The organism is Parajatrophihabitans canadensis, from assembly GCF_053764775.1.
Genome location: NZ_CM132445.1, coordinates 681,435 through 733,822, shown reverse-complemented (window position 1 = coordinate 733,822; position 52,388 = coordinate 681,435). Strand labels below are relative to the sequence as shown.

The 52,388-nt window shown below is 63.9% G+C and carries 61 protein-coding genes, 2 tRNA genes and 3 pseudogenes (2 of these 66 cut by a window edge); 31 read left to right on the top strand and 35 right to left on the bottom strand.

Translation table 11 applies throughout. The annotated features are described in order from the left end of the window. Nucleotides 1-826 carry the 5' portion of an NAD(P)-dependent oxidoreductase gene (locus tag ACSMXN_RS03590; RefSeq protein WP_022915631.1) on the bottom strand. The gene continues 5 nt to the left of window position 1, outside the view, so the window shows 826 of its 831 coding nt (coding positions 1-826); the start codon lies at nucleotides 824-826; its stop codon lies beyond the left edge, outside the window. A 355-nt stretch (nucleotides 827-1,181) separates the two neighbouring features. Here ACSMXN_RS03590 and ACSMXN_RS03585 point away from each other — a divergent pair, with 355 nt between their 5' ends. The 3 genes from ACSMXN_RS03585 to ACSMXN_RS03575 all read left to right on the top strand — a co-directional run bounded on the left by ACSMXN_RS03585 (nucleotide 1,182) and on the right by ACSMXN_RS03575 (nucleotide 3,573). Beyond that, nucleotides 1,182-2,414 carry a CoA transferase gene (locus tag ACSMXN_RS03585; protein ID WP_027140009.1) on the top strand — a complete coding sequence of 411 codons (1,233 nt, stop codon included), beginning with the start codon at nucleotides 1,182-1,184 and terminating at the stop codon, nucleotides 2,412-2,414. 103 nt (nucleotides 2,415-2,517) lie between these two features. Continuing rightward, entirely contained in the window at nucleotides 2,518-2,709 is a 192-nt protein-coding gene (locus tag ACSMXN_RS03580; RefSeq protein ID WP_022915633.1) for a ferredoxin, read from the top strand. Between the two features lie 60 nt (nucleotides 2,710-2,769). Continuing rightward, complete coding sequence (locus tag ACSMXN_RS03575; protein WP_022915634.1) at nucleotides 2,770-3,573, top strand: acyl-CoA thioesterase domain-containing protein; 804 nt, start codon at nucleotides 2,770-2,772, stop codon at nucleotides 3,571-3,573. A 12-nt stretch (nucleotides 3,574-3,585) separates the two neighbouring features. Here the strand turns inward: ACSMXN_RS03575 and ACSMXN_RS03570 are convergent, their stop codons facing one another. The 4 genes from ACSMXN_RS03570 to ACSMXN_RS03555 all read right to left on the bottom strand — a co-directional run bounded on the left by ACSMXN_RS03570 (nucleotide 3,586) and on the right by ACSMXN_RS03555 (nucleotide 7,318). Then, on the bottom strand, nucleotides 3,586-4,386 hold the full coding sequence (locus tag ACSMXN_RS03570) for a family 1 encapsulin nanocompartment shell protein (protein WP_022915635.1): 801 nt from the start codon (nucleotides 4,384-4,386) through the stop codon (nucleotides 3,586-3,588). Beyond that, nucleotides 4,383-5,471, bottom strand: a complete 1,089-nt coding sequence (locus ACSMXN_RS03565; RefSeq protein WP_022915636.1) for a Dyp-type peroxidase — start codon at nucleotides 5,469-5,471, stop codon at nucleotides 4,383-4,385. Before ACSMXN_RS03565 ends, ACSMXN_RS03570 begins: the two co-directional genes overlap by 4 nt. Nucleotides 5,472-5,637: 166 nt before the next feature. Beyond that, complete coding sequence (locus tag ACSMXN_RS03560; RefSeq protein WP_022915637.1) at nucleotides 5,638-6,387, bottom strand: TetR/AcrR family transcriptional regulator; 750 nt, start codon at nucleotides 6,385-6,387, stop codon at nucleotides 5,638-5,640. A 196-nt stretch (nucleotides 6,388-6,583) separates the two neighbouring features. After that, complete coding sequence (locus ACSMXN_RS03555) at nucleotides 6,584-7,318, bottom strand: TetR/AcrR family transcriptional regulator (RefSeq protein WP_196811457.1); 735 nt, start codon at nucleotides 7,316-7,318, stop codon at nucleotides 6,584-6,586. 119 nt (nucleotides 7,319-7,437) lie between these two features. Between ACSMXN_RS03555 and ACSMXN_RS03550 the strand changes: the two genes are divergently transcribed. Further along, on the top strand, nucleotides 7,438-7,857 hold the full coding sequence (locus tag ACSMXN_RS03550; RefSeq protein WP_022915639.1) for a YrdB family protein: 420 nt from the start codon (nucleotides 7,438-7,440) through the stop codon (nucleotides 7,855-7,857). Between the two features lie 46 nt (nucleotides 7,858-7,903). Here the strand turns inward: ACSMXN_RS03550 and ACSMXN_RS03545 are convergent, their stop codons facing one another. From ACSMXN_RS03545 to ACSMXN_RS03520, 6 genes are all read right to left on the bottom strand, one after another. Next, nucleotides 7,904-8,737 carry a metalloregulator ArsR/SmtB family transcription factor gene (locus ACSMXN_RS03545; protein WP_022915640.1) on the bottom strand — a complete coding sequence of 278 codons (834 nt, stop codon included), beginning with the start codon at nucleotides 8,735-8,737 and terminating at the stop codon, nucleotides 7,904-7,906. A gap of 54 nt (nucleotides 8,738-8,791) precedes the next feature. Beyond that, on the bottom strand, nucleotides 8,792-9,283 hold the full coding sequence (locus tag ACSMXN_RS03540; RefSeq protein ID WP_022915641.1) for a pyridoxamine 5'-phosphate oxidase family protein: 492 nt from the start codon (nucleotides 9,281-9,283) through the stop codon (nucleotides 8,792-8,794). Between the two features lie 70 nt (nucleotides 9,284-9,353). Continuing rightward, nucleotides 9,354-10,235, bottom strand: a complete 882-nt coding sequence (locus ACSMXN_RS03535; RefSeq protein WP_022915642.1) for a carboxymuconolactone decarboxylase family protein — start codon at nucleotides 10,233-10,235, stop codon at nucleotides 9,354-9,356. 57 nt (nucleotides 10,236-10,292) lie between these two features. Continuing rightward, complete coding sequence (locus tag ACSMXN_RS03530) at nucleotides 10,293-11,750, bottom strand: aldehyde dehydrogenase family protein (protein ID WP_027140012.1); 1,458 nt, start codon at nucleotides 11,748-11,750, stop codon at nucleotides 10,293-10,295. Nucleotides 11,751-11,801: 51 nt separating this feature from the next. Then, nucleotides 11,802-12,620 carry a mycofactocin-coupled SDR family oxidoreductase gene (locus tag ACSMXN_RS03525; protein WP_022915644.1) on the bottom strand — a complete coding sequence of 273 codons (819 nt, stop codon included), beginning with the start codon at nucleotides 12,618-12,620 and terminating at the stop codon, nucleotides 11,802-11,804. Nucleotides 12,621-12,711: 91 nt separating this feature from the next. Further along, nucleotides 12,712-13,380 carry a TetR/AcrR family transcriptional regulator gene (locus ACSMXN_RS03520; protein ID WP_081649372.1) on the bottom strand — a complete coding sequence of 223 codons (669 nt, stop codon included), beginning with the start codon at nucleotides 13,378-13,380 and terminating at the stop codon, nucleotides 12,712-12,714. Between the two features lie 137 nt (nucleotides 13,381-13,517). On the opposite strand from ACSMXN_RS03520, the gene ACSMXN_RS03515 reads away from it, so the two are divergent. Continuing rightward, the gene (locus tag ACSMXN_RS03515; RefSeq protein WP_022915646.1) at nucleotides 13,518-14,279 is read left to right on the top strand and encodes a GAF and ANTAR domain-containing protein; all 762 of its coding nucleotides are present in this window, start codon (nucleotides 13,518-13,520) and stop codon (nucleotides 14,277-14,279) included. Beyond that, the gene (locus tag ACSMXN_RS03510; protein WP_022915647.1) at nucleotides 14,276-15,037 is read left to right on the top strand and encodes a GAF and ANTAR domain-containing protein; all 762 of its coding nucleotides are present in this window, start codon (nucleotides 14,276-14,278) and stop codon (nucleotides 15,035-15,037) included. Before ACSMXN_RS03515 ends, ACSMXN_RS03510 begins: the two co-directional genes overlap by 4 nt. Nucleotides 15,038-15,133: 96 nt before the next feature. Here ACSMXN_RS03510 and ACSMXN_RS03505 read toward each other — a convergent pair whose 3' ends face one another. Continuing rightward, a complete protein-coding gene (locus ACSMXN_RS03505; protein WP_022915648.1) occupies nucleotides 15,134-15,946 on the bottom strand; it encodes a GAF and ANTAR domain-containing protein in 813 nt (270 codons plus the stop codon). A 358-nt stretch (nucleotides 15,947-16,304) separates the two neighbouring features. On the opposite strand from ACSMXN_RS03505, the gene ACSMXN_RS03500 reads away from it, so the two are divergent. The 4 genes and pseudogenes from ACSMXN_RS03500 to ACSMXN_RS03485 form a co-directional block, all read left to right on the top strand. Further along, complete coding sequence (locus tag ACSMXN_RS03500) at nucleotides 16,305-16,901, top strand: ANTAR domain-containing protein (protein WP_022915649.1); 597 nt, start codon at nucleotides 16,305-16,307, stop codon at nucleotides 16,899-16,901. Between the two features lie 130 nt (nucleotides 16,902-17,031). Next, a complete protein-coding gene (locus tag ACSMXN_RS03495; RefSeq protein WP_027140013.1) occupies nucleotides 17,032-17,967 on the top strand; it encodes an alpha/beta fold hydrolase in 936 nt (311 codons plus the stop codon). Nucleotides 17,968-17,971: 4 nt separating this feature from the next. Continuing rightward, nucleotides 17,972-19,174, top strand: coding sequence for an epoxide hydrolase (locus ACSMXN_RS03490; protein ID WP_022915651.1), 1,203 nt, complete (start codon nucleotides 17,972-17,974; stop codon nucleotides 19,172-19,174). Further along, a pseudogene (locus ACSMXN_RS03485) lies at nucleotides 19,111-20,082 on the top strand (alpha/beta fold hydrolase); the annotation flags it as partial. The gene ACSMXN_RS03490 and the pseudogene ACSMXN_RS03485, both read left to right, overlap by 64 nt. Nucleotides 20,083-20,130: 48 nt before the next feature. On the opposite strand, the gene ACSMXN_RS03480 reads toward ACSMXN_RS03485, so the two are convergent. Continuing rightward, nucleotides 20,131-21,684, bottom strand: a complete 1,554-nt coding sequence (locus tag ACSMXN_RS03480; protein ID WP_455407686.1) for an MFS transporter — start codon at nucleotides 21,682-21,684, stop codon at nucleotides 20,131-20,133. A gap of 95 nt (nucleotides 21,685-21,779) precedes the next feature. Between ACSMXN_RS03480 and ACSMXN_RS03475 the strand changes: the two genes are divergently transcribed. Continuing rightward, a complete protein-coding gene (locus tag ACSMXN_RS03475; RefSeq protein WP_455407685.1) occupies nucleotides 21,780-22,271 on the top strand; it encodes a MarR family winged helix-turn-helix transcriptional regulator in 492 nt (163 codons plus the stop codon). Here ACSMXN_RS03475 and ACSMXN_RS03470 read toward each other — a convergent pair. Next, entirely contained in the window at nucleotides 22,268-23,098 is an 831-nt protein-coding gene (locus ACSMXN_RS03470; RefSeq protein ID WP_022916066.1) for an MBL fold metallo-hydrolase, read from the bottom strand. The genes ACSMXN_RS03475 and ACSMXN_RS03470 overlap by 4 nt on opposite strands. Before the next feature lie 207 nt (nucleotides 23,099-23,305). Then, a complete protein-coding gene (locus tag ACSMXN_RS03465) occupies nucleotides 23,306-24,322 on the bottom strand; it encodes an aldo/keto reductase (protein WP_022916067.1) in 1,017 nt (338 codons plus the stop codon). Between the two features lie 191 nt (nucleotides 24,323-24,513). Here ACSMXN_RS03465 and ACSMXN_RS03460 point away from each other — a divergent pair, with 191 nt between their 5' ends. Beyond that, complete coding sequence (locus ACSMXN_RS03460; protein ID WP_022916068.1) at nucleotides 24,514-25,077, top strand: dihydrofolate reductase family protein; 564 nt, start codon at nucleotides 24,514-24,516, stop codon at nucleotides 25,075-25,077. Between the two features lie 15 nt (nucleotides 25,078-25,092). On the opposite strand, the gene ACSMXN_RS03455 is transcribed toward ACSMXN_RS03460, so the two are convergent. Continuing rightward, the gene (locus ACSMXN_RS03455; protein ID WP_022916069.1) at nucleotides 25,093-25,764 is read right to left on the bottom strand and encodes an SbtR family transcriptional regulator; all 672 of its coding nucleotides are present in this window, start codon (nucleotides 25,762-25,764) and stop codon (nucleotides 25,093-25,095) included. A 241-nt stretch (nucleotides 25,765-26,005) separates the two neighbouring features. Here ACSMXN_RS03455 and ACSMXN_RS03450 point away from each other — a divergent pair, with 241 nt between their 5' ends. The 3 genes from ACSMXN_RS03450 (at nucleotide 26,006) to ACSMXN_RS03440 (ending at nucleotide 29,147) form a co-directional block, all read left to right on the top strand. Next, nucleotides 26,006-27,499, top strand: coding sequence for an MFS transporter (locus ACSMXN_RS03450; RefSeq protein ID WP_022916070.1), 1,494 nt, complete (start codon nucleotides 26,006-26,008; stop codon nucleotides 27,497-27,499). Between the two features lie 94 nt (nucleotides 27,500-27,593). After that, nucleotides 27,594-28,211 (top strand): NAD(P)-binding domain-containing protein, encoded by a 618-nt coding sequence (locus tag ACSMXN_RS03445; RefSeq protein ID WP_022916071.1) that lies wholly within the window; start codon nucleotides 27,594-27,596, stop codon nucleotides 28,209-28,211. 66 nt (nucleotides 28,212-28,277) lie between these two features. Beyond that, nucleotides 28,278-29,147, top strand: a complete 870-nt coding sequence (locus ACSMXN_RS03440; protein ID WP_022916072.1) for an LLM class flavin-dependent oxidoreductase — start codon at nucleotides 28,278-28,280, stop codon at nucleotides 29,145-29,147. A 10-nt stretch (nucleotides 29,148-29,157) separates the two neighbouring features. Here ACSMXN_RS03440 and ACSMXN_RS03435 read toward each other — a convergent pair. From ACSMXN_RS03435 to ACSMXN_RS03415, 5 genes and pseudogenes are all read right to left on the bottom strand, one after another. Further along, nucleotides 29,158-29,234: transfer RNA gene (locus ACSMXN_RS03435), tRNA-Ala, on the bottom strand. A gap of 158 nt (nucleotides 29,235-29,392) precedes the next feature. Then, nucleotides 29,393-30,139: a hypothetical protein gene (locus ACSMXN_RS03430; RefSeq protein ID WP_155958499.1), complete on the bottom strand. Its 747-nt coding sequence runs from the start codon at nucleotides 30,137-30,139 to the stop codon at nucleotides 29,393-29,395. A gap of 149 nt (nucleotides 30,140-30,288) precedes the next feature. Continuing rightward, complete coding sequence (locus tag ACSMXN_RS03425) at nucleotides 30,289-30,906, bottom strand: GNAT family N-acetyltransferase (protein WP_155958500.1); 618 nt, start codon at nucleotides 30,904-30,906, stop codon at nucleotides 30,289-30,291. A gap of 28 nt (nucleotides 30,907-30,934) precedes the next feature. Then, a pseudogene (gene glp / locus ACSMXN_RS03420) lies at nucleotides 30,935-32,160 on the bottom strand (molybdotransferase-like divisome protein Glp). A 175-nt stretch (nucleotides 32,161-32,335) separates the two neighbouring features. Continuing rightward, a complete protein-coding gene (locus tag ACSMXN_RS03415; protein ID WP_022914796.1) occupies nucleotides 32,336-33,244 on the bottom strand; it encodes a UTP--glucose-1-phosphate uridylyltransferase in 909 nt (302 codons plus the stop codon). 17 nt (nucleotides 33,245-33,261) lie between these two features. Here ACSMXN_RS03415 and ACSMXN_RS03410 point away from each other — a divergent pair, with 17 nt between their 5' ends. After that, nucleotides 33,262-33,819: a 5-formyltetrahydrofolate cyclo-ligase gene (locus ACSMXN_RS03410; protein WP_022914797.1), complete on the top strand. Its 558-nt coding sequence runs from the start codon at nucleotides 33,262-33,264 to the stop codon at nucleotides 33,817-33,819. A gap of 202 nt (nucleotides 33,820-34,021) precedes the next feature. Continuing rightward, nucleotides 34,022-34,168 (top strand): annotated as a pseudogene (locus ACSMXN_RS03405) (FmdB family zinc ribbon protein); the annotation flags it as partial. A gap of 14 nt (nucleotides 34,169-34,182) precedes the next feature. On the opposite strand, the gene ACSMXN_RS03400 reads toward ACSMXN_RS03405, so the two are convergent. Next, nucleotides 34,183-34,515 carry a hypothetical protein gene (locus ACSMXN_RS03400; RefSeq protein ID WP_051148994.1) on the bottom strand — a complete coding sequence of 111 codons (333 nt, stop codon included), beginning with the start codon at nucleotides 34,513-34,515 and terminating at the stop codon, nucleotides 34,183-34,185. 125 nt (nucleotides 34,516-34,640) lie between these two features. Here ACSMXN_RS03400 and ACSMXN_RS03395 point away from each other — a divergent pair, with 125 nt between their 5' ends. After that, nucleotides 34,641-35,306: an SAF domain-containing protein gene (locus ACSMXN_RS03395; RefSeq protein ID WP_022914799.1), complete on the top strand. Its 666-nt coding sequence runs from the start codon at nucleotides 34,641-34,643 to the stop codon at nucleotides 35,304-35,306. A gap of 42 nt (nucleotides 35,307-35,348) precedes the next feature. Further along, nucleotides 35,349-35,786 carry a large conductance mechanosensitive channel protein MscL gene (mscL, locus tag ACSMXN_RS03390; protein WP_022914800.1) on the top strand — a complete coding sequence of 146 codons (438 nt, stop codon included), beginning with the start codon at nucleotides 35,349-35,351 and terminating at the stop codon, nucleotides 35,784-35,786. A gap of 88 nt (nucleotides 35,787-35,874) precedes the next feature. Here the strand turns inward: mscL and ACSMXN_RS03385 are convergent, their stop codons facing one another. Next, nucleotides 35,875-36,099: a hypothetical protein gene (locus ACSMXN_RS03385; RefSeq protein ID WP_155958501.1), complete on the bottom strand. Its 225-nt coding sequence runs from the start codon at nucleotides 36,097-36,099 to the stop codon at nucleotides 35,875-35,877. Nucleotides 36,100-36,150: 51 nt separating this feature from the next. Between ACSMXN_RS03385 and ACSMXN_RS03380 the strand changes: the two genes are divergently transcribed. Both ACSMXN_RS03380 and ACSMXN_RS03375 read left to right on the top strand, forming a co-directional pair. Next, nucleotides 36,151-36,594 carry an antitoxin gene (locus tag ACSMXN_RS03380; protein WP_022914801.1) on the top strand — a complete coding sequence of 148 codons (444 nt, stop codon included), beginning with the start codon at nucleotides 36,151-36,153 and terminating at the stop codon, nucleotides 36,592-36,594. A 2-nt stretch (nucleotides 36,595-36,596) separates the two neighbouring features. Then, nucleotides 36,597-36,839, top strand: coding sequence for a MoaD/ThiS family protein (locus ACSMXN_RS03375; RefSeq protein ID WP_022914802.1), 243 nt, complete (start codon nucleotides 36,597-36,599; stop codon nucleotides 36,837-36,839). 3 nt (nucleotides 36,840-36,842) lie between these two features. Here the strand turns inward: ACSMXN_RS03375 and ACSMXN_RS03370 are convergent, their stop codons facing one another. The 3 genes from ACSMXN_RS03370 to moaC are packed head-to-tail and all read right to left on the bottom strand — an operon-like array spanning nucleotide 36,843 to nucleotide 38,220. Continuing rightward, complete coding sequence (locus ACSMXN_RS03370; RefSeq protein ID WP_022914803.1) at nucleotides 36,843-37,301, bottom strand: molybdopterin synthase catalytic subunit; 459 nt, start codon at nucleotides 37,299-37,301, stop codon at nucleotides 36,843-36,845. After that, nucleotides 37,298-37,795, bottom strand: a complete 498-nt coding sequence (locus ACSMXN_RS03365; RefSeq protein ID WP_035944419.1) for a MogA/MoaB family molybdenum cofactor biosynthesis protein — start codon at nucleotides 37,793-37,795, stop codon at nucleotides 37,298-37,300. Before ACSMXN_RS03365 ends, ACSMXN_RS03370 begins: the two co-directional genes overlap by 4 nt. After that, complete coding sequence (moaC, locus tag ACSMXN_RS03360) at nucleotides 37,792-38,220, bottom strand: cyclic pyranopterin monophosphate synthase MoaC (protein ID WP_051148999.1); 429 nt, start codon at nucleotides 38,218-38,220, stop codon at nucleotides 37,792-37,794. The genes ACSMXN_RS03365 and moaC overlap by 4 nt, the downstream gene beginning before the upstream one ends. A 188-nt stretch (nucleotides 38,221-38,408) precedes the next feature. On the opposite strand from moaC, the gene ACSMXN_RS03355 reads away from it, so the two are divergent. The 6 genes from ACSMXN_RS03355 (at nucleotide 38,409) to ACSMXN_RS03330 (ending at nucleotide 43,647) form a co-directional block, all read left to right on the top strand. After that, entirely contained in the window at nucleotides 38,409-40,001 is a 1,593-nt protein-coding gene (locus tag ACSMXN_RS03355) for a circularly permuted type 2 ATP-grasp protein (protein ID WP_022914804.1), read from the top strand. A gap of 10 nt (nucleotides 40,002-40,011) precedes the next feature. Further along, nucleotides 40,012-40,950, top strand: a complete 939-nt coding sequence (locus tag ACSMXN_RS03350; protein ID WP_022914805.1) for an alpha-E domain-containing protein — start codon at nucleotides 40,012-40,014, stop codon at nucleotides 40,948-40,950. 1 nt (nucleotide 40,951) lies between these two features. Beyond that, the gene (locus ACSMXN_RS03345) at nucleotides 40,952-41,803 is read left to right on the top strand and encodes a transglutaminase-like domain-containing protein (protein ID WP_022914806.1); all 852 of its coding nucleotides are present in this window, start codon (nucleotides 40,952-40,954) and stop codon (nucleotides 41,801-41,803) included. Between the two features lie 107 nt (nucleotides 41,804-41,910). Next, the gene (locus ACSMXN_RS03340) at nucleotides 41,911-42,771 is read left to right on the top strand and encodes an HAD family acid phosphatase (RefSeq protein ID WP_081649290.1); all 861 of its coding nucleotides are present in this window, start codon (nucleotides 41,911-41,913) and stop codon (nucleotides 42,769-42,771) included. A gap of 98 nt (nucleotides 42,772-42,869) precedes the next feature. Next, nucleotides 42,870-43,508: an alpha-ketoglutarate-dependent dioxygenase AlkB gene (locus ACSMXN_RS03335; RefSeq protein ID WP_022914808.1), complete on the top strand. Its 639-nt coding sequence runs from the start codon at nucleotides 42,870-42,872 to the stop codon at nucleotides 43,506-43,508. A 66-nt stretch (nucleotides 43,509-43,574) separates the two neighbouring features. Then, nucleotides 43,575-43,647, top strand: a tRNA-Arg gene (locus tag ACSMXN_RS03330). A 38-nt stretch (nucleotides 43,648-43,685) separates the two neighbouring features. Here ACSMXN_RS03330 and ACSMXN_RS03325 read toward each other — a convergent pair. The 3 genes from ACSMXN_RS03325 to rnhA all read right to left on the bottom strand — a co-directional run bounded on the left by ACSMXN_RS03325 (nucleotide 43,686) and on the right by rnhA (nucleotide 44,769). Further along, entirely contained in the window at nucleotides 43,686-43,982 is a 297-nt protein-coding gene (locus ACSMXN_RS03325; RefSeq protein ID WP_196811405.1) for an NUDIX hydrolase, read from the bottom strand. Next, nucleotides 43,921-44,052, bottom strand: coding sequence for an NUDIX hydrolase (locus ACSMXN_RS03320; RefSeq protein ID WP_455407764.1), 132 nt, complete (start codon nucleotides 44,050-44,052; stop codon nucleotides 43,921-43,923). Before ACSMXN_RS03320 ends, ACSMXN_RS03325 begins: the two co-directional genes overlap by 62 nt. A gap of 246 nt (nucleotides 44,053-44,298) precedes the next feature. Further along, nucleotides 44,299-44,769 (bottom strand): ribonuclease HI, encoded by a 471-nt coding sequence (gene rnhA, locus ACSMXN_RS03315; RefSeq protein ID WP_022914809.1) that lies wholly within the window; start codon nucleotides 44,767-44,769, stop codon nucleotides 44,299-44,301. Nucleotides 44,770-44,939: 170 nt separating this feature from the next. Between rnhA and ACSMXN_RS03310 the strand changes: the two genes are divergently transcribed. Together ACSMXN_RS03310 and ACSMXN_RS03305 are read left to right on the top strand one after the other, a co-directional pair. Then, nucleotides 44,940-45,398, top strand: coding sequence for a DUF1059 domain-containing protein (locus tag ACSMXN_RS03310; protein WP_022914810.1), 459 nt, complete (start codon nucleotides 44,940-44,942; stop codon nucleotides 45,396-45,398). 416 nt (nucleotides 45,399-45,814) lie between these two features. After that, nucleotides 45,815-46,426, top strand: a complete 612-nt coding sequence (locus ACSMXN_RS03305; protein WP_022914811.1) for a TMEM165/GDT1 family protein — start codon at nucleotides 45,815-45,817, stop codon at nucleotides 46,424-46,426. 25 nt (nucleotides 46,427-46,451) lie between these two features. On the opposite strand, the gene ACSMXN_RS03300 is transcribed toward ACSMXN_RS03305, so the two are convergent. Together ACSMXN_RS03300 and ACSMXN_RS03295 are read right to left on the bottom strand one after the other, a co-directional pair. Continuing rightward, the gene (locus ACSMXN_RS03300) at nucleotides 46,452-47,288 is read right to left on the bottom strand and encodes a hypothetical protein (RefSeq protein WP_022914812.1); all 837 of its coding nucleotides are present in this window, start codon (nucleotides 47,286-47,288) and stop codon (nucleotides 46,452-46,454) included. Nucleotides 47,289-47,580: 292 nt separating this feature from the next. After that, complete coding sequence (locus ACSMXN_RS03295) at nucleotides 47,581-48,279, bottom strand: MgtC/SapB family protein (RefSeq protein ID WP_027139812.1); 699 nt, start codon at nucleotides 48,277-48,279, stop codon at nucleotides 47,581-47,583. A gap of 166 nt (nucleotides 48,280-48,445) precedes the next feature. On the opposite strand from ACSMXN_RS03295, the gene ACSMXN_RS03290 reads away from it, so the two are divergent. Continuing rightward, nucleotides 48,446-48,868, top strand: a complete 423-nt coding sequence (locus tag ACSMXN_RS03290) for a hypothetical protein (RefSeq protein ID WP_155958502.1) — start codon at nucleotides 48,446-48,448, stop codon at nucleotides 48,866-48,868. Here the strand turns inward: ACSMXN_RS03290 and ACSMXN_RS03285 are convergent. After that, nucleotides 48,863-49,447 carry a GNAT family N-acetyltransferase gene (locus ACSMXN_RS03285; RefSeq protein WP_022914816.1) on the bottom strand — a complete coding sequence of 195 codons (585 nt, stop codon included), beginning with the start codon at nucleotides 49,445-49,447 and terminating at the stop codon, nucleotides 48,863-48,865. The genes ACSMXN_RS03290 and ACSMXN_RS03285 overlap by 6 nt on opposite strands. Before the next feature lie 103 nt (nucleotides 49,448-49,550). On the opposite strand from ACSMXN_RS03285, the gene ACSMXN_RS03280 reads away from it, so the two are divergent. Continuing rightward, on the top strand, nucleotides 49,551-50,477 hold the full coding sequence (locus ACSMXN_RS03280; RefSeq protein ID WP_022914817.1) for a hypothetical protein: 927 nt from the start codon (nucleotides 49,551-49,553) through the stop codon (nucleotides 50,475-50,477). Here the strand turns inward: ACSMXN_RS03280 and ACSMXN_RS03275 are convergent. The 3 genes from ACSMXN_RS03275 to ACSMXN_RS03265 all read right to left on the bottom strand — a co-directional run. Next, nucleotides 50,455-51,411: a sulfotransferase family protein gene (locus ACSMXN_RS03275; RefSeq protein WP_022914818.1), complete on the bottom strand. Its 957-nt coding sequence runs from the start codon at nucleotides 51,409-51,411 to the stop codon at nucleotides 50,455-50,457. The genes ACSMXN_RS03280 and ACSMXN_RS03275 overlap by 23 nt on opposite strands. Before the next feature lie 54 nt (nucleotides 51,412-51,465). Continuing rightward, entirely contained in the window at nucleotides 51,466-52,182 is a 717-nt protein-coding gene (locus ACSMXN_RS03270) for a GNAT family N-acetyltransferase (protein WP_022914819.1), read from the bottom strand. A gap of 129 nt (nucleotides 52,183-52,311) precedes the next feature. Continuing rightward, nucleotides 52,312-52,388 carry the final stretch of an FAD-dependent oxidoreductase gene (locus tag ACSMXN_RS03265; protein ID WP_022914820.1) on the bottom strand. The gene runs 1,021 nt beyond the window's last position, so 77 of the gene's 1,098 nt are visible here — the last part of the coding sequence; its start codon lies off the right edge, out of view; its stop codon occupies nucleotides 52,312-52,314.

The following is a 52,388-nucleotide window of genomic DNA, read 5'->3' as shown; positions in this document are numbered from 1 at the left end:
TTGACGTTGCATCGATAGCGTCGAGCTCTTGAACAAAGGTATGGGCCGGCGTCAAGAGCACAGACCCAGCTTTAGCGCCTTTGAGCAGCTGGGTCAAGAGATTCACATCCTTCGTCAACGTCGGCCGGATCGGTGAGTTGATCATCGCCTCCAATGAACCAGAACCGGCATAGACTTCGACGCCGAAGCTCCGACCGGACCCGTTGCGCAAGATCTGACCGAGCGCGGCCCTGTCCATGCCCAACTCGTCGGCAAGTGCGAATACATCGTGTGCGATGGCGACGTGCGCGGCCAACATCGTGTTGTTCAGCAGCTTTGCTTGCTGGCCGGCGCCGAGGCCGCCCAAGTAGACGATCTGATTGGAGTACGTCTCCAAGACCGGGAGTGCCTGTTCATACGTCTGTCTGTCGCCGCCGATCATGACGATGAGCTCGCCGGCCGCGGCCTTCGGCGCGCCACCGCTGACGGGGGCGTCCAAGACGCGTAAGCCGTACTTGCCGGCTTCGGCTCCAATGTCTGCGATCTCCTGCGGCGCCACCGTGCTGTGGCAGATCACCGTCGCGCCCCTCGGCATCGAATGGGCCGCGCCACCAGGGCCGAACAGGATTTCGCGAGTTCCCTCGGCATCAAAGACACAGGTGGCAAGGACGTCCAAACCATCGCCTAGCTCTGCCAGCGAACCGGCAATCCGAGCTGGTCCAGCCCGAAACGGTTCCAACGGTTCCTCGCGGCGAGCCCACACCACGGTGTCGAACTGCCCCGAGTTGGCGATACGCTCCGCGATCGGGGAACCCTGGCTTCCGAGCCCTACAAATCCGACCCTCATTTACGAGCCTTTCGCTTCGCTAGCGCAGCTCGCCACACCGGCCGGGCGTTAACGCCGGTGGTGCGCCGACTGTTGCTAGGACTATTTCCGCCGCTATCGGTCTGACGCAGTCGTGTAGTACAGGGTTGAGGCAACGTGCACACGGAGTCTATGGCGCGCGGCGACTATAGTGAAGCCCGATTCATCTTTTAGTGTGTGGCATACTCGCCCAATTGGTTAGCGTCCACAATTTAAGATTTACCGTTTCGACCCCACATGCGGTATGAGTCGAAGATTTCGTGCCGTCCACCATGCCGGAAACTCAGCTACAGTCCCGGTTTCGCTGCCGTGAGGAGATTTGATGGTCAAGCGTCCGATGGAAGGTGTGCGCATCGTCGAGGTCGCACAGTTCACCTTCGTTCCCGCGTCTGGAGGCGTCCTGGCAGAGTGGGGCGCAGACGTGATCAAGGTCGAACATGCAGTAACCGGCGACGCCCAGCGCGGCCTCGTCCGGCTGCTCGGTCTGGACCTAGCCAATGATTCCAAGACGTTCTTCCCCATCATGGAAGGACCAAACCGGGCCAAGCGCAGCGTAGGCCTTGCGCTCGAAGTACCCGAGGGCAGAGATGTCCTCGACGAGCTGATTCGCTCGGCCGACGTATTCGTCACGAACTTCATGCCGAGCGCTCGGAAGAAGCTGCGCCTCGAGGTCGAGGACGTGCGCGCGATCAACCCGAACATCATCTACGTGCGCGGCACCGGTTTCGGTGCCCAGGGTGAGGCCGCGGACAAGGGCGGTTATGACGGCACTGCGTTCTGGGCCCAAGGCGGCAGCGCGGATGCATCAACGCCTGAAGGGGCACCGCAGTTGAACGGCATGCCGACCGGTGCCTACGGTGACTCGATGGGCGGCATGACGATCGCCGGCGGAATCGCGGCGGCACTCTATGCCCGCAACGCCACCGGCGAACCGTCCGTTGTCGACGTCTCGCTGCTGGGTGTGGGCGCCTGGGCTACGCAGTTCTCCGTGCACCTGGCCCTGATGGCCGGCGGGCCACTGCCCAAGCCAGCCCTGCCGGATCCGAACAACCCGGTCTACGGCAGCCCAGGAAACCCGTTGATGGGCAACTTCAAGACCTCTGACGATCGCTGGGTGATGCTGTGCATGCTGCAGCCGACGAAGTACTGGCCCGAGTTCTGCGATCGAATGGGCCGCCCTGACCTGCTCGAGGATCCACGCTTCGTCGGACAGGAGATCCTCAAGAATGGCAATGCCGGCGGTGAAATCGTCGCCGAGATCTTGCGCTCGCTGTCACTGGCAGAGTGGGTCGAAAAGATGGACGGCGCCGAAGGCCAGTGGTCACTGGTGCAGAACACCTACGAGGTCGGCATGGATCCGTTGCTGCGGCAGAACGGCTTCGTGGCCAAGGTGACCGACGCCGACGGTATCCAACGCGAACTCATCACCAATCCGGTTCAGTTCGACGAGACGCCGGCGCTGAGCGACCGCGCGCCACAGTTCGCCGAACACACCGACGAAGTCCTGCGCGAACTAGGCATCGACGACGAACGGCTCATCGAGCTAAAGATCGCGGGCGCCGTTACCTAGCAGCGCGTCCGATCAGTCAGCACAGATCGGTTCAACCGCCACATGCTTCGGCCACCACTGGGCGGAGCATGTGGCGTCTGGCAACCAAAGCGGAGGTAGTTAGATGCAGGTCAGGGTCGATCCAGACAAGTGCCAGGGCCACACGCTGTGTGCCATGCGAGCGCCGGCAATTTTCGAACTCAGTGACATCGACGGCCATGCGACAGCGCTAGCCGGCGACATTCCGGAAAATGAGCATGCCGCTGTCCTTGAAGCGGTCGGCTCCTGCCCGGAACAAGCAATCTCGATCTCCTAAGCGGCGAACGCGTTCAGCGGGAACCATGAATCCCACTGCTAGGCAGGGTTGTTCGCGGCTGTGAGAACTCTCGTCGACTTTCTCGACCTCGACCGGGTCGGGCCGGATCACTTCATATCATCGAAGGAATCCCCGCTCAGCAGGCCGACGTTGTTCGGCGGCGCGCTCATCGCACAGGCCCTGAGGGCTGCCGCCGCCACTACGGCTTCAGAGGTATATCCGAACTCGCTGCATGCCACGTTTCTCCGAGCCGGACAGTCCGGTGCCGACGTTCATCACCACGTCGAGCGGACCAGGGACGGCCGATCCTTTGCGAGTCGGCAGGTGCGGGTCGCTCAGGGCGAGCGGACCATCATGACAATGACTGCCTCGTTCCACCGAGACGAGGTGGGTGGCGAATTCCAGCGGCGCTGGCCGCCGACGCCTGCGCCCCCGGATGTTCGGCCACTTGCTCCGCACGAGGACGCTCTCGGGGTGGAGGTCGTTGACCTCACCGATGCGACGGCAACCGCCGCTGACTTGGAATACCTCGCCTGGGCTCGCAGCGCGCACCCGCTCGCTGACGATCGGGTGCTGCAATGTTGCGTGCTGGCCTACATATCCGATACCGGTGCGCCGGCCGTAGCAGCGGCTGCGATCGGCGTCCACGCTGGTGGGCCCAACCGCGAGGCGGGGTCGGTGATGACGACCAGCCTCGATCACGCCATGTGGTTTCACCGTCCCGGTCGAGCTGACGATTGGTTGCTGATACGAGGCATTCCGGTCTCGACGGCGAGATCTCGCGGGTTGGTGCTGGGTTCGATGTTCGATCGGTCGGGTGCCCATCTCGCGTCGTTTACCCAGGAATTGTTGATCCGCCACTGAAAATGGCAGACCTCATGCGAGATTGACGGCGGCCTCGGTGGTGTTGATGACGAAGGTCAGCGACTCCTCGAGATAGAGCTCGACGGAGTCGGCGTTGTGGGAGAGATAGCCGATCGAGGCGTCCTGGCCGAGGTGCAGCTCATAGTCACCCCCACGCGTCGACAGCAGTACGGCGCCCTCGATGGCCGGAGCCCAGATGATCTCGCTGTCATCCCCGATGACCCGGGTCAGATGCTCACGAATCGGGTACCCGTGATCGGTAGTCTCCATAACTGCTGTGTACAGCTCGGCAGACAGCAGCAGGTTGTACGGACCGCCAACACCCGCAAGTCGAAGCGCGGTCACGGCCTGAGCCACCGCGTTCGGGTATTCCCGCGGATCTGCAGGCAGCGAAAGTTGCGGATTGGACGAGGCCGGACGCACGCCGGTGATGCCGCCCGCAGCGAATCCATCGATTACGGCTCGATCCTCGGCGAAGGCGAGCTCTTTGGCGGCATCCTTAACGGCTTGCCAGTCCGAGTCCTTCGCCCCGCGCTCGACATCGTCTACCGCGTCGCGCGAGACCCGAAACGGGACTCGGAACTCTACGACTGAAACAACGTCACGGCGCCGAGCCCGCACTCCCTGATGCGGCGGCTCGAGCTCGATCACGTGGCCGGTTCCGACCGCCGAGAGTTCTTCGCCGGACGGTCCGAGCACGTCAACAGTGCGGCGCCCGGCCACGTGAAGGGTGAAGGTTCGGCGCGCCTCGTCTTCGATGTCGGCCCAGGCGGCCGCCGAGATCGGGGCCAGCTCGCGATGCAGGTTGTTCATGATGACGGGCTCCTTCTCAGGCTGCCGATGCGCAGCGATTGATCGGATTGAATGCTGTTTGATGCTTGGATGCTGTTTGATGCTTGGATGCTGTTTGATGTGGCCTCGTCGGAGGTTTGCAGATCACTGCCAGCATCGACCGCGGCGGCAGAACCGAGTCGCGGGGGCAGGTCGTCGAGGAAATCTGCCGAGGGAACAAAGAACAGCGATCCGGTCGTGGCAGTTGAGAAGTCGAGGATCCGATCGGTGTTACCGATGGGCTTGCCGATGAACATGTTGCTGAGCATCTGCTCGGTAACTGCTGGGCTCGCTGAGTAGCCGATGAAGTACGTGCCGAACTCAGCTGCCCCGACGTGGCCGAACGGCATGTTGTCGCGCACGATCTGTTGCTCCTCGCCGTTCTCGTCGACGATCGTGTTCAGCGCTACATGCGAGTTCGACGGCTTGACTTCATCGCTCAGCTCTATGTCCGTGAGCTTCGTCCGGCCGATCACACGCTCCTGCTCTTCGACCGAGATCGTGTTCCATGCGGTGAGATCGTGGAGGTACTTCTGCACGATCACGTAACTTCCGCCGGTGAAATCCGGGTCGGCATCACCAACAGCTGCGGCGAGCTGGGCTGCCGCGCCGGCTGGATTCTCGGTGCCGTCCACGAACCCCAGTAGATCGCGTTCATCGAAGTACTTGAACCCGTGCACCTCGTCGACTACTAGAGCAGCGCCGCGCAGCCGATCCACCAGGTGCCCGGCGAGCTCAAAGCAGAAGTCCATCCTGCGGGCGCGAATGTGAAACAGCAGGTCTCCCGGTGTTGATACTGCGACGTGCCGCGGACCGACGATTTCGCGAAACGGGTGCAGCTCCGCTGGTCGGGGCCAGGCGAAGAGACGATCCCACGCGTCCGAACCGATCCCGATCACACAAGACAGCTCGCTCTCCCGGTCACGAAACCCGACCGAACGGACGATGCCGGCCGAGTCGGCCAACAGATCCCGTACGACGTCCTCGCCGCCCGTCTCAACCGTGACGACAAGGAAGATCGCCGCCTCGGTCAGCGGCGTCAGTACAGCTTGCGGTGTGGTCACCATGCCACCTGCCCACTCCATCGATCGTGTTCGCCGCCGTCAGACCCATCCGTAGCTTACGGCGAGGACCTCGAGTACGAAATCATGAGTGAGTGGGCGCCGAGAAGACCTCCGGAGGACGGGAGGATCTTCGTGTTCCTAGCCGATCTCGGACGACCGGCTCAGCCGGTCACCGCGACCCGCGCGGACGGCTTGCCTTCTCGACCGGACTCGGCGCCACCGCGCTCCGAATGAAGCTGATGAGATCGACTATCGGCACCTGAGGCACCGTTGTGTCGTACCGCAGGGAGTGGTCGAACATGATTGCCCCGACGACCAACGTTGCCAACCAGCTTGCATCGCCGGTCCTGATCGTTCCTTCTCGCTGTCCCCGTTCCACGGCGCCGATGAACATTTCGTTGAGCTCGGCCGGTGAGCGGCTGTACTCGGCGTAGTCGGAGACGGGCTCCAGGCCTGCGGGATACACCCTCAGCGTGAGGCGGCCAAACGAGGGATGCAGCTTGAAATAGTCCAGGTAGTACGAACACAACGCGAGAAGTTCGTCGAGCCCGGGAAGCGATGCCGCGAAAATCTCGTCAACCTCGAGCTGCATCTCCTCGTGTCGTCGAGTCAGCACAGCGCCCAACAACTCTTTCTTGCTTGCGAAGAATTTGTAGACTGCCCCGACCGAGAACTCACTGCCAGCTGCAACCTGCTCGAGGCTGGTTGCTTGGTAGCCCTGATCGCCGAAAAGAGCCTCGGCGACGTCGAGAATGTGCTCGCGGCTCGTGCGGGCGCGATTGAGACGCCGCTGCTCGCGCAAGCCCACCTTTTCGGCGGATCCATCCTCGTTCAAGGCCTCGCCAGAAGACTCGTAAGGACGCCGTGCCGCAGCCCCAGCGGCGGCCGAGGTCGAGGTCGAGGCGGTGCTTGCCGGCATTGCGTCTATTCTGTCCACCGCGCAACCCTTCGTCCTTCTGAAACCCGATAGCGAATCTCTGATATCGGTTCAGATAGGCGGAGCTTACATAACATTGAAGTCATATTCACTCTACACGGATAGGGCTAGTGTTCGGCTTACCCGCTGCGTCCGATCGCCGACTTTCGGCGTTAGCTCGGCAAGATCCACATGTCGGTCAGCGCGCCTTCGCTGCGCGCGAGGCCGTAACCGGCGGTTGGACCGGTGAAACAGAATTGCGAACAACCTCCAACAACTCGCTGACCGGTACCTCTGCCGGTGCGAGCTCGCTCGCCATGGAGTGGTGAAACATGATGAGGCCACGTACCAAAGTTGCCAACCATGCCGGATTGACCTCTCGGACGGTGCCTTCCCGCTGACCAGTTCGCAGCGCTCGGACGAGTAGGTCGGTACCTTCCTTCGAATTCTCGCGGTACTGCGCAAAGTCCGGCACCGTCTCCAGCCCGGCCGGATAGACCCGAAGCGTCAGACGACCGAACTCGGGTTGCAGCCTGAAGTAGTCAAGGTAGTACTCGCAGAGGGCCAGCAGCTCGTCCAGTCCCGAACGCGAGTCCGCGAGTATGCCGTCGACCGTGTCGCGCATCTCGGCGAATCGCCGGGTCATGACCGCGTCCAGCAGATCGCGCTTGTTGGCGAAGAATTTGTAAACGGCGCCGACCGAATACTCGCTACCAGCCGCGACTTGCTCGAGGCTGGTCGCCTGATAACCCTGATTGCCGAACAAGGTTTCGGCGACGTTCAAGATATGCTCCCGGCTCATCTCGACGCGAAGCGTGCGACGTTGTTCGCGAAGGCCGACCACAGTCGTTGACGATTCGGCCTCGGTAGCGTCGGCTGGCCCTTGATCACGACGCTGACCCTTCACACTGGGTCGCGGCGTATTACGAGGCATGCCAGCCATTCTGGCACGCGATCTGCCTACCCGAGCCTAAATCCATCTGGGTAGAGCGGAAATGCGCTTGAGTAGCGTCGTACCCTAGGACGGTAGCGTCGCCTCGCGGTCGAGAGGTCGTGATCACGATCGAACACCCCCATGAAAGCAACGACAACCCAGCAAAGCCGCCGGCCCAGCTGGCAATCTTGCCCACAGAGTCGCAACACACTCCCACCGTTTTTGAAGTGGCGGTGTTTCTGGCTGAGCTCTGGATGCTCGCCGTCCTAGCCGTCGTCGGGGCACGACTCGGGAACAACATCGCGGTCTCGATAGCGCTCGCCATCTTGCTGCCCACAGCGGCGTCGGCGTTGTGGGCATACTGGCTCGCCCCGCGGGCTGGCCACCGGTTGCCGCATCCCCTCCGATTGTTGGCGAAACTAGCCCTGGTGGTCGCCGCCGCCGCACTACTCGGGCTTACTGGATCGGCCATCTGGGCCGCCGTCTTCGGCGTCGTCGCGGGCGCGCTCTTTGCGACCGGTGAAATCAGACAGCCTTGACTACGGTTGTTGGCAGACCAAGCCGTCCGCGCGGAAGCGCTTTGGATTAAGCGTCATTCGCCGTTCGCGCTGCCCGCTCGTCGGCATGGAATTCCCACGGTGCCTGCGGAAGTACGTCGCCGGTCTCGAGCAGTGTCTTGAGGTTGGCCAGTACGGTCGGCCAACCCTCGCTGATCGCTCGAAGCTCGTCGTCGGTCCGCAGCCGCCGATGGGTGACGGTGAGCTTGACGATGTCGCGATAGGACTCGATCTCGAAGGTGACCAGGCTCGGTTCGAAAGTGGGGTCGCTGAGTCTCGATGGGTCGTCAAAACTGAACGCGAGACGATTCGGCTGATCCGCCTCGACGACGGCCCCGCTTGCGTCTGAGATTCCGGAACCGTCAACGCGCACGTGATCGACCGTGCTGCCCACTGTCCAGTCCGAGACTTGGGCGTGACCCCAGAAGCGGCCGGTCAGCTCAGGATCGGTGAGCGCATGCCAGACCTGCTCGGGCGTCGCATGTATATACGTTGTGTAGATGTAAGCGGGAATCGTCCCGATGGTCGGGTCGGCGTGCGTCGTCATGTTCTCGTCCTCCGCGCGTTGCTTGATGGCGTCGAGGGCCAGCAACCGGGGCTCCTCGAATTTCCAGATCCAGCGGCTCTGGATCTCGTGGATTGGCACGGTGTTCACGTAGTGCAGCTTGCGTCGCCCGTCGCGAACCGAGGTCACCAGGTTCGCTGCCTCTAGGAGCTCAATGTGCTGGCTCACCGACTGGCGACGCATCTCCAGGCCCGCACACAGCTCGTTGAGCGTCAGCCCTGACCGCTCGTGGAGCATGTCGAGCAGCCCCCGCCGGGTTGGGTCGGCGAGCGCTTTGAAGACCCGGTCCGAATCCATCTCGTTATTATGCAGGTAGTTGCCTGCCTATTGCAAGGCGCCTTCGGTCGCCGTCTAATGCTTGCGCACGACGCGCTCGGGTTCGCCGACCTTCCAGATCGTGACGTCGAGATGGCCGCCGCCCACCTCAACCGCGGACCCAGCGGTCAGATCGGCTTCGTAGAAGGTCTCGAAGACCTGACCGCGCAGATCGAAACCTGTTTCGTCATACAGCGACGTGGCAAAACGTTGGTGAAGCTCTGGGTCCGGCATATGCCGGACCCGACCCCACAGCTTCGCATCCCCGTCCGCTACCTCGGTATCGATCGTCGCCGTGTGTAGGCAGAAGCGCGGATCACGGCCCAGATCGTGAAACTTGGTGGTGTTCGGCATGCCGATCAGCCACAGGCTGCCCTCGAAGATCCGTGGCTCCATCGGACTGATCCGCGGAAAGCCGTCCGAACGCAGGGTCGCCAGCAGACAGAGATTGCCGGTAGCAGAGTGCCGCCGGAGGAAGATCTCCGCGATACGTGGTGCGGACTGGCTGAACCGATTCCAAGTCACCATTTCCACGTCATCAGGAGTTGCTTCACCTGCTCGTCGAGAACCACGGTCTGCTCCTTTGTCGCGTCGACCCCTACTCCGCCTTGGCACCGACGACGTCGGCCAGCAGAAGCTTGACCCGCTGCTCCTCCACGACCTGCTGGAAGTAGGAGCCTTTGGGCCAGCCGCCATACACCGCGAATTGCAACACGACCTCACGGATCTCGTCCAGGGTGACGTCGCCGGAACGCAGAGCACCCCACACGTGGGCTTGGATTGGAATCTGGGAATCCGACACCGCTACGCAGGCCAGGGTGATGAAGCGCCGGTCGCGCCGCGTCAGACCGGGACGCCGCCACATCTTGCCGAAGACGAACGGAAGAATCCCCGTGCCCTGGTAGGGCAGGTCGCGCCCGGGCGCCGGCACCCAGTTGACGTCGAGGAATTCCCGCTCGCCTACTTGTTTGCGCAGCTCTTGGTCCTCCGGCTCATCAGTGACGTCGTAGGAACGCCGAGGAGGCGGGGTCGTGCCGCGGTCTCGGTGAAGTTGTTCCCACTGATCCAGGATCATTCGATCAGCAGTCTCGGCCATACCCCAGCCGCAGTAGACAGCAAAGTGAAGCACCCATTCGTCAAGCTCGTCGCGACTCAGGTCGCCGCTGGCCAGCGTGCCGTAGATGTGGCGCTCAAGTTCGCGGTACGAATTCGCCCCCGCGAGGGTCGTCAGGGCGACGAGACGGCGTTCTCGCATCCCAAGGTTCGGCCGCGTCCACACCTCGGCCATGACGAAGTCGAGCAGTGTCTCTTCACGCGCCGTGAGCACCTCGGACGCGGGGCGTCCGATCACTTCTTCGAGCACCCGCCTTCCCCGAGCGCGACGTTCGGACGGGAGCACGACTTCCTGGTTGTCGGTTTCTCGGGTGTCGGTTTCTCGGGTGTCGGTTTCCCTGGTGTCGGTTTCCGTGGTGTTGGTCAACGAGATCTCCGATGTTCGGTCGAATGGTTGCGCGCGAAGGCAGCCGATGGCAATTGGTCAACTGTTGAAAGAGATACGGGTGTTCTTAACCTGGGCGAACTCATGCAGGCCTTCGACGCCACCCAGCCGGCCGTAGCCACTCTGCTTGTAGCCGCCGTAAGGTCCGCTGGGCTGAATGTCGCTGTACGTGTTGATCCAGACCGATCCCGCCTGAAGCCCTCGGGCTACCCGGTGAGCGCGGGCGAAGTCCGTGGTGTGCGCATAGGCAACCAACCCGAAGTCGGTGTCGTTGGCGATGGCGATCGCCTCGTCCTCGGTATCGAACGGCATCACCGACACGACGGGACCGAAGGTCTCGATGCGGGCCAGCGGGCTGTCGTTCGGCACGTCGGCGAACACGGTCGGTTCGATGTAGTAGCCGCCGGCCAGGGCACCGCCCAACCGGTTGCCACCAGTGACGAGGCGACCGGTGCCCGACTCCACCGCACCTGTGATGGCACCGAGGATTCGGTCGGTAGCAGTCTGACTGATGACCGGACCCATCACCATGGCCGGATCGAACGGATCACCGACCGGGACGTGCTTGACCGTCTGCACCAGCCGATCAAGGAATTCACCGTAGATGGCGCGCTCGACCAGGATCCGGCTCCCGCAGGCGCAGCTCTGGCCGGACTGGGTCAGCGGGCCCATCGCTGCGGAAACCATCACCGCCTTGTCGAGATCAGCATCTGCGAAGACAACGTTGGCTGATTTGCCGCCGAGCTCTAGTGAAAGCGGCTTGAGCGTATCGGCGGCGGCTATGGCGATCTGCCGCGCAATGCCCCCGCTGCCGGTGAAGTGGATCTTACCGACGCCAGGGTGTCGCACCAGAGCCTCACCGGCGTCCGGACCGCCAGGGATGACGTTGACCAGTCCTGGCGGGAGGCCGACCCGCCGGCAGATCTCCCCGAACCGGATCGGCGCCATCGGGGCCAGTTCCGGTGGCTTGATGACTACCGCATTCCCAGCGGCTAGCGCAGGCGCGACTGCCATGCCGATACCGACCAGCGGACCGTTCCACGGCACGATTACCCCGATGACACCGTATGGTTCGCGCTCGATCATGTTGATGTCGTGGTTATGCGTGGTCGGGGCAGTCTGGCCCGAACCCTTGTCGATCCAGCCGGCGTAGTACTCCAGGAACTTGACGAGCAGGCCCGAATTCCCTGCCATCGCTATCGGAACGCCATAGTCGTGCACGTTGAGCAGGGCGAGCTCATCCGCAGCGTCGTCCACTGCTTTGGCCAGGCCCATGAGCAGGTTGCGGCGCTGCTCGACCGACATCGCTTGCCACTCGCGCTGAGCGGCCGCTGCGCTCCGCACGGCCCGGTCGACCTCCTCAGGCCCAGCCATGGTGATAGTCGCGTTCACTCCCCCGGTACCGGGGAAGACGTGGTCAAACGTTCCACCGGAGGCGTCGTTGATGGACTCGTCGCCGATCAGTAACGACGTCGGCAGTTCGACGGTCGAGGTCATGATGAACTCCTGGGTCGGTACGGACTGGGTCTGCCGGCAGCGATTTTGGCGTTAGCCGATGCGGTTGACGAAGCCTGCGTCGACGGGAAGGTTCGTGCCGGTGATGTAGCGCGCCTCGTCCGAAAGCAAGAACGCGACGGCGGCGCTGATGTCAGCGGGCTCGACCATGTCGACCGGCAGGGCGTTGCGCAAGTGGATGCCCTTGTCGACCTGGGTGGCGAGGAACGCCTGCATCGCGTCGTTGGTGGCCATCATGGTGTTGACCGCGGTGGGATGGACGACGTTGACCCGGATGCTCTGCGGTGCGAGGTCGTTGGCCAGGCCGCGCATAATGCCCACCACCCCGTGCTTGGCAACGCCGTAACCGCCACCGCCCATGCCGCGCAGACCGGCGGTCGACCCGGTGAGGACGATCGAGCCACCGCGACCGCCGGCGACGATGTGGGGGATCCCGACCTTGGTGGCGTTCCAGACCCCGGTCAGGTTCACCCCGATTACGTCGTCCCACGCCTGCTTGTCTTCCTCGTCGGTGGTCTCGCGGAACAGGCCGGGACTGATCCCGGCATTGGCCACGACGTAGTCGAGTCGGCCGAACTGACTCACACCGGCGTCGACCACGCTGCGCAGCGCCGCTAGGTCTCGAACATCGGCGACTTGCGCCACGATCCGACGGTCAAGGCCCTCGACCAGCGAGACAGTCTCGTCGAGTTCTTCCTTGGACGCCATCGGATACGCGACCGAGGGTATGTCGGCGCAGATGTCCACCCCGATGATGTCGGCCCCCTCCGAGGCCAGTCGGACCGCGTGGCTTCGGCCCTGTCCTCGGCCGATCCCGGTGATGAACGCGACCTTGCCCTCTAGACGTGCCATGGGAACCTCCGCAACGGACGCCGGCCCGCTGGACTGCGGACGGTCGGCAGAAGTCTAAGACGAGTGTCTTAATCTGTCCATGACTTGCGGTTCAGAACAGCAGCGGAACGTTTGGATGCGCCTCGCCGGCCCAGTCCAGCTCGAGCCTGGTGTCGATCGAGGTCGGTGCCTGCAAGAAACCCACCATGCCGTCGATCAGCTCGGTCACCGCTATCGCGGTCGGAAGCAGCGGTCGCCCGGCGTCGCGCGCTCGCTCGCGTTGGGCCGCAGCCAGCACGATGAACGACTGGGCCTGTTGGATACGACGGCTGCGCACTGGTTCGTCGAGCTCCGGTAGGAGCGAACTCAGGCGATCGTGAAAGGCCGCGACGCGGGCGCGCAGGCTCGGGGGGAGTACGAAGACCTCACTCCATCCGTCCGTCGAGGCCGCGGAAATGAAGCCCATGTAGTGGCTGCCGGGCTGATCGGCCTGCTCGATCACCGAAAAGAGCTGGCACTCCACCCAAGAGCGCAGGTCGTCGGGCCGACGTTGAGCGATCAGTTCTTCGCGCCTGGTGCACAAACCGGTCAGGCGGTACTCATAGATTGCCTGCACGAGCTGTTGTTTCGTCCCGAAGTGATATTGAACGGCAGAGTTGTTGGCGTTTCCCGCCGCGGCGCCGATCTGTCGTAGCGATACGCCCTGGACTCCGTGCTGCGCGAACAGGCGTTCGGCCGCCGACACAAGTTGTTCCTTGACCGAATACTTGACGTCCAGCATGGGCGAATCGAAGCACTCCGGAGGTCTGAGCGTCAATTCCAGTACCAGGCTCGATGCGACTAGATTGATGCGTGACGTCGGTGCCGCCTGGTCTCGCCCGGTTAGGGCGTCGCCAGCCACCGTTAAAGGGGCGCGGCATGGATGATGGCGACCGAATCCGAGACGGTTTGACCGCGGCTCTTTCGGGTGCCGGCCGGGGTCGGGCGGCGGCGGACCGGCTGTGTAGCGCGTGCGTCGATCTGCTGGACGTCGACGGCGCGGCACTTTCCATCATCTACGACGGGGCGATCAGCCGGTCCCTCGGTGCAAGTGGTCAGCTCAGCCGTGAACTCGACGAGCTCCAGTTCACCCTCGGTGAGGGGCCCTGCCTGCAGGCCGTGACCCAATGGTCCCCGGTGTTGGTTGCCGATCTCGACGATCCGACGGAGACGTTATGGCCAGGCTTCGCCGGCGCAGCATTGCAGCGCGGAGTCCGTGCCGTGTTCGCGCTGCCCGTCTCGGCGGCGGCATCCGCCATCGGCGCGCTCGACCTTTACCGCCATAAACCAGGTGAACTCGGCGACCTCGCCCTTGCTGGCGGCTTGATCGCCGCGGAACTTGCTGCGCTTCCCCTACTCGATCTGATGGGCATCGATCTCGAAGCGGCGATGACCGACGAGACGAGTGGCGCCTGGGAGCAGTTGACGCAACTGACCCGGGTGGAGGTCTATCAAGCGGCGGGAATGCTCATCGGCCAGCTGAACCTGTCGCCCGCCGAGGCGCTCATCCGGCTACGTGCCTACGCCTACGCCAACGACCTGACGGCCAGCGACGTCGCCTACGCGATCATCGAGGACGGCCTGTTGCTGGCCGACGACGAGGGACGGGCATCGAAGCCTGCCACCGGAGGCAGCGAATGACAGCCGCCAACCGAGAGGCTGATGTCGTCGCCGCGTTCATCGCATTCGCAGATCGGCTCGTCGACGATTTCGACCTGCTGGACCTGACGATCGAGCTGACCGAAGACTGCGCGCGCCTGCTGGACGTCGCGGCGGCCGGTCTGCTGTTGGCCGACGCCAGCGGTCGGTTACATTTGCTCGCCGCGACCTCAGAGCAAGCCCGTCGGGTTGAGGTGTTTCAGCTGCAGCGCGAAGAGGGACCGTGTCTGGATTGCTACCGCTCCGGGCAGCCGGTTGCCGTACGCGACCTGCAGAACGAGGCAGAGCGCTGGCCGCGGTTCGTAGCCGCGGCCACGGCTGCGGGCTTTCGCTCTGTCCACGCTATTCCGATGCGGCTACAAGGCGACGTGCTGGGCGCGTTAGGTCTCTTCGGTGCGGCAGAAGGCACCCTCAACGACCATGACTTTGCTCTGGCCCAGGCCTTCGCACACGTGGCTTCAATTGCAATCGCCCAACAACATCGGAATTCGCGTAAAGCGACGCTGCTGTCCGACCTACAGTCGGCCGTGGCTAGCCGGGGCGTGCTCGAGATGGCGAAAGGGATTGTTTCCGCCGCTCACGCTGTCGACATGCAGGAGTCGTTCACCCGGTTGCGGAGCTACGCCCACGCATCTGGACAGCCATTGAGCGGGCTCGCACGCAGGCTGGTGGACGCAGACTCAGAGACGCGCGTTGCTTTGCTGGCTGAACTCCAAACGGCGGCCCAACCGCCCTCTTGATCAGGTCAATGCGCCCTGGGGATTGCCTGGCTCACAGCAGCAACGTGGTGAGGAGCAACGTGGTCAGGACCGACGTGTGGGTCAGCAGCGACGTGGTCAGGAGTGCGTGTGACGGGCTCGGGCGCGCCGGACGGATTCGTCGACGATCCGTTCGGCCACCACTGTCAGTTTGACGTTCTCAGTCTGGCTGATGTCACGTAGCCGGGTAAACGCCTCGTCAGCGGTCGCGCCGGAGCGGCTTCGGAGGATTCCGATCGCCTGATCGATGATCGCCCGGCTACCCAACGCTGCCTGCAACTGCACGGCGCGGCCCTGCGCTTGGGCGAGGACTTGGGCATTGTGGACGGCCAGCGCGGCGGGAGCGGCGAAAAGGCGCCCAACGGTGATCGAATGGTCGTCAAAGGTATCCCGCGAGCGGGAGTAGCTGTTCACTGCACCGACTACGGTGCCGTCAGGCATCAGCATCGGAAGCGACAACACGCTATGCACTCCCAGCCGGCCTACGCGAGGGCCGAAACGCGGCCAGCGTGGGTCGGCCGTGACGTTGCCCGTTCGGATCGGTGTCCCTTCTGCGGCCGCCGTGATGCAGGGACCTTCGTCGACCAGCTCGTACTGAATCGCGTCGACTTGTGCCACGAACGAGTGGCTGGTGGCCAGGGCTTGAACTCGGTTATCGCCGCGATCGAGACGCAGCAGACTTATCCCGACGCCGTCCGCGCCGGGAATGACGTGCACGGCCGAGATCGCTACTTGATCAAGCAGCTGTTCGAGCGTCGCGGCGCCGGCGACCATGCTCGCGAGATTCTCCAGCCCAGCCCGAAGATCGGCTTCGCGCGCCTCGAGTTCAGCCTCAATTGGCACACTTGCCGCTGGCCCGACTACGTATTCCGCGCCTTGGTCGGACGTCATCGGAAGGGCCGGGACGGTATGCCGGTCACGTGATAAGTCAAGCACGACCTGCGCGTCTGTGCGACGACGTCGCGAGCGCCCGAATACGGACCTCTGGAAGTGACGGCGGCGGTGACCTGACACCAGGCGAGATACCACTCGGGCAGAGGTCGACGTGTCCGCATCACACCGACTAAGCTCGGATTCGGTTGACACCCAGCCGGCCCGAAACCGACCCGCCACCGATGGCCGCGGACGGAGAGCGCGAAGCTCACACCGGGCGCAGCAAGTGCGCGCCCGTCCCCGAGGCCTCATGACTGACTCGCTGCCAAACTCCCGTCACTCACGTCAACGCCGCCACGTTTCCAGCAGGCCCGATATGGTGGCCGTGGCCAGCACCATGCACCATCTGGTCAGCTCGGCCGACCCCGCCGTGGTGTTTTCCAGCCTTGCCAAGCTCAGCGTGCCCACGTTCAGCGACGCGTGCGTCATCACGATCCAGGAGAATGCCGGCTCTCCGTACCGCATCGCCTACCCCCACGTCGAGGCAGGCGCGGATCAGCTGGCACGGACGACCAGCGCGTCACCTGCCAACGAGCGTCGGCTGAATACCCGCACGCAGTCTTCGGCCGGTGATGCACCCCAGTACGAGGCGCTCATCGTCCACGCATGGCAGAACTACGTTCCCAACGCGGCCGAGGTCGCGATCGCACGGCTGATGGCAGATCGCGCCGTCGCCGTCGTGCGCGAACAGCGCCTGGCCACTAAAGCGGCCCGGGCGCAAGAGATCATGGTCAGCCTGGAACGTGCGCTGGAGACAAGCCGCCACATTGGCGTCGCAATCGGCATCGTGATGGCTACCCGCAATCTCAGCACCGATGCCGCGTTCGATCTTCTTCGCGAAGTGAGCCAACGAACCCACCAGAAGCTGCGCGAGATAGCCGATGACATCGTCGCCCGAGGCTCGCTGGTCTGACTCGATCCCCCGCGTTGCCCGCGAGCTCAATCGGTCCCCAGGCCAGGGACGCGACAAGGGCTTTCACGGGCGCGAGTTGCACCCTGGCGTAGGAGCCTTTCGGTTGACGGTCAACCTTGAGGGAGGCTCGATGAGCACCACGCGGCACGGCGGCAACGGCGCGAAAGGTAATGCGGAAAACCAGGAACAAGGACACTGGCTCGGCGGTGTTCGGGAAGGGTACGCGGACCTCGGCGAGGTTCGATTGCACTATGTCGAGGCAGGCGACGGACCTCTGGTCGTCCTGCTGCACGGGTTTCCCGAATTTTGGTACGGCTGGCGGTTGCAGATCAAAGCGCTCGCCGCCGCGGGATTCCGCGTCGTCGCGCCTGACATGCGCGGCTACAACTTGTCATCGCGACCGAAGGGTGTCGGCAACTACGACATCGAAAAGCTTGCCGGCGACGTACGTGACCTGGTCCGCGAACGTGGGGCGCAATCTGCGCTGCTTGCGGGGCACGACTGGGGTGGCAGCGTGGCCTGGGCCACGGCAATGACGCACCCCGAGGTCGTCGACCGACTGGCCATTCTCAACGCGGCCCACCCGCGGAAGCTGTCGCAGGGGTTGCACCATCCCGGCCAGCTCAAGAAGTCGTGGTACTTCTTCTTCTTCGCACTCCCGGACCTGCCTGACTCCATCGTGCACGCCAACAACTGGCACTTCTTCCGGCATTTCTTACACGATGCCCGCCCGCCATACACCGCGGAGGAGATGGACCATTACATCGAGGCGTGGTCACAGCCTGGTGCCGCCAGCGGGATGATCAATTACTACCGTTCGTCCGTACGAACTCCGGCCAAGAAAGCCGAAGCCGCGATTCACCCCGTCAAGGCCCCTACCCTCGTCATCTGGGGCCAACGCGATGCCTACCTCGGACAGGAACTGGCCGAACCCGAGCATGACGACGTCCCGAACCTCGAACGTGTCGAGCGACTGCCGGACGCCTCGCACTGGGTCCACCATGACGCCGCGGAGCAAGTCAACCAGCTGCTGACCAGCTTCTTCGCTGCCGCCAAATCTGGGTGAGCACATGACTATTGACGGAAGTGTCCGCCGCTATCGGATCGAGATCTCCGACAAGGAGCTCGACGACCTGCGTGGCCGCATCGCCGCGACGCGCTGGCCAGAACGTGAAACCGTAACCGACGACAGCCAAGGCGTGCCTCTCGAGTTCATGCAGGATCTCGCACGGTATTGGGCCACGAGCTACGACATGGGTCGGTGCAACGCGATTCTCAACGGCTTGCCGAATTTCATGACGGAGATCGACGGGCTCGATATTCACTTCATCCACGTCCGGTCGCCGCACGAGGACGCGTTGCCCATCATCGTCACCCACGGGTGGCCGGGCTCTGTCCTCGAACAGTTGAAGATCATCGAGCCTCTGACAAACCCCACCGCGCACGGCGGGGACGCCTCGGATGCCTTCCACGTAGTGATTCCCTCACTGCCAGGACACGGATTCTCGGCGAAGCCGGAAGTCCCGGGGTGGGATCCGGAGCGGATCGCCCGTGCCTGGGTGGTGCTGATGAAACGGCTCGGTTACCAGCATTTCGTCGCGCAAGGTGGTGACTGGGGCGCTGCGATCACACAGGCAATGGGTGAGCAGGCGCCTCCGGGGTTGCTGGCCATTCACTCGAACATGCCGGGTACGGCGCCAGCCGAGCTCGTCAAAGGCTTCGAGACCGGCGAACCTGCGCCGGGCGGCCTCTCAACGGAAGAAACGCGGGCCTACGAGCAGCTGCGTACCCTTTATGCCAAGCACGTGGCGTACGCCAACATCATGTCCACGCGACCGCAGACGATGTATGGCCTGGCGGACTCGCCGATCGACCTTGCGGCCTGGATGATCGATCACGGCGACGGCACGGGCCAGCCAGGTCTCATCGCGCGCGTCATCGCAGGCGGTCTGCCCGGAGAGCTGACCAAGGATGACGTTCTCGACAACATCACGCTCTATTGGCTGACGAATACCGGAGTGTCGGCGGCTCGACTCTATTGGGAGAACACCCGCGACTTCTTCGACGCGAAGAACATCAGCATCCCGTACGCCATCAGCGTCTTCCCCGACGAGCTATACCAAGCGCCCAAGAGCTGGGCCGAACGCGCCTATCTCGACAACCTTCTTTATTTCAACGAGGTTGAGCGTGGCGGCCACTTCGCTGCTTGGGAACAGCCGACACTGTTCAGCGCCGAACTTCGTGCGGCGTTCCGGCCGGTGCGACTTCACTGAGTCCGATGCTCGATCGACTGCAACAAGTCCGCGCAGGCGTGCTAGATGTCGGTTACGTCGAGGTCGGGCCCGAGCACGGTCAAGCGGTGCTGTTGCTACACGGATGGCCTTACGACATCCACAGTTTCGAAGAGGTCGCCCCGGCCCTCGCTGACGCGGGCTACCACGTAGTCGTGCCGTACCTGCGCGGGTACGGCACGACACGCTTTCTCTCGGATGACACCAATCGCAACGGACAGCAGGCGGCTCTCGCCCTCGACACGATCGCACTGATGGACGCGCTCGGCATGACCTCAGCGATCATCGGCGGTTTTGACTGGGGGGCCCGCACCGCGAATGTCATCGCCGCGCTATGGCCGAAGCGATGCAAGGCGGTGGTCTCGGTGAGCGGATATCTCATCGGGAGCCAGGCGGCGAACAGGACGCCACTGCCGCCGGCGGCGGAGCTTCAGTGGTGGTATCAGTACTACTTCGCCACCGCACGCGGACGAGCCGGATACGACGCCAACCGCCGCGAGTTCGCGAAACTCATCTGGCGGACCGCGTCACCGCAGTGGAACTTCGACGACGCCACCTTCGAGCGCAGCGCGACGGCCTTCGACAACCCCGACCACATAGCCATCGTTATCGACAACTACCGATGGCGGCTCGGATTGACGCCCGGCGAAGCGGCCTTCGACCACATCGAGGCGCAACTCGCCGCGTTCCCGAGCATCGGCGTCCCCACCATCACGCTCGAAGGCGATGCCAACGGCGCGCCGCATCCGGAACCCCACGCGTACGAACAGAAATTCTTCGGCAAGTACGCACACCGGCTGATCACCGGTGGCATCGGCCATAATCTCCCGCAGGAAGCGCCGCGCGCGTTCATCGACGCCGTGGTTGATGTCGACGCTTTCGCGTCCTAAGAACCTCATCGTCACAAAGGGAAAACTGGATACAAGCCGTAGGGTCGTCTAGCGGTCTTGCTCCAGTCGCGGACGAGGCGCCACCGGCGAAGTTGACTGGTCGAAGTCCTTGGTGCGCACGAGGACGATCGAGATGAGCGCGCCGGCTGCCACGGCGATCGCCCCGATGACGAAGATCGTGTGCAGGCCCGAAACAAAGGCGACATGGGCCGCGGCGGCGGTCCTCGGCTGGCCGTGAGCGGCCGCCGTGACGCCGGCGGAGGAGACGACGCGACTGACTTCGGCGGCGTGCGGGCCGACAGTTGAAGACAGCGAGGTCGTTACCCGCTGCTGGAAGATGGCGCCGAGCGCCGCTACCCCGGTCGCGAGTCCTGCGATGCGGAAGGTGTTGCTGATGCCAGAGGCCATGCCGCTGCGTTGGGGTGGCACGACGCCGAGCCCGACGCGGGCGATCGCGGGGTTGGAAATGCCAAGGCCGATACCGCAGAGCACCAAACCGGGGATGAGGACCGTCCAGTTCGAGTCGGGGCCGACGGCGAGCATCGCGGCGATTCCGCTGGCGGTGATGGCGAAGCCCGTACCGAGCACGAGGCCAGGTGGGAGCGTCTGGGCTGGCCCGCGGAAGAGGAACGGCACGAGGAAGGCGAGCACCGTCAACGGCAACAGGCGTAGGCCACCTTGGAACGGGGAGTAGCCCAGGTCGTTCTGGAGATACAGGGTGAGGTACGGCAAGAGCGCGAACATGCCGCCGCCGATGGCGAAAGTGGCGACCGAGACCCCGCCGAAGCTCGGCTTGCGGAAGAGTGAAAGGTCGAACATCGGGCGCGTCTGGAAAAGCTCGACGAGGACGAAGGCAACAAACGCCGTCGCCGAGCCGGCGAACATCGCCACAATCGTCGCGCTGGTCCAGCCGAGGTCGTTACCGCGGATGAGTCCGAACTCGAGCAGGAACATGGCCGCGGCGAAGGTGATGAGGCCGAGGCCGTCGAGTCGGGTCGCGCCGGGATCCGTCTGATTGCGCATCTTCGTCAGGGAGATCCAGATCGCGACGACGCCGACCGGCACGTTGACGATGAAGATCCAGCGCCAGCCGATGCCGCTGGTGAGTGCGCCACCGACGATCGGTCCGACCGCCGCTGCACCCCCGACGGTGGCGCCCCACGCCGCGATCGCCTTGCCGCGCGCCGCGCCTTGGAAGTCCTGGGCGATGAGGGCAAGGCTCGTGGCGAACATTGCCGCGCCACCTACGCCTTGCAGTGCCCGTGACCAGATGAGCATGTTGATCGACTGGGCGAGACCGCAGAGCAGCGAGGACACCGTGAACACGGCCAACCCTGCGATGAAAACCCGTTTCCGCCCAAAGAGATCTGAGATCGACCCCCACGTGAGGATGAGGGTGGCGAGGGTCAGGGCGTAGGCGTCGATCACCCACTGAAGGTCGGTGAAGGAGGCGTTGAGGTGTTGCTGGATCGTCGGCAGAGCGACCTGCACGATCGTCACGTCGACCAACAGGATGAAGGTCGCCGCGCAGACCGCGATCAGCGTCCACCGGCTGCGCGCGGTGCTCTCGGATGGGACGACGGGTGGAGCGGTAATGGACATGACGTGTGCCCTCTCAGCTAGTTCACTTGAAGCAACAACTAAACTGTAGAAGCGATAAGTTTACGCGTCAAGTTATTTCTGGTAACCTTTGGGGCATGAACGGGACGGATGCGCATGCCGAAAGTGGGATCTGGCTGAACGAGGACGAGCAGCGTGCGTGGCGAGGTGTCGTACAGCTCTTCATGAAGTTGCCTGCGGCCATCGATAGCAACCTGCAGCGCACGGCTGGTGTCACCCAGTTCGAGTACGCGGTTCTGGCCCTGCTGTCGGAGTCCGATGAGCGCACGCTTCAGATGTCCGAACTCGCCGCGGGGACAAACGCCTCGCTGTCTCGACTCTCACACGTGGTGTCTCGCCTCGAGGGTCGCGGCTGGATCACCCGCCAGGTCAGCCCCGGTGACGGCCGGGCAACTCAAGCTGTGCTCACCAATGCCGGTCTGGCAAAGATCGTCGAGACTGCTCCGGACCACATACGCCTCGTGCGCGAACTGGTCATCAACGCACTCACGCCGACCCAGCTTCGCCAGCTGGGGTTAGCCGGAGAGAAGATCGGGCAGCGAATCGAAGCCTGGCACGCCGAGCGTTAGCCGGGCGTCTGATCGTGCTCGGTTCTTTGCGCGAGGTACTGCAGCTGCCGTTCATGTACGCCAGGAAGAAAGTCCTTCCCATAGGCGGCTGGCCCAAGCCGGGGGTCGTCGGGAACGTCGCCGTCACGCAGTGCTTGGAGGTAAGCCCGATCCTGCGCAATCCGTGCGGGTACCTGACCAGCTCCGCCGACGGACCCGTGGCCGGGGACGACGACATCGACGTCGCCGGCCACGCCCTCAATCAGGCGGAGCGCGGCGACATAGTCCTCGATCGGGTCTGCCGTGCCGTTGAGGTTGAGCATTGGAATCAAAACATCAGAAAGCATGTCGCCGGCGACGAGAACGCCGCGTTCTTGAATCAACAGCGCCACGTGGCCTGGTGCATGCGCTAGATGCTCAATGATCCGGACTTGCGGTCCGTCCCAGGGAATCTCTGTCGTTCCAGTGGGCAGACCGGCAATGAGGCCAAATAGATCCATCGGTACCTGCTCGACAATGTCGGGCGGTATCATCGTGGCGACGAAATCCCGCCAATGCGGGTCCGACAGCCTAGCTTGAATAGCGGCCGCGCAGCGGGCCGTGCCATAACGAGGTGCTTCGCCGAGCTCGGCATGCCAGAGCAGATGATCCCAATGCGGATGCGTCGAAAACCCGGCCACAACGGGCTGGCCCAACTCGCGGAGATCGTTAGCCAAGTCGACCAATTCGTCGACGAGTATCCCTGGGTCGATAAGCAACACGCCCGCGGACCCTTGCACCACAACGGTGTTCGTCTTCATGAATGCGCTCTCGTGGATCAGCACACCGTCAGAGACCAGCGTCAGCATCTGCGCCTCCTTCCGCTCGTTCCCTTTGCGGCTTGCTACCGCTGTCGAAACCGTAGTACCAGGCGGCGACAAAATGTAAAGCCGACTTCTGGACGGAGCTCACGCCCTCGGCGCTGGCACCACGTAGGGAAAGCTGGTGCTGCGCAGGTGCTCGGACACCGACGGCTTGAGGCCGGACGGGATTGACGGCCCGCTGGCTCTAGGTGTCTAGCGTCGACGGGCGGCAGGCCTTAGTTCGACGGCGCCGTAGCTGTTGTCCTCAGGGTTGATCGTCACGCCGGGCGCCACGAGCTCATCGATGCGATCCAGAATCTCCGTGGTCAAGGTGACGTTCGCCGATGGCAGCTGCGATTGGAGTTGCTCCATGGTCCGGGGGCCGATGATCGCGGAAGTCACGCCTGGGTGATTCATCGCCCACGCAAGAGCCAGTTCGATCAACGTCATTCCGGCTTGCTCCGCCAGCACCGCGAGCTCTTCGACGACGTCGAGCTTGCGCTGGTTCGCCGGCGTGCTCATGTCGAAGCGAGCGCTCGGACGTGCGGCCGATGTCGGGACGCCGGGAGCGCCTTTGCGCCACCGACCGGTGAGCCAGCCGCCAGACAGTGGGCTGTAGACGAGGGTTCCCATGCCGTAGCGCTGTGTCGTCGGGAGCACGTCTTCCTCGATTCCGCGAACGAGGATCGAGTACGGCGGCTGCTCGGTGACGAACCGAGCCAGATTCCGTTCGCGGGACGCCCACTGCGCCTCGACGATCTGGCTGGCCGAGTACGAGGACGACCCGATGTAACGGACCTTGCCCTGGTGCACGAGGTCGGTCAGCGCGCCCAGGGTCTCCTCGACGTCGGTCGTCGGGCTTGGGCGGTGCACCTGGTACAGGTCGATGTAATCCGTCTTCAGGCGGCGCAGCGAGTTCTCGACCTCGGAGATGATCCACTTCCGGGAGCCGCCGCGGTGGTTGGGCCGGTCGTCCATCGGCATGAAGAATTTCGTCGCAAGAACAACATCGTCGCGACGTCCCTGCAGCGCCTCGCCGACGATCTCTTCCGACACTCCGCCGGAGTAGACATCGGCGGTGTCGACGAAGTTGATCCCGGCGTCGAGACCGTGATGAATGATCCGGATGGCGTCGGCCCGGTCGTCGTTGCCCCACGGCCCGAACATCATCATGCCCAGGCACAGCGGGCTGACCGAGACTCCGGTCCGTCCTAGCAATCGGTACTTCATGTGGTGCTCCTTCTCCGACGAGGTTCAGCGATTGACCCACGGACCATGGACGCGCGGATCAGTCATCGTTGCTTTCCGTATGCAACATTTGCTTGGCGCGGTCGTCAACGGCCCTCGGTGTGGTCTGACCGGTGAATTTTCCAGGTGTGTTGGTCTGTACGCGGAATACCGACTCACGCGAGGCTAATGCCATGCGGAAACTGACGTTTGGCATGAACCTGAGCCTGGACGGCTACATCGCAGCGCCCGGCGACGACCTCGGCTGGAGCGTGCCGAGCGACGAGCTGTTCCAGTGGTGGTCTGATCGGGTGGGGACGACGGGCCTGGCGCTGTACGGGCGCAGGCTGTGGCAGACGATGAGCTCCCACTGGCCGACCGCCGACCAGCAGCCTGGCGCCACACCGGCCGAGATCGAGTACGCCCGCCGGTGGCGGGACATGCCGAAGGTGGTGTTCTCCTCGACGACCAGCGCGGTCGACTGGAACGCGCGCCTGGTCACCGGCGACGCTGTCACCGAGATCACCCGGCTCAAGACTGAGGATGGCGACCCTATGGACGTCGGCGGCGCCACCCTCGCCGCGACGGCCATGCGGGCCGGGCTGATCGACGAGTACGTGCTGCTCACCGCACCGGTCTTGGTAGGCGGCGGCACGCCGTTCTTCACGGCCCTGGACAACTGGGTGAACCTGAACCTGGTGGAGACCCGGACGTTTCCCGACGGTGTGCTCCTGACCAGGTATCAGACCAGACGCTGAATAGAACCCTCAGCCCTACTTCCCCTTGCTGAGATGAACCATGGCGTCGTAGAGCTGCTGGTCCGTCATCGGCGGCTCGGGGAGCGGATGGGCCCGCTCGGCGCGGTAGGCGTCGAGCATGAGGTAGAGGTTGCGCCGCCAGGCGTTGGGCGCCGTGGTGCTGGTGGCGTCGATAATCGGGCCGAGGGACCAGATGAGGTTGACGACGTCGGCCAGAGTGATATCGGGGCGAGCCGCGCCGGCATCTTGAGCTCGGGCGAGCACGTCCCCGATTTGTAGGCACATCTGGTCGTGGATGCGCTCGGTCTCGGCGTTGTCGGTGAAGCGGCGGGAGAGGAAGTCGTTGAACCCCCGGTCTCCTGCCTGCACGCGGAACAGGTTCTCCAAGTAGGAGACGAACCCGTCCCACGGATCGTCGATCTCCAAGGCCTTCGTGGCTCCATCGAGGAACTCCTCGAGCCGAGGCTGGAAGGCGGCCATGAGCAGGTCCAGGCGCGTTGGGAAGTGGCGATACAAAGTGCCGATGGCGACGCCGGCGTCGCGCGCGATCTTCTCCAGCGAGGCATCCACGCCGCGTGCGGCGAACTCGCGCTGCGCCGCCGCGAGGAGCTTCGCGCGGTGCTCCCGGGCGTCACGGCGCAGGGGCCTGCGCATCTGCTCAACCTCGCTCGCGCTCACTTCGCCCATTCTACCAACGATACCGAGGACAGCCTCCGTTTATCTGCCGCTCGCGAGTCCAGGATCGAGCGGTTAACCAACTCCGATCAAAATTGAGGCTCCCCTCCGGAATAGGATGAGGCACCCCTCAGGTTAGGTCTACGATCGATACCGGAGGGGTACCTCATCTTGGTGCTCCGACTTGACCGTACGAGGAGCGAAGCAGATGAGCAGTAACGAGCCCTCCAGGGGCGCGGGCGCCTCAGCAACGATGGATGCCATCGAATCGCGATCGACCGCTCCCCCCAATCCCCACTACGAGCGACGGTGGATGGCTCTGGGCGTCATTCTCATCGCCCAGATCATGATCCTGCTCGATGCGACCGTCGTGAACGTTGCACTGCCCTCGGCGCAGGCCGACCTCGGCTTCTCCAACGCCGCGCGACCGTGGGTCGTCACTGCCTACTTGCTGGTCTTCGGCAGTTTGCTCCCGCTCGGGGGTCGGCTGGCCGACGCGCACGGGCGTAAGACGATGTTCATCGTCGGATTGGTGGGGTTCGCGGTTGCCTCCGCTGTTGGCGGCGCGGCGCCGAACATCGCCACGCTGATCGCCGCCCGGGCCGTTCAGGGTGGGTTCGCCGCGCTGCTCGCGCCGGCGGCGCTGTCGCTGATCACGGTGATCTTTACCGACATGAAGGAACTGAACAAGGCGTTCGGGATCTTCGGCGCCGTCGCCGGGAGCAGCGCGGCGCTCGGCCTGATGCTCGGTGGGTTGCTGACCGACTATGTGAACTGGCGCTGGTGCATGTACGTCAACATCGTGTTCGCGATCGTTGGCATCATCGGCGGCCTCGCGCTGCTGCACAACTCCACCGAGCCCGACAAGCCCAAGCTCTCGGTACCGAGCACGATCCTCGGCGCGGCAGCGATTTTCGGGGTGGTCTTCGGCTCCGCCAAGGCCCAGACCGACGGCTGGAACTCGCCAGCCACCCTGATCCCGCTGATCGCCGGCGCTCTCCTGCTGGTCGGCTTCGTCGTGCTTCAGAAAGTCGACCGCCACCCGCTCATCCCGCTGCGCGTGTTGGCCGACCGCAACCGCGGTGCCGCCTACCTGACACTCTTGCTGGGACAGGGTGGCGTGTTCGCGCTGTTCCTGTTCTTGACCTACTACTTCCAGGACGTGCTGCACTACTCGCCGATCAAGACCGGTGTCGCGTTCCTGCCGATGATGGTGGCGGTCGTCGTGGTCGCCACGCTGACCCAAGGCGTGCTGGTCCGGCACCTGAGCATGCGGGTCATCACCGTCACCGGTCTGCTCATCAGCGGGGCCGGGGCCGCGCTGCTCACCCAGGCCGACGCGGGCAGTTCCTACGCGGCCTGGGTGCTGCCCGGGCTGATCCTGGTCGGGGCCGGTATCGGGTCGGCGATCGTCTCGGCGGTCGCGGCCGGGCAACAGGGTGTCGACCCGCGTGACGCGGGTACAGCGGGCGCGGTCAACAACGTCGCCCAGCAGCTCGGCGCGGCGCTCGGCGTCGCCGTCATCAGCACCTTCGTCGCCACCGCCACCAGCCACTACCTAACCGACCACGGCAGCACCGCCGTCGTCAGCGCCACCGTGCACGGATTCACCATCGGCTACTGGTGGACCGCCGGCCTCTTCTGGGCGGGCGCCGTCATCTGCGGCGCCCTGATCCGCGGCGGCACCCGGCTCCACCAGGAGTCCGGCCAGCCCGAGCCCCTCGACGAGATCAGCGGCCTTTTCTGAGACGCACCTGGGCGGTGGCGCAACGACGCAACCGATCAGCCCCGGCAACACCGTCACCACCAACTGATCCATCCACAACAAAGGAGCACCCATCATGACCAGCATCAGCATCATCGGCTCGGGCAACATGGCCAACGCCATCGGCACCCGGGCGGCCAAGCACGGCCACACCATCGAGCTCATGAGCCGCGACCCCGCCAAGGCTCAGGCACTAGCCGACCAGATCGGCCACGGCGCCACCGTCGGCAGGTTCGGCGCCCGGCCGACGGGTGACATCGTCTTCCTCGCGGTGCTGTACGCCGGCGCGGTTGACGTGGTCACGCACTACGGCGACGCTCTGGCCGGCAAAATCCTCGTCGACATCACCAACCCGTTCAACGCCGACGCAAGTGGCGTAGTGACGACCCCGGGCAACTCGGTGTCCCAGCAGATCGCGGCTGTCGCCCCCGAGAGTGCGCACGTCGTCAAGGCATTCAACACGATCTTCGGCGGCGTCATCGCTGAAGACAAGCCCCTGGACGCGTTCTTCGCCGGTGACGACGTCGAGGCCAAGACACGTGTCTCGGCGTTCCTGGAGAGCTTGGACATGCGGGCACTCGACGCCGGCCCGCTCGAGATGGCCCACGCCCTCGAATGGGCCGGCATCCTCCTGGTGGGCGTGGCCAACCACGGTGCCGGCTTCGACATCGCCCTAGGCGCCAAGGTCCTCTGACGACACGCTGTACGCAACGACGTCGCGTCGCGGCTAACCACGAACGAACGGCTGAAAGAGACATCGATGCCTGATTACGGTCATCCCCTGCGTTTCGCAACATTCATCGGTCCCACCAACTCCCCGCCGAGCCGTCCGGTCGAGTTGGCGCAGCTCAGTGAGCGGCTCGGCTTCGACTTCGTCACCTTCCAGGACCATCCCTACCAGTCGAGCTTTCTCGATACCTGGACTCTGCTGGCCTGGGTGGCCGCGCGGACCGAGCGCATCGGGGTGTCCGGCAACGTGCTGAACCTGCCGCTGCGTCAGCCCCCCGCCGTGCTCGCCCGCGCGGCGGCCAGTCTCGACCTACTCTCCGGTGGACGGATGAGCCTCGGACTCGGAGCCGGCTTCTTCTGGGATGCCGTGCAGGCGATGGGCGGCCGGCGGCTGACCCCGCTCCAGGGCGTTGCGGCACTGGGCGAGGCAATCGACATCATCCGCGAGGTCTGGGATGCCGACGGGCCCGGCGGCGTGGATGTTGACGGCGAGTTCTATCAGATTCACGGCGCCGAGCGCGGACCGGCACCCGCACACGAGATCCCGATCTGGCTCGGCGCCCACAAGCCGAAGATGCAAGGCTTGGTGGGACGCAAGGCCGACGGTTGGCTGCCGTCGCTGCCGGTCATGGAGCCGGGTGGCGTGTCAAAGGGAAACGCGATCATCGACGATGCCGCCCGGGCCGCGGGCCGTGACCCGCGCGAGATCACCCGTCTACTCAACATCTTCGCGGGCCAGCAAACTCCGGAGGCACTGGCCCAGCTGGCCGTCGAGGACGGTGTCAGCATCTTCATCCTGGCCAGCGACGACCCGGACGTACTCGAACGCTTCGCCGCTGAAACGATCCCCGCGGTACGTGAACACGTCGCACGCGGACGGCTTAGGACTGAGGGCGGATAGAGCTGAGTTTTGGTGGAGCTGAGGAGATTTGAACTCCTGACCCCCTCGATGCGAACGAGGTGCGCTACCAGACTGCGCCACAGCCCCCAACCAGCAGTGAAGGTTACCAGTCGCTCTGATCGCCCGACGCTGTGACCCTCGGCGTCGTCACACCGCCCGACGCTGTGACCCTCGGCGTCGTCACACCGCCCGACGCTGTGACCCTCGGCGTCGTCACACCGCCCGAGCTGTGACCCTCGGCGTCGTCACACCGCCCGACGCATTGCGCGCTCGTCGAACTCTTCCTCTTGGTAGAGCCCAGTCAGATCGACCGTGTCAGCGATGCCGTGCAAGGCCACGTCATCATCGTCGATGCGAACGACGGTCTCGGAGTCGTAGTACGCCGGGATCTCTTCGGTCATGTCGTAGGAATGGTTCGTCGCCAGTCCAGAGCGATTCAGACGCGATTCACGACGGTCCCGGTCGCGCAACGCCTGGCTACGCAGGAATGACAGGTAGCCACCGAGCGACAGCGCGAACACCACGCCGACACCCCAGGCGAGCATGCCGCCCGCGGCAACGCCCCATAGCAAGCCGACGATGGTTCCAAGAATCAACAGAATGAGTGAGCGGCGGCGGCGGGCCATCATCTGGCGCCTTGCCTCTGACAAGTCGGCTTTGGCAACGCGATCTGGGTACATAACGGCCTCCATGGCAGCGGGCACCGGGCGGCGAGCGGCTGCAGTCACGCTCGCGGGTGCGCCTGGAACGAAAACTTGTGGACGAGTGGCCGGACGCGACGTGCCACGCGCGTCCGAATTGGGTTCGTCACGAGCGACTGGTCGGGCAAGCGCGCCGAGCGATCTGCGGGTGGCCAGAGCTCGCATGGCGCCGGAAAACCTGGCCGCCGACCGCTCCCCCGCTCGGTCGTCGAGCTTCTGGATGATCATGGGAATCACGACGACCAACCAGAGGACGGCCAGCACCACCACCGTCATCATTGGCGATAACATCGCATCTCCCGTCACATCCGTAACAATGTCACCGCCACGCTAGGGCTGAGGGGGACGTCAGCGCCGCAGGCGCGCCGAGTGTCAACATCAAGTATCGGTTGAAGGTTGGGCCATCGCGTGGCCATGATCGTTCCCGCAGAGTTGATCAGCTAGGAATGCGGCGGTGGTGGCAACGCCGGCAGCCGGGACAACATTGTGGCCGAACGAACTTCCTCGGCGGTGACCGCGAAGCCGATGTGATCTCGCCAATCGCCGCCGATATCGAGGAACCGCTCGTAGTACGCCTCGCGGCGCAGTCCGAGTTTCTCCACGACCCGCAAGCTCGGACCGTTCTCCGGCCGGATGTCTACCTCGACCCGATGCAATCGCGCCTCGGTCAAGCAGTGATCGAGGACCAAAGCCAACGCTGTCGGTGTGACACCACGCCCGGCGACCGCAGAATCGACCCAATACCCGACCGAACATGAACGCATCGCGCCGTGATTGACGTTGGAAACGTTCATCTGCCCGACCAGGTGATCGCCGTAACAGACGACGAACGGCAGCATCGAGCCCATTCGAGCAGCGGCGCGCATTCGAGACAGCGATCGGTGGAATTCGCGCACCGAATTGCGTACCGCCCACGGTTGGCTGGACGTCGGTTCCCATTGCGTCAGCCAGGCTTCGTTGGCCAGCCGGATGCGGCTCCACTCGCGCGCATCCCGCCGGTGTGGCGGCCTAACCGTCACCGGACCTGCGACAAGTATGGCGGGCCATCCTGGATGCATCGTCGACATCCCTGGTCTCAGTTGAGGGTCATCGCTGGGCCAACATCAACGGCAGCACGGTCACCCGCGACCCCGGCACGACCTCGGTGACCTCTTCTTCGATTATGACCAGGCAGTTCGACGCCGCCATTGACGCTATGAGATGCGAACCCTGGCCACCGATCAGCGAAACCGAGTACCGACCATCCGGCTCACGATGCAGCAGACCTCGTCGATATTGGCGCAGGCCGTCCGGACTCTCCATTCGCTCCAACGCAATCGCCTGCAGGTTCTGGCGTTGGACGTTGCGTTTGCCGAGCAGTTTGCGGATTGCTGGCCGAACGAACACCTCGAACGACACGAGTGCCGACACGGGGTTGCCCGGCAGGCAGAAAATCGGAGTTCGGTCACGACCGAGGTAGCCGAAGCCCTGTTGCATGCCTGGCTCCATGGCCACGGCGGTGAATTCGACCGTACCGATCTGGCCGAGGGCTTCTTTCACGACGTCATACGCACCGACGCTGACGCCGCCGGTCGTGATGATCACGTCAGAACGAAGCAGTTGCGAGTCGAGGACGTCCAGCAACCGGGCGTGATCGTCGGGAATGATGCCGACCCGATAGGCGTCAGCGCCCGCATCCCGAGCGGCAGCCGCCAGCATGTAGGAGTCGCATCCGAAACCTGGCCGATCTCAGGTCGCTTGTTCACGTCGACCAGTTCAGAACCGGTGGAAATGATGACGATCCGCGGTCGGGGGCGGACGAGGACGCGATCATGACCGGTCGCTGCCAGCAGCCCGATCTGTTGCGGGCCGAGCGCCGCGCCGGGACCAAGCGCCAGCGCCCCGGCGGCCAGATCCTCGCCGGCACGACGTACGCCTTCTCCGCTGCGCATCGGCCGCCGGATCGCCACCCGTGCCACCCCGCGATCGGTGTCTTCGAGCGGAATGACGGCGTCCGAGCCAGGCGGTATCGGGGCTCCCGTCATGATCCGCATGCAAAGCCCCGGACCCATACCTGAAACCGAGCGCGCGCCGGCAATCGCATCGCCAACGACCGGTAGCACCGTCGGTTTGTCGTAGCTGGCCTGCTGGACGTCGATGGCGCGCACCGCGTAGCCATCCATCGCCGCATTGTCGAAGCCTGGCAACGGCCTATCGGTGATGATCTGTTCGGCGAGCAACAGGCCCTGCGCGTCGAGCACCGCCAGCTGGATCGGATCGATCGAGCCGATGTTGTTCAGCACGTTTGCCAGCTGCTCAGACACCGAGCGCAGTGCACCCGGCCCGGCCTCACTCGTCTGATCCTCTTGGTTCGGTTGACCGGGCTCCCCCGCGCCGTCGTCGGCTCCAACGCGGCCGATCGTTTCAGTCGGCGAATCAGGGTTGTTGTCGGTCACTCGTGCGCACTCCTACTGTTCGTCGCGGCTGACGGGTGTCGATTTGATCGAGCTATTTCAGACCCTTCGCAAAGTCGACAAGCCAGTCGCTGAAATCGGCCCCCAACTCGGGATGCTCAACCGCCAACCGGACGACCGCCCGGAGGTAGTCCTGCCGGTCGCCGGTGTCGTATCGCCGTCCCGAGAAAACGACTCCATGGATAGGTACCCCATCTTGCCCCAGGGTCCGCATCGCGTCGGTGAGCTCGAGCTCGCCACGCTTACCGAGTTCCGTACGACGCAGTGCGTCGAAGATCCCCGGAGGTAGCACGTAACGCCCGATCACAGCGAGATTGGAGAGCGCTTCTTCCGGTTTGGGCTTCTCGATCAGCGTTTCGATCGGGATAACCCCGTCGACGATGTCGCCCGCGGGCTTGATACTGCCGTAGAGAGAAATGAAGCGTCCCTCGACCTCGATCAGGCCGACCACGATGCCGCCCCGCTCCGCCTGGACGTCCAGCATCTTGCTGAGCAATGGATCACGCTCGTCGATGATGTCATCGCCTAACAGGACTGCGAACGATTCGTCTCCGGCGAAGGCCTCGGCGTGGGCGACCGCATCGCCCAATCCGCGAGCGACCCGCTGCCGGGTGAAGTGAATCCGTGCCAGCTCGGTCGAGCGACGAACCCGGGCAAGACGCTCGGTGTCACCCTTCTTCTCCAGGGCGGCTTCGATTTCGGGCGCCGCGTCAAAGTGTTCCTCGATCGCGTTCTTGCCGCGAGCTGTGATGATCAATACGTCGCGCAATTGCTCGCGAGCTGCTTCGGCCACTATGTACTCCAGCGCCGGGATGTCGACGACTGGCAGCAGCTCCTTGGGAACGGCCTTGGTAGCGGGGGCAAACCGGGTGCCAAGGCCCGCCGCCGGAATGACCGCTTTACGAGCTCGAATACCGGTTCCGCTGATATGAGGGTTTGCCATAGCGGCACACTAGCCAAGTGACGTTAAAGACCGATGTACGCGGGTTGGCCAGCGCGGCGCGCAAAGCCAGATCCGAGGCGGAGCGAGACGTCGCCCGCGCCGGAATCCGACGCGTCCTCGCGAGTCGGTTATCACAACTCGGGCCTGGGCCGGGCGCTCGGATCGCCGCGTACGAGCCGATGAGCACCGAACCCGGTTCCATTGAGCTGCTTGCCGAGCTGACCCGCGGCGGCTACGAGGTGATCGTCCCGATGACCCAGCCTGACAACGATCTCGACTGGGGTGTGTGGACCTTCACGCGGCAGGCACGGCTGCCCCTCGGGATGGACGCCATCACTACGGCCGAGCTCATACTGGTGCCAGCCTTCGCTGTGGATGCCGCCGGTAATCGGTTGGGCCGCGGCGGGGGATCCTATGATCGCGCCCTTGCACGAGCCGGCGCGGGCGTTGCAATTGCGGCCGTACTGTTCGACGGCGAGATTCTGGACGAGGTGCCAACCGATGATTGGGACCGCCCGGTGACTGCCGCCCTCACCCCGTCCGGTTGGGTGGACTTGGCCGCGGTTTCGGGCTGACTACCTCGATTTCGCGTGGCCTAGATGCCGGCGCTATCGCGGCGAAAGCTCGAAATCACGCCATGTTCGGCCACCCGGATGCGTGCCGGAACATCACATGCCGCACCATTGTTAGCAGTCATGACGCCAGAGTGCTAATAGTCTGGCCTGGCTGGATCTTTTTTGACCGATTGTTTTTGTCTCAGCGGAGGGACTCGCTGTAATGCCGACCTATCAATACGCCTGTACGAACCCCGACTGCGGCAACGAGTTCGAGCAGTTTCAGGCGTTCTCTGACCCGTCGTTGACCGACTGCCCGGTGTGCGGGCTGCGGGTTCGCAAGGTTTACGGCTCGGTCGGCGTGGTCTTCAAGGGCTCCGGGTTCTACCGAAACGACAGCCGCGACGCCAAGGTCTCATCCTCTGCCTCCGCCTCCGGGTCCGACTCGAAGTCCGAGTCGGGCTCCAGCTCTGACAGCGCCTCGAAAGCCGACAGCAAATCGGACACGGCCAGTTCGACGAAGGTACCGGCCGGCGCGGGCTCGTCGAACGGGTCGAGTTCGAGCGGTTCTGGATCAGGCTCGGGTGGGTCTAGTTCGAATGGATCAAGTGGCTCGAGCGGTTCGAATGGCTCAGGCGGCAGCTCGAAGACGTCTGCCAGCAGTTCGAGCTCCAAGGCCGCCGCGTCTACCTGATCGCCGGATCTGATCGCCGACATCTGATCGCCGAGATCTGATCGCTGGGACGCCGCGGATCCGGGGCTGTGTCCACAGACCGAGGTCTTTGTCCACAGCTGAGTCCGTTCAGTCCTCCACCAGGTCCGCTCCGCGGCATCTTTGAGGCATGCCCAGTTCGCCCGTTCGCGTTGAGTCGTTTCTCTACTTCCTCGGAGGGTGGCCGCGCCGGCTCGCCGCAGCGGCTTGCGTCGCGCTCGCCGCACTGACCTTTCTGTCGAGCCACCGACAGAGTTCGGCTGTTGCCAGCTCCGACGTGGTGATCGCCGCTCGCCACGTCGCAGCGGGCACCGTGCTGAGCGCGGCCGATCTGCAGCTCGCGCACTGGCCCGTCGACCTCACGCCGGCCGACGCCCTGCACTCGCTCTCGGCCGCGGTCGGGCGGCCGGTCGGCGCCGCCATGTCCGCGCGAGAACCCGTGACCACCAGCCGGATGCTCGACGTATCGGTCTCGGCCGCGCTGAGTGCGGGTCAGGTGGCGGTGACCGTCACGCTGCCGGATCGTGCGCAGGCAACGATCTTGGCCGCGGGGGCAACGATCGACCTCTATGCGGGCGCCGATCCCTCGCTGCTGGCCAACGGCAAGCCACTCACCAATGCTCAGGGCGGCCGAGAGATCGCGTCGGCCGTCCGAGTGCTGGCCGTACTGCCCCCTTCCGAACCGACGAGTCAAGCCGGAATGACGATCGTGATCGCGACAGAACGAGCAACGGCTTCGCGCCTGGCAAATCAGGCATCTGGCACTGTTCTGGCTACCCTTAGGCCGACGTCGTAATGCGCAAAGCATCACGAACGCTGACAAACGTGGGAGGCATTCATGCTCAGGGGCTTCAAGGAATTCCTGATGAAGGGCAATATCGTCGATCTCGCCATTGCGGTGGTGATCGGCACCGCGTTCGCCGCAGTCGTAAAGAGCTTCGTCGACGCGATCATCACACCGGTACTGAATGCCTTCCCGGGCGCATCGGTCAACGGCTGGGGCTTCTCGCTCCGCGGCGGCGCTCTGAAAGCATCCACCTTCATCAACTTTTCGGCGATCATCAACGCCCTGATCACGTTCGCCATAACGGCAGCCATCGTGTACTTCGTCTTCGTCCTCCCGATGGAAAGGATGCAAGCGCTGCGGGCCCGCGGGCAGGAGCCAGAGCCCGAAGCCGTGCCAGAGGACGTCCTGCTTCTCCGGCAGATTCGCGATGCGCTTGGCGCGCGACCAACCGACGGCACCGCCGGACCGACGCCTCAGAACCCGACCTGAGCCTCAGAACCCGACGTGGGCCTCAGAACCCGACCTGGGCCTCAGAACGCGACCTAAGCCTCAGAGACCTCCGCGAGCGGGCGGTTCACTACCCGTGGTGGGGCGGTCGTTGCGATTCGTACCACTCGTCGCTGTAACCGCCGGGCTCGTCTCCCCAGCCCGTCTCCCGCTCGTCGGAGGTTATCGAGGGCAGCACTTCGTCGGACGGGTGGCGGCGAGTGGTCGTTGCCGACGATGATGGAGACTGTTCCGCAAGTTCAGTGGGACCGGCGTCAGAGTCGACGCCGTGGTCTCTGCGTGGGGTCGCTGGCATTCCTCCAGTGTGCCCGGTGCGAACGTATTACCAAGAGGAGGCTGTTCAGCGATGGCATTGTTCGACAAGGTCAAGGATTTGTTCGACCAGGCAAAGACCAAGGCCGCTCCGCTCGCGGAGCAAGCCAAGGAGAAGGCAGGTCCGCTCGCCGCAGAGGCCAAGGACAAGGCCACCGAATTGGCTGGCAAGGCGGCACCAGCCGTCGCTTCTGGCTTCGACAAGGCTGCCGGCGGGATCGACAAGGCCACCGGCGGGCGCTTCACCGACAAGATTGACACCGTTCAGGGAAAGGTGCACCACGTCGCGGCAAAGGCGTCTGAGGCGTCACCGGCAAGTCCGCCTGCGCCGACCGTGCCGGATGCCGCGCCGACGGTCACCGACACTGCCGCTACCGTCACCGAGAGTGCTGCTGACACCGTTGGCAGCGCAGCTGACGCTGTGAAAGACAAGGCAGACGATGTCTCCAGCGCTGCCGACGACAAGTTGACCAGCTGAGGGTGGAATCCGAGGTCACCGTCCGGTATTGGGCTGGCGCGCGCCGGGCGGCCGGCCTGGACTCCGAACACCTCAGGGCCGCGACCTTGGGTGAACTACTGAAGACCCTCGGTTCGCGGCCCAAGTTGACCGCCATTCTCCAGGCCAGCTCGGTGCTCGTCGATGGCGTTGCTGCCCAGCCGGACACCATCCTCATGGCCGGTGCGACGGTCGACATCTTGCCGCCCTTCGCGGGCGGCCGATGACCATCAGGGGCAGTTGACCCACTCGTCGGTGCCATCGGTGAACAACTGGCGCTTCCAGATGGGCAGTCGCCGCTTGACCTCGTCGACCAAGCGCGCGCAACTTTCGAACGCCTCCTTGCGATGCGCGGCCGTCACCGACGCAACCAGGGCTACCTCGCCGATCTTGAGCTGACCGATCCGATGACTCACCGCGACGGCGATAACCGCTGGGTCTGAGGCAATCTCCTCGGCAACCGCACGAATGATCGCCGCCGCGGTGGGATAGGACGAGTACTCGAGTTCGACCACCTGACGGCCGTGGTCATGGTCACGGACCACGCCACAGAAGGTGACATCCGCACCGGCGCCTCGATCGCGGACAGCCGCCGAGTGCGCATCCACGTCGAGCACATGCTCGACGACCTCGGCGATGCGTACCTTTTCGCCAGGCGCAACATCGGGAGAACCTGTCGGCCGAGTCACATGCCACCCCCGGGCCGATGGTCGCCTCCGGCGAGCTGATCGAGAACGTGGTGCACCAACGGCTCCAGGACTGCGAGTCCATCCCGAACGCCGCCCGGCGAACCTGGCAGGGTGACTACGAGGCTTTGCCCAATCGTGCCGGCAACGCCACGTGAAAGCACCGCGGTCGGAACCGCATCCGCGTTGGCCAACCGGATTCGCTCGGCGATGCCCGGTATCAGGCGATCCAGCAAAGGGGTTACTGCGTCGGGCGTGACGTCCGTCGGGCTAAGACCGGTACCACCGGTGCTGATGATGAGCCGTGCGCCGTCACTGCACACATTGCGGAAGGCTTTCTGGATAAGCAGAATCTCGTCTGGCACCACAAGCTTGGCCACGATCGAGAATCCCCAGTCGCGGAGGGTGTCGGCGAGCAGGGTGCCTGAGGTGTCCGCGCGCTCCCCAGACGCCGATCGATTCGAACATGTGATGACAGCTGCCGTCAGCGCGGTCATGGCCGGTCCCAGGTGCCGCGGCGCCCACCGCTCTTGTGCACCAGGCGGATCGAGCCCAGTTCAGCACTCCGATCGACAGCTTTGACCATGTCATACAGGGCTAAACCGGCAACGGCCACACAGGTCAGCGCCTCCATCTCGACCCCGGTACGGTCCGCCGTCCGCACCGTTGCCGTTATCTCGACGCTTGTATCGAGCACCACCAAATCTACGGTCACGCCGTGTATCGCGACCGGATGACACAGCGGCACCAGGTCCGGAGTCCGTTTCGCAGCTGCGATACCCGCGATGCGGGCGACAGCGAGCGCGTCACCCTTGGGCAGGCCGTCCCGGCGCAGCAACGCGATCACCTCAGGCGTGGTTTGGAACCGGCCGAAGGCGACTGCCTCCCGAGCCGTGATCTCTTTGGCGGAGACGTCCACCATCCGGGCCGCGCCGGAGGCGTCGATATGCGTCAGTTCCACACACTGCAGCCTACGGCTCAGCCGACCGCCTAGGCTGTGCACACCCGAGAGAGCTGGAGAGACGATTGTCGCCTTCGATCGAACCCGCGCCGGACGCCGCAATTAACAGCGTTAACGCCTTTGAAACGTCTACTCCATACGGTGCGGGCGTGGCCGATCTCTTCTCCGACTATTCGTTCGGTCGCGCATGGGACGAGATGTTCGCCAGCACTGGCGTCACCCGGCCCGCCTATGACGCGGTGATTGCTGCCGTTCAGGCGCTGGACGCGGACGAGTTGAAGGCCCGCGCCGAGGGTTTGGCTCGCTCGTTTCTGGACCGGGGCGTCACGTTCGACGTCGGCGGCGTCGAGAGCCCCTTCCCCACCGATCTGATTCCACGCATCATCGAGGCCGCCGAATGGGACGTTGTCTCCCGCGGCGTCGCACAGCGCGTCAAGGCACTCGAGGCCTTCCTTACCGATGTCTATGGCGAGCGCCGGGTCGTCGAGGACGGCGTGGTACCGCAGCGGGTGCTGATCACGTCCAAGTACTTCGAGCGTCACGCCTACGGCATCGAGCCAGTCAACGGTGTCCGAATCCACGTAGCGGGAATCGACCTCATCCGTGACGAGCAAGGCAAGTTCCGGGTGCTGGAAGACAACGTCCGGATACCCTCCGGCGTCAGCTACGTCCTGGAGAACCGCCGAGCGACGATGCAGGCCTTACCGGAGTTGTTCTCCGGCGTCCGCGCACGCACCGTCTCCGACTACCCCGCCAAGCTCCTACAGGCGCTGCGGAAGGCCGCTCCGCGTGGTGTCAGCGACCCTACGATCGTGCTGCTCACCCCAGGCTCGTACAACGCCGCCTACTTCGAACACACCCTTCTCGCCAGGACGATGGGGGTCGAATTGGTCGAAGGCCGCGATTTGGTCTGCTCGAACAACACGGTCCGGATGCGCACCACCTCCGGGGAGCGACGGGTAGACGTCATCTACCGAAGGGTCGACGACGCGTTTCTCGACCCGGTGCATTTCATCCCGAACTCCGTTCTGGGCTGCCCCGGACTCATGACTGCCGCACGAGCGGGCAACGTGACGATCGCGAATGCCGTGGGCAACGGGGTGGCCGACGACAAACTGCTTTACACCTACGTGCCCGATTTCGTCCGGTACTACCTCAACGAAGAGCCGCTGATCGACAACGTGGACACCTTCCGGTTGGAACAACCCAACGACTTGGCCGAGGTGATCGACCGGCTGGATGAACTCGTGCTCAAACCGGTCGACGGTTCCGGCGGCAAGGGAATCGTGATCGGCCCGCAAGCGAGCAAGGCGGAGCTGGACGAGCTACGGGCCAAGGTCATCGCCGACCCGCGTGGCTGGATCGCGCAGCAGGTCGTACACCTGTCGACCGTGCCCACGGTCATCGGTGACAAGATCGCGCCGCGACATGTCGACCTCCGACCGTTCGCAGTGAGCGACGGCGATGACGTGTGGGTACTGCCGGGCGGCCTTACGAGGGTGGCGCTCCCCGAGGGATCCTTGGTGGTCAACTCCAGTCAGGGCGGCGGATCCAAGGACACGCTCGTCTTGGACCTTCCCCGTCGCTACCCGACCTTCGATGCCGATACAGCTGATCTGGACCGACCCGTGGAAGCGGTTGTCGACGCCGACGGCCTGCGGACGTTGGCACCACAGGTGAGCATGCGCAGCCCAGACCCCGGGCCGATGGCCATGCAGGATCAACAACAACAGCAACAGTGAGGAGATCGCGATGCTGAGCCGGATCGCCGAATCGCTGTTCTGGATCGGCCGGTACATCGAGCGCGCTGATGACACTGCCCGGATCCTCGACATCTACCTGCAGCAGGTTCTCGAGGATGCCTCGGTCGAGGACGAGGCCTGTAAGACGCTGTTCGACGTCATGGGGCGGCCGATGCCCACCGACGGCAGTCGGGTCGGCGTGCGCGAGGTGCTGCAGCAGCTCGCCTACGAACGGCAGGCAACCAGTTCGATCACGGGATCGCTTTCTGCAGCAAGGGTGAACGCTCGCAGTGCCCGCGACTCGGTCTCGTCGGAGATGTGGGAGGCGCTCAATCTCACGTTTCTCGAGCTATCCGAACAGCGGCGACGGGCGGAACGGGTCGGGCCACATCGGTTCTTCCAGTGGGTCCGCGAGCGTAGTGCCTTGGCCAACGGCGTCGCCGATTCGACCATGAGCCGCGACGAAAGCTGGATCTTCCTCGATCTCGGACGGAGCATCGAACGGGTAGATATGACGGCTCGGCTGATCACGACCCGGGTAGCCGGCGGCGCATCCGGACCGAACTGGACGACTCTGCTGCGGGCCTGCGGAGCGAACGAGGCCTATCTGCGGACCTACCGAGGCCGGGTGAGCGACCGGACTGCGGCAGAGTTTCTCCTGCTGGACCGGCTCTTCCCACGTTCGATGTTCTTTGCATTGTCACGCGCAGAGGACCGGGTCGGCCTGCTCGACCGCGGCGGCGACGGCCGGGTGGGTACCGAGGACGCCGCTCGGCGGCTGCTCGGCAGAGCGCGTACCGGGCTTGAGTTCCGTGGGGTGGATGAGATGTTGTCGGATCTACCGGGGTATCTGGAATCCATTCAGTCCGCATGTGCGGAGGCGACCTCAGCCATCGGAACCCGGTATTTTCCGCATGCAGTTATCCAATGGGTTGGAAAGGGAGCCTGAGATGTGGCGCGTCAGAGTTCAACATCGCACCGGATTCTCTTATGACGGCGAGGTTGTCTCGTCCTTCAATGAGGCTCGCATGACCCCGTTGACCGATCCGAGCCAGACCACCTTGGAATCACGGGTGGAGATAACGCCCGCCGCCAGCGCGTACCGCTACCGCGATTATTGGGGCACTCAGGTGACCTCATTCGACATCCACACACCGCACGACGAATTGGTCGTGACCGCGACCAGCGTGGTGGAAACCTTTCTTCGACAAGGCGTCTCCGGCGATCTGGCCTGGTCGGATCTGGAGAACGAGTTGGTGCGTGACCCGTACGCCGAATGGCTGGCGTACACCCGACGCACCGATCCGGCCGACGAGCTAGCCGAGCTCGCTCACCGGGTGGCGCAGGGGCCAGCCGGACCTCTCCCACCCGGATTGGCCGCGATCGCCTGCGTCGAGACGGTGCGTTCGGAGATGGAATACCGGCTGGGGGCAACCGGGGTGCACACCTCGGGCCTCGAGGCCTGGCAGGAGCGCAAAGGGGTCTGCCAGGACTTCGCGCACGTCGCGCTAGCGATGCTGCGTTCCCTCGGCCTGCCGGCGCGGTATGTCTCTGGGTATCTGCACCCCAACGCCAACGCGGCGATCGGCGAGGTCGTCGCCGGCGAGAGCCACGCGTGGGTCGAATGGTGGGACGGCGAATGGGTCGGTTACGACCCGACCAACGGTAAGCCGGTTGGTGAGCAGCATGTCGCGGTGGCGCGCGGGCGCGACTATGACGACGTCACGCCGCTCAAGGGGATCTACTCCGGACCGAAGTCCTCCGGCCTTGGCGTGGTCGTCGAAGTCACCAGGGTGGCCTGAGGCCGGTAGCCGGACACCGTGGCCTGAGGCGTCCATCACAGCAGATTTACGCCCATTCGGTATTAAGGGGACTTACATCGTTTCCGCACCGGATGGAAGGAACCGAAATGGATCAGCAGAACACCGCGCCCGGCTCTCGGCCACGGCTCGCCCTCTTCAGGCGTCAGAGGACCCTGTTCTTCGGCGCACTGATCGCGGTATTCGCCCTGTTGTTCGCGGGCGTCGCAACAGCGTCGGCGAATTCCGGCGGCCATCACCCAGTTCCGCAGCCGAATCCGAGTGCTACACCTCGCTCCGCTGATCAGATCCCGAACATCACGCTGGTCGAGAACGAGATCAAGGCCTACTACGACGACACGCTGGTCGGGACCGATCACGTGCCCTCGAAGACCGGCAACTACGCGAAAGAGGTTGCCGGCATCGAGAAGATTGCGCAACGCTATCTGGCAACTGCGCACGTCTCCCATAGTTCAAAGGCCAAAAAGGCGGTCGTGTTCGATATCGATGACACGACGCTGAACACGTACAACTACGAGATCTTTTCCTCCTTTGCCTACAACCCGACCACGAACGCCGAATACGTCAACGACGCCCGATTCCCTGAGGTGTACGGGATGCCGGCTCTCGTCAACTGGGCGAATTCACGTGGATACACGGTCTTCTTCATCACCGGCCGGCCGGAGGCGCAGCGACCGGGCACCGTAACCAACCTGGCCAAGGTCGGCTACACGGTGCCGACAGACCCCGCGCACCTGTACTTGAAGTACGCAGCGGGTAGCCAGCCGGCGTACATCACGTGTGCCGCGGCAGCTTGCACCACGATCGAGTACAAGTCCCAGACCCGAAAGCACATCGAGTCGCTCGGCTATGACATTGTCGCGAACTTCGGCGACCAGTTCTCAGACCTGTCCGGTGGCTTCGCCGATCGGGACTTCAAGATGCCCAACCCGATGTACTACCTCCCCTAACCCCTCACCCCTTTCCGAATCGTGTAACGCTCGGCACCGTATGGATGCCGAGCGTTACACGATTCGGCTTGCGGCGGGGCGCATGGTAGGCAGGAGGGGTGTCCACGGTTGTTCAGATCGCGCCGGGTGCGGTACACGTGCCCGGATGGCTGAGTCGCGAGGCCCAGCGCGACCTCGTTTCCGCCTGCCGTGAATGGTCCCGGCCGCCGGCCGGAATGCGCGCGACCAAGATGCCGAATGGCTCGCAAATGTCAGTGCAAACCGTCTGCCTCGGTTGGGACTGGATGCCGTATCGGTATAGCAAGACTGCCCCCGACGGGTCACCAGTGAAGCCCTTTCCGGAGTGGTTGATCGAGTTCGGTCAGCGTGCCGTTTCGGTTACGGCCGCAGGTGAAACGTGGCTGGACGAGCCTTACGTGCCCGACATCGCGCTGGTCAACTTCTATGACGATGAGGCGAAGATGGGCCTTCATCAGGACAAGGAGGAGCGTAGCCTCGCACCCGTCGTTTCGATCAGTCTTGGTGATAGTTGCCGGTTCAGATTTGGCAATACCGAAAACCGAAGCCGACCTTGGACGGATGTGCTGCTCGATTCCGGCGATCTGTTCGTCTTCGGCGGCGAATCTCGGATGGCTTATCACGGCGTTCCCAACACCCTGCCGGGGACTGGGCCCGATGACATCGGTCTGCCTACCGGCCGCCTGAACCTGACCCTGCGGGTATCGGGTCTCACGTAGCCGCCGCCGTCGAGGTCAACTGGGGTCGTCGCGCAAGCTAAGCTGTCAAGGAGCATTTGCTCCCCCGCCCTCGTAGCTCAGGGGATAGAGCGCCGGACTCCTAAGCCGGGCGTCGCGCGTTCGATTCGCGCCGAGGGCACCTCGCGAACATCCTTTCTTATGCCACAGATAGCGTTTTCAGCGCGCAGTTTCGTCGAAGGCTAGAAAGTGGAGCAGTCCGACCAGAGTCCCGGAGTTGTGCACCTGGCCGGTCGCGATGATGTTGCGCAGCTCCGCCGCCCTCACCCACTCGAAGGTCCCCTCGTCCTGCTCCGTCGGCGCAGCTATCTGCGTGGCTCCTCGTGCCAGAAAGACATGATGCGGGCTCGAAACAGTGCCGATCATCGGCTCGAACGTCACGAGGTGAGTGATGTCATCGGCCCGATATCCCGTCTCCTCGAGGAGCTCGCCTTGCCGCGGCTTCCGGCGGCTCACCGTCCTCGATGAGACCACCTGGCAGTTCCCAATTCCAGATGTCTGGCACGAACCGATGCCGCCGGGTCATGAGCACGCTGCCACCGTCGGCGCTCACCAGCAAAACCATGGCGGCGGATGGCAATCTGACCACGTGGTGTTCGAAGCGTGCACCAGACGGCAAGACGACGTCAGCCAGCTCAACGCGAACCCATCTGCTGTCGTAGACCGATCGGGTTCCCATGACACGCCATCTGGCATCGGAGGCGGGTGTCTCCCTTGCCCCAGCCGGCGGTTCAACCACTATGTTTCACCTTCCACTACTGCGTGAACTAGCTCATGTCGGTGTGGCGACGGCCAGGGCGGCGCCCGCGTTCGCCAGCGCGTCCGCGCGTTCATTACCTATATCGCCGGAATGACCCTTGACCCATCGCCAGTCGATCGAGTGCCGGGCCGCCGCCTCGTCCAATGCTTGCCATAAGTCGGCGTTCTTGACGGGCTGCTTGCCCGAGGTCATCCAACCGTTGCGCTTCCAGCCATGAATCCAGCGGGTGATCCCGTCCAGCACGTATCTGCTGTCGGTGTAGAGCGTTACCGAGCATGGCTTTCGCAACGCGGACAGCCCGTTGATAGCAGCGCTCAGTTCCATGCGCTGGTTGGTGGTGTGCGCGTCCCCACCCGAGAGCTCCTTCTCGTGCTCGCCGCTGCGCAGCCACACCCCCCATCCGCCCGGGCCGGGGTTCCCTTTGCACGCACCGTCTGTGTAGATCACCACCACGGAGTCTGCGTTACTGGCCGTAGCTTCCATCCTTGTTGCGCTCCAAAATCCTCGTCGGACTCACTGTGCCGAACGTGTGCTGTCAGCCAACTGTGAATTGCGTGTGGAGAACGGCCTACGTCCAACCAGATATTGACCCCGAAAGGCCCGAGGTATAAGTGATTGTCATCGGTATTTGCCACTAGCCTACGGAGCAACCCATGGCTATCAGAATCCTTGAGTGCCGGACCCTCATTCCTGATTCGTCCTGCAAACTGATGTTTGTCGGCGACGAGGGTGAGGTCGAGGCCGCGTTCAGGGAGCATGCCTCATCCAGCCACGGCGGCACAGCACAGGTAACCGCGGAAAAGCTCAAGGACGAGCTACAGACCGCGATAATCATCACCCAAGATGAGGCCTACCTCGGGGACCGGTTCACCCGACCCAACGACACCACCTTCAGTTTTCCAGGACCCGGCTTCGTACTGCGAAGATTCCCGGCAACCCACGGCGCCGTTCAACTGGGCTGCACCTGCCTTGGCTCGGGAACTTGCCTCGTAAGTCTGACCGGTTCCGTCGCGAAATGTAGCGACGGAACGTGCAGCGGGTGCGGCTGGTCCACCACCATCGAGGGCTTCGCACCGGAGGAACTCCAAAAGCTTCCCCAGTTCGATACGTAGAAACCTTATCGCAAAAGGGTATTCGGTTCCGAAACCCGCAACACGAACCGGGGAAGGACTCGAACCATCGGACGACGCAGTCCCCGGGATGCCGTAGGCACGGTACGCCCGATGCCGCGCGGCTCTTCGTTCGAGGCGATCACGATTCCAGAGACAGTGCGCTGACTGGACAAGGGAGTTAACCAAACCCCAGTGAGCCGGCAGCAGAGGTAGCCCCGGTATAGTGCGAGGCGAAGGGGAGTAGCCCCCAATCGATGATCGACATACTGGCGTCTCCGGACTCCCGGTCATCGAGCCTGGCAGTTGCCAGGCGGGCGAGACCTTCGACCTCGACACCTGAACGTGTCGGGTCGAAGCGTCGCCCCGAAATCGGCAAGCTTCGGCCTGGCCCTGAACAACGGACCGGAGCCCCACCCGTGAACGTCCTACTGATCCCCCTTGTGTTCGCGGTGATCCTGATCGCCGAACTGCCCGACAAGTCGATGTTCGCTTCGCTCGTCCTGGGCACTCGATTCAAGGCACGCTGGGTATTTCTCGGCGTCGCAACTGCCTTCGTTGTGCACGTCATCATCGCTGTCACAGCCGGTGGTCTGCTCACGCTCCTGCCGCACCGCATCCTCGAAGGCGTCGTGGCAGCCCTGTTCCTCGGGGGCGCCGCCTACATGTGGTACTCGGCCGGCCACGAGGAAGACGATCTTGAGGACGAGGGCGATGAAGTGGTTTCCACCTCCGCGCCCACGGGTAAGGCCGGGCCGCGGTTCACAGCCTTCGCAACCTCATTCGCAGTCATCTTCCTCGGCGAATGGGGAGACATCACCCAGATCCTCACCGCGAACCTTGCCGCCAAGTACCACGACCCGGTAGCCGTAGGCATCGGTGCGGTACTCGGCCTCTGGGCCGCAGCGCTACTCGCGATCACCCTCGGACGTACGCTGCTGCGCTACATCTCGGTCGCCTTACTACAACGTGTCGGAGCGGTGATTCTGCTGGCGTTCGCCCTGTACACCGTTGTTCAGATTCTCCGATGATCTCCTGAGCGCCGCCAACCGCGCCTTATGGCAGCGCGACAAATGACGCCGCGAGTTCCGTGGCGTTCGGACCAGGGTTGGCGACGAGGTAGTAGAGACGGGTTCCGGTGTAGAAGAAGACCGTGGCAGTCAGGTGCACGCCTGTCGGGGTCGTGAATGTGCCGGTACGGGCTGGCCGTCCCCGGAACGTCGTTGCAGTCTGGCTGTCGATGGTGAAATTCCCGGGAGCCGCAAACGAGGTCAGCGCGATCCGCATCGTGTTCTGATACTGATCGACGGGGATTGTGGCTGAACTTGTTTCGCTGGCGACTTCAGCGAACGGCTTGCTAGCGACGGCAACGACGATGTTGATCTGAGTCCCACCCGTCGTGGTGGGGACGGAACGCTCTGTCGGCTGAACCGGAAAGCGAGCCCGAAAACGGCCGGCCGTCGAGGTGTAAAGCACCCCGGTCGTGGCGGTGTCCGCGACGGTGGGCGTCAACGGTGCCGAGGCGCTGTTGTGGTGATCCGTCGACGACGCCGCCACGGCGACAACGACAGCAACGACGAGCACGGCGGCGGCGGTCAGCCAGATCCACAGCCGAGCCCGGCTTTTCGGCGCCGGCGGCGGATAGCCATTCCATGGATAGGGCTGGCCCGGCCCACCGACGGGCGGGTAACCCGGCGGCGCATACGGAGCGGGCGCGTAGCCGGTCGGAGGATAGGACGGCTGCTGATAGGACGGCTGCTGATACGGGTCCGCCATCGGCGGTGGCTGGTTCCACGGACTCGCAGCGGACCCGGCGGCGGGGGCGCTCGGCGCCGACCAGCCAGCCTCTGGGTCTTCGGTCGGCGGCGCGTCGTCGGGCGGCAGTGATGTCATGCGCGGATGCTATCGACCCGCCACGGGGCCTCAACGCGCGGGAAGCAACGCCGTTACAAAACCGCATGACGACATCAAATATCGCCATTTGCCAGTCTCATCTGCGGCTCCCGACATGTCTCTGACCGGCTTGGTGTGGGCTTGGCTATCCTCATCGGCGACGCGAGGCTGAGCGTTTTGGGTTTTGGCCTGACGTTAGGAATCATCGCCGGCGTTGTCTTGACCGAAGCGGTGGGCCGCGGAAGGCCCACCGCTGAGCACGGCTGATTCTGTCAGCGGAGCATACGCACGATCAGCGCCCCGAATGAGCGAGTGCCGCTGAACTGGTTCGCGCAGCGACCACGCCCTGTATCTGCGCAAGGTTGCTGGCAACCTCGGCCACCGGGGTCGAGCCACGGACTTCGAGCAGCACGCAGACATCGGTCGATGCGCCACTTGCTTGTGTAACGTTTAGCGATTCGACGGTGCATCCGGTCCGGGTCAGCTCGCTCATCGCCTGCCTCAGCACGCCGGTTCCCTGTTCGTAGGTAAGGGAGATCTCGCTCAAGACGTTCTGATTGTCCCGAAGCCGTTCGATAACCGGCGTGTAGAGAATGGTGATGAGCAGATCGCCGACCGTGGCGGCGACGGCCAACGTGTACAGACCTGCGCCGGCAGCCATGCCTATCGCTGCCACCAACCAGATGCTCGCCGCAGTGATGAGCCCCCGGGCACTTTCGCGCCGGACGAAGATGATTCCCGCACCGAGAAAACCGATTCCGCTCACGATCTGCCCGGCGAGTTGGGCCGGGTTCAACACCACCATGCCCGGCCGCAGAATATCGTCGAAACCATACTTGCTGATCAACATGATCACCGCTGCGCCCATACCGACCATCGCGTGAGTACGAAGGCCAGCAACCTTGTGACGCAGTTCGCGTTCAAAGCCGATGATGGACGAGAGGACGAAAGCTACGGCCAATGGGACGATTTCAAGTTGTAATTCGGTCATGCAGGTGGTGCTCCAAACTGGTGGCTCCCGGGAACGGTTGCCTGGTGACAACGCTAATCACAATCAACCGCGGCGGCCAGCACTTACGCCCGATCCACATGGCGACGGCCAATCCATCATGTTGCGCTCATGCGGCAGCCTGCTGCACGTTGGTAGGGTGCGCCACGTGACCGAACCCACCGACCGTGGCCGAGAGTTGCGACTTGCCTATACGTTCCGCGGCGCGCTGGCAGAGTTGGAGCAGACGCTGCCGCTTGTGGCCGATGAATCGATTTTGTTCCACGGCGTGATGCAGCTGCACGCGGCCGGAGCGCCTACGCGCCCGGCGGTACTGCGGTTGACGACGCCCCGGTTGGTCATACTCGCCCACTACCCCTGGCGGTCAAATCGCGCGTGGGAACTGCCGCGACCGTCCGTGCAGGGCGTCGAACTTCTTGGCGCTGTGGTCCAGATCGACTGGACCGACCAGCAGGACGTTGCGCAGGCGCTACAACTTGGCCGATGGACAGGCCGAGCCGCGTTCGACCGCCCGATTCGGGACGCGAGCGAGGCAGCCGAGGCTCTCGATGGGTGGCTGCGCGACCTATGACGAGCGTCGCACCCGTGATCTAGGGACAACCTTGGTCATCAGCCAATGATGTTTGCCTAATTGACGCTCACGGGTGAAACCCTCGCGCTCGAAAATCGACGTCGTCGCGTTGTGCAGGAATCCGCCGGATGTCCGCCGACCTGTCACATCCTCTGGGAAACTCTCGACCAAGCCGCCGCCGAGACTCGCGATCTGCTGGAGCGCACCTTGCAGCGCCACCGAAGCAACTCCTCGGTTCCGGTACTCGTTACCCACGAAGAAGCAGGTGATTCGCCAATCTGGTGGCCGCACCTCGCCGGCTTGATAGACCCGCTTGCGCTTGATGCGCGGCAGCTCCCCGGGCGATCCGAACTGACACCAGCCGACGCAATCGTCACCGTCATAGACCAATGCGGCGTGAGCAGTCCCACTGCGGACCCGATCCTCCTTGGCCTGACGGCGATGAGCGCCTTGCTCGGCGCCTTCGGCGTGGAATCCCAGGCACCAGCAACCGCCCCACACGCCGTTGTGTTGCTCGACAAGGCGCGCGAAGTCCTGCCAGGTATTGGGCGACAGCGGTCGCACGACGAGCGCAGCCATGCGCCCGACAATACGACTCCGCGGTACCTGTCGGCACCTCCACGCAGCTGAGGCCGTACCGGATCAGCACCTGGTCCAGGAGAGTCCGCTAGCGTGATGCGTCGTGGACACGAAGATAGGACCTCGCCCCGACCTGGACTTCGCTTCAAGCGAGCTGGTTATCGCGGCTCCCGGCGTCGGCGACGGCTACTGGGCGGGTGCTCCGAGCGTCGTTCGGGCCGAAGGCACGATCTACTTGGCTTACCGTTTGCGGCGCCCGGTGAACGAGGGCCGGGGCTACGCCAACGTGGTCGCGCGTTCGGTCGACGGTGTCCGGTTCGACACGTTGTGCACGCTCTATCGCGATGATCTCGACTGCGCTTCGTTGGAGCGGCCGGCGCTCGTCCGCAGGCCTGACGGAGGCTGGCGCATCTACGTGAGCTTGTCGACCCCCGGCTCGAAGCATTGGTGGATTGATGCTCTGGACGCCGACGATGCGGCCGACCTGGCCAAGGGACAACGGGCGACGACCTGGGCGGGCGACGACCTGACCGCCGTCAAGGATCCGGTGGTTTTGGTTGACGGGGACGGCAAGTGGCATGCGTGGGTGTGCTGCCATCCGCTCAACGACCCTGGTGAGGAAGATCGGATGACGTCGCGTTACGCCTTCAGCGACGACGGGTTGTCCTGGACGTGGGGCGCCGTCGTTCTCACTCCGCCGGCCACGGGTTGGGATCGGCGTGGACGCCGCGTGGCATCGATCGTGCCGCGACACGACGGCTCGGTCCTCGGTTTCTACGATGGTCGGGCAGACGCGAGCGAGAATTGGTATGAGCGGACAGGCACAATCCGCGGCGCTTCGGTCGACACGCCCTTGACGACGGCATCGCAGTCAGTTCCAGCACAATCACCGTACGGCCGGCACACGCTGCGCTACACGAGTGTCATTGACCTCGGCGACGGCATCGGCCGGGTTTACTTCGAGGCGGCATCTGCTGACGGATCCAACGAGATCAGGACGCAGCTGATCAGCCTTTCCAACGTTGGCTGAATTCACCTCTACCAGCGTCCGAACGCCAGTCATCGAAAGAGCGCCCTGTCACGTCCTCCAACAGCGCAATGTCATCAAGAAACCCGACGAGAGCTTCGCGTCGTTGTTCGACCGAGAGTGACGGACGACGTCCACCGCCCTTGTGCAATGTCGACCGGAGCGGGGCTTCGACACGACGCCAGACCTGAGGCGGCGCGAACGCACCGGCCGCGGCACCGGCACGGATCGTGGCACCGAGGAGCCTCGTCCGCAGACCGGGTGCTACGTACGGATGAACGTTGTCGGGCTTGGACTTTGCGGCCGGATGCTGTTGCACACCTAGGAAGTCGCAGACCGTCGCGATCGTTCGGTCGGGCTCCTCCGCCAACTGCCGATAGCGCAACACGAGGACCTGATCGCGGGGAAACAGACCGTATAGATGCTGAAGCTGGTGCCCGTATTGCCCGAGGCGGGTGTAGTGCCAGAACGGGGCGTAGCCTGCCGCGACGCGAGAATCCTCCTGCGCAAGCGCCTCGTTGAAATCGGAGATCGGTTCCAGCCCGTCCGACCACAGGTGGGTCCAGTTGCTGTACGCCCGATCAACGGGGTCGCGGATCACGGCGATGAGGCGGGCATCGGGCGTTGTGTCGGCAATTCGCTGTTGAGCCGCGAAGTCATAGAGGTAGAACGGGGTGGATTCTCCGATCAGAGCCTCGTGTGGCGCATTCGCGAACAGCTGCAGATAGTCCGATTCGCGCCATACCCATTCGCGCGCGCTGTGGGCGTCTCCGGGACCGCGCTGGCCCGAACGCGGTGGTGGCACGCCGCCGCAGAGAAAGAACTTGGGTTCTTTGACTGTAGATAGGTGCAGCTGCGGATGCCCGACGAGCGCGGAGTGCAGCGCCGTTGTGCCGCCTTTGGGTGTCCCCATCAGGAAGAAGTCAGGCCATCGCATCTCGGAAGTATACCTAACTATCTCTGTAGCTTCGATAGAGAATCGACGGAACACTCAGGCTACCCAGGCCTCCTCTGGAACCTGTACGCCGACAAAGCTGGTGGACCTGCGGAGCCGAAATCCCAGCGCCTCGTAGAGCCGTATCGCGTTGACATTGTTCGCGGCAGCGTGCAGAAACGGTGTCTCGCCACGTTCGCGGATGCCCGCTGCGACTGCGTGAACCAAGCGGGTGCCGAGGCCTTGCCCGCGGTACTCCGCGTCCGTACAAACCGCGCTGATCTCCGTCCAACCTGGCGGATGTAGCCGTTCGCCGGCCATCGCGATGAGCTTCCCGTCGCGGCGGATGCCTAAGTAGGTTCCCAGCTCCACCGTGCGCGGCAGGAATGGACCGGGTTTCGTCCGTTCAATAAGGGCAAGCATCTCTGCGACGTCGCCGGAACCCAACCGCACGGCCTCGTCGTCGTGCGCCGCCGCAATCCCGTCGTCGACCATCTGAACGCCCGCCCCACGCATGACAACCTCCCAGCCCGCAGGTGTCGGAACGGACAAGCCCGCAAAGGGGACGACCGCGCCCGGCCCGGCAAGCTCTGCGATGTCCAACCAATCCTGCTCCGTAGGTTCATCGGGTAGTGCGACGAACGGACTGACGTCGACTGGGTAGCGCAACACGTTTCCGCGACGCTGGGCGAAGTGAGCATGCGGACCGGTCAGGGCAGCGCGGGCTGGATTGTCCAGCGGATGCGGTTCGTCAAGTTCACGAGCGTGCGACATGGTGGAACTCCGATTCTGATTTCAGCTTTCAGGATAAGCAGGTTACTGACCGGGTTGGTTCACGCTCGTCACAGACAATGCTGACGCCAAGTCGGAGGCGTCTCGACGCGTCATCATGAGGTCGCGATCTCACCGGGGCCCGAGGGCAAAGCCGGCAACACCCGGTTTGCCGTCGACCAGGTCAGCGGCCAGTTCGCCGATGACCG

What these genes read in the sequence shown, in the direction of transcription:
- ACSMXN_RS03480 (WP_455407686.1), bottom strand. Translation starts at nt 21,684, where the DNA reads ATGTCCATTACCGCTCCACCCGTCGTCCCATCCGAGAGCACCGCGCGC.
- ACSMXN_RS03320 (WP_455407764.1), bottom strand. Translation starts at nt 44,052, where the DNA reads ATGACCCGGCGGCATCGGTTCGTGCCAGACATCTGGAATTGGGAACTG.
- ACSMXN_RS03490 (WP_022915651.1), top strand. Translation starts at nt 17,972, where the DNA reads ATGACTATTGACGGAAGTGTCCGCCGCTATCGGATCGAGATCTCCGAC.
- ACSMXN_RS03530 (WP_027140012.1), bottom strand. Translation starts at nt 11,750, where the DNA reads ATGACCTCGACCGTCGAACTGCCGACGTCGTTACTGATCGGCGACGAG.
- ACSMXN_RS03430 (WP_155958499.1), bottom strand. Translation starts at nt 30,139, where the DNA reads ATGTTATCGCCAATGATGACGGTGGTGGTGCTGGCCGTCCTCTGGTTG.
- ACSMXN_RS03440 (WP_022916072.1), top strand. Translation starts at nt 28,278, where the DNA reads ATGCCTGATTACGGTCATCCCCTGCGTTTCGCAACATTCATCGGTCCC.
- ACSMXN_RS03475 (WP_455407685.1), top strand. Translation starts at nt 21,780, where the DNA reads ATGAACGGGACGGATGCGCATGCCGAAAGTGGGATCTGGCTGAACGAG.
- ACSMXN_RS03285 (WP_022914816.1), bottom strand. Translation starts at nt 49,447, where the DNA reads ATGGCTGCGCTCGTCGTGCGACCGCTGTCGCCCAATACCTGGCAGGAC.
- ACSMXN_RS03455 (WP_022916069.1), bottom strand. Translation starts at nt 25,764, where the DNA reads ATGGGCGAAGTGAGCGCGAGCGAGGTTGAGCAGATGCGCAGGCCCCTG.
- moaC (WP_051148999.1), bottom strand. Translation starts at nt 38,220, where the DNA reads ATGGTGGACGTCTCCGCCAAAGAGATCACGGCTCGGGAGGCAGTCGCC.
- ACSMXN_RS03520 (WP_081649372.1), bottom strand. Translation starts at nt 13,380, where the DNA reads ATGCTGGACGTCAAGTATTCGGTCAAGGAACAACTTGTGTCGGCGGCC.
- ACSMXN_RS03570 (WP_022915635.1), bottom strand. Translation starts at nt 4,386, where the DNA reads ATGAACAACCTGCATCGCGAGCTGGCCCCGATCTCGGCGGCCGCCTGG.
- ACSMXN_RS03540 (WP_022915641.1), bottom strand. Translation starts at nt 9,283, where the DNA reads ATGGTGACTTGGAATCGGTTCAGCCAGTCCGCACCACGTATCGCGGAG.
- ACSMXN_RS03470 (WP_022916066.1), bottom strand. Translation starts at nt 23,098, where the DNA reads ATGCTGACGCTGGTCTCTGACGGTGTGCTGATCCACGAGAGCGCATTC.
- mscL (WP_022914800.1), top strand. Translation starts at nt 35,349, where the DNA reads ATGCTCAGGGGCTTCAAGGAATTCCTGATGAAGGGCAATATCGTCGAT.
- ACSMXN_RS03385 (WP_155958501.1), bottom strand. Translation starts at nt 36,099, where the DNA reads ATGCCAGCGACCCCACGCAGAGACCACGGCGTCGACTCTGACGCCGGT.
- rnhA (WP_022914809.1), bottom strand. Translation starts at nt 44,769, where the DNA reads ATGGAAGCTACGGCCAGTAACGCAGACTCCGTGGTGGTGATCTACACA.
- ACSMXN_RS03275 (WP_022914818.1), bottom strand. Translation starts at nt 51,411, where the DNA reads ATGCGATGGCCTGACTTCTTCCTGATGGGGACACCCAAAGGCGGCACA.
- ACSMXN_RS03365 (WP_035944419.1), bottom strand. Translation starts at nt 37,795, where the DNA reads ATGACCGCGCTGACGGCAGCTGTCATCACATGTTCGAATCGATCGGCG.
- ACSMXN_RS03525 (WP_022915644.1), bottom strand. Translation starts at nt 12,620, where the DNA reads ATGGCACGTCTAGAGGGCAAGGTCGCGTTCATCACCGGGATCGGCCGA.
- ACSMXN_RS03510 (WP_022915647.1), top strand. Translation starts at nt 14,276, where the DNA reads ATGACAGCCGCCAACCGAGAGGCTGATGTCGTCGCCGCGTTCATCGCA.
- ACSMXN_RS03565 (WP_022915636.1), bottom strand. Translation starts at nt 5,471, where the DNA reads ATGGTGACCACACCGCAAGCTGTACTGACGCCGCTGACCGAGGCGGCG.
- ACSMXN_RS03310 (WP_022914810.1), top strand. Translation starts at nt 44,940, where the DNA reads ATGGCTATCAGAATCCTTGAGTGCCGGACCCTCATTCCTGATTCGTCC.
- ACSMXN_RS03415 (WP_022914796.1), bottom strand. Translation starts at nt 33,244, where the DNA reads ATGGCAAACCCTCATATCAGCGGAACCGGTATTCGAGCTCGTAAAGCG.
- ACSMXN_RS03340 (WP_081649290.1), top strand. Translation starts at nt 41,911, where the DNA reads ATGGATCAGCAGAACACCGCGCCCGGCTCTCGGCCACGGCTCGCCCTC.
- ACSMXN_RS03445 (WP_022916071.1), top strand. Translation starts at nt 27,594, where the DNA reads ATGACCAGCATCAGCATCATCGGCTCGGGCAACATGGCCAACGCCATC.
- ACSMXN_RS03380 (WP_022914801.1), top strand. Translation starts at nt 36,151, where the DNA reads ATGGCATTGTTCGACAAGGTCAAGGATTTGTTCGACCAGGCAAAGACC.
- ACSMXN_RS03425 (WP_155958500.1), bottom strand. Translation starts at nt 30,906, where the DNA reads ATGCATCCAGGATGGCCCGCCATACTTGTCGCAGGTCCGGTGACGGTT.
- ACSMXN_RS03395 (WP_022914799.1), top strand. Translation starts at nt 34,641, where the DNA reads ATGCCCAGTTCGCCCGTTCGCGTTGAGTCGTTTCTCTACTTCCTCGGA.
- ACSMXN_RS03400 (WP_051148994.1), bottom strand. Translation starts at nt 34,515, where the DNA reads ATGTCGGCGATCAGATCCGGCGATCAGGTAGACGCGGCGGCCTTGGAG.
- ACSMXN_RS03580 (WP_022915633.1), top strand. Translation starts at nt 2,518, where the DNA reads ATGCAGGTCAGGGTCGATCCAGACAAGTGCCAGGGCCACACGCTGTGT.
- ACSMXN_RS03560 (WP_022915637.1), bottom strand. Translation starts at nt 6,387, where the DNA reads ATGCCGGCAAGCACCGCCTCGACCTCGACCTCGGCCGCCGCTGGGGCT.
- ACSMXN_RS03465 (WP_022916067.1), bottom strand. Translation starts at nt 24,322, where the DNA reads ATGAAGTACCGATTGCTAGGACGGACCGGAGTCTCGGTCAGCCCGCTG.
- ACSMXN_RS03270 (WP_022914819.1), bottom strand. Translation starts at nt 52,182, where the DNA reads ATGTCGCACGCTCGTGAACTTGACGAACCGCATCCGCTGGACAATCCA.
- ACSMXN_RS03515 (WP_022915646.1), top strand. Translation starts at nt 13,518, where the DNA reads ATGGATGATGGCGACCGAATCCGAGACGGTTTGACCGCGGCTCTTTCG.
- ACSMXN_RS03585 (WP_027140009.1), top strand. Translation starts at nt 1,182, where the DNA reads ATGGAAGGTGTGCGCATCGTCGAGGTCGCACAGTTCACCTTCGTTCCC.
- ACSMXN_RS03350 (WP_022914805.1), top strand. Translation starts at nt 40,012, where the DNA reads ATGCTGAGCCGGATCGCCGAATCGCTGTTCTGGATCGGCCGGTACATC.
- ACSMXN_RS03300 (WP_022914812.1), bottom strand. Translation starts at nt 47,288, where the DNA reads ATGACATCACTGCCGCCCGACGACGCGCCGCCGACCGAAGACCCAGAG.
- ACSMXN_RS03460 (WP_022916068.1), top strand. Translation starts at nt 24,514, where the DNA reads ATGCGGAAACTGACGTTTGGCATGAACCTGAGCCTGGACGGCTACATC.
- ACSMXN_RS03495 (WP_027140013.1), top strand. Translation starts at nt 17,032, where the DNA reads ATGAGCACCACGCGGCACGGCGGCAACGGCGCGAAAGGTAATGCGGAA.
- ACSMXN_RS03450 (WP_022916070.1), top strand. Translation starts at nt 26,006, where the DNA reads ATGGATGCCATCGAATCGCGATCGACCGCTCCCCCCAATCCCCACTAC.
- ACSMXN_RS03295 (WP_027139812.1), bottom strand. Translation starts at nt 48,279, where the DNA reads ATGACCGAATTACAACTTGAAATCGTCCCATTGGCCGTAGCTTTCGTC.
- ACSMXN_RS03555 (WP_196811457.1), bottom strand. Translation starts at nt 7,318, where the DNA reads ATGCCTCGTAATACGCCGCGACCCAGTGTGAAGGGTCAGCGTCGTGAT.
- ACSMXN_RS03500 (WP_022915649.1), top strand. Translation starts at nt 16,305, where the DNA reads ATGGTGGCCGTGGCCAGCACCATGCACCATCTGGTCAGCTCGGCCGAC.
- ACSMXN_RS03345 (WP_022914806.1), top strand. Translation starts at nt 40,952, where the DNA reads ATGTGGCGCGTCAGAGTTCAACATCGCACCGGATTCTCTTATGACGGC.
- ACSMXN_RS03505 (WP_022915648.1), bottom strand. Translation starts at nt 15,946, where the DNA reads ATGACGTCCGACCAAGGCGCGGAATACGTAGTCGGGCCAGCGGCAAGT.
- ACSMXN_RS03545 (WP_022915640.1), bottom strand. Translation starts at nt 8,737, where the DNA reads ATGGATTCGGACCGGGTCTTCAAAGCGCTCGCCGACCCAACCCGGCGG.